Genomic DNA, 43,803 nt, shown 5'->3' with positions numbered 1-43,803 from the left:
GGCTGTGTCGTCAATGGTCCGGGTGAGGCGCGTGAGGCTGATCTCGGGGTGGCGTCCGGCAATGGCAAGGGGCAGATCTTCGTCAAGGGTGAGGTCATCAAGACGGTGCCCGAGTCGAAGATCGTGGAGACGCTGATCGAAGAGGCGATGAAGATCGCGGAGCAGATGGAGAAGGACGGGGTCCCGTCCGGGGAGCCTGAGGTTTCGGTCAGCTGAGGCGGGGCCTGGGCGGCGGGGCCTGGGCTGCGGCGGAGCGCGGGGTTGTCCTCCCGCCCGCCCACCCCTACCTTCCGGGCTTCGCGGGCCCGGCCCCGACGCGGAGGGCTCCCCGCCGCTACCGCGCCGGGCCCTTCTCCCACCCGCCCACCCGTAACGCCCCCGCCTTGCAGGCTGGGCCCCGGCGCTTCGCGCTGCCCGTCGGCGCCACCGCCCCCCGCTACCGCGGCGGGTTTTCTCCCACCCGCCCACCCGTGACGCTCCTGCTTCGCGAGCCCGGCCCCGACGCTTCGCGCTTCCCGTCCGTGTCGGTGTCCACCGCTACCGCGGCGGATTTTCCCACCCACCCGTGGCGCCCCTGCCTTGCTGGCTGGGCCCCGACGCTTCGCGCTTCCCGGCTCCGTGAGCCGGGCCCCCGCACGGCCCGGGCGGGGGCGGGCGGGTGGGCCCTCCCAGAGCGCGGAACGCGCGCCGCCGCTACTCGGCTGTGGGCAGTCGTCCCGCAGGGCGAGTGGGGCATCCCCTGCTCGAGCGGAGCCGAGAGCTTGGGGAAGGGTGGGCACAGCCCCCAGGTGCCGCCCGGCGGTCAAGACAGGGCCCGCCCGGGCCGTACCAGGCCCGGCGCGCAGCGCAGTCCCCGGGCCAAGCCCCACCCCAGTGCGGCCGCAGGTCCAGCACAGCCCCCGGGCCAAGCCGCGCCTGAGCTGGGCCTTCGTGATTGCCTGGGCGCACCGCCTTGACAGCTCCGATGTATCGCAAGACCTTGTTCGGGCGACTCGGCCAGGGAAGTGGCCCCCCATCTCGGTGTCCTCGCGCGTGGCCGGGCCGAACCTCGCCAGGCCCCCGCAGCACCAGCGGTGATTCATCCGATGAGGGGCCCGGGCCACCCCGGGCCGAGGCGTCGCTCGTCAACGGAACCCACGGAACCGAGGTGCACCCATGAGACCCCGTGGCGCCCTGCCCTTATGGGCCGCCGTCCTGTCCCTCGTCGGCGGGCTGCTGCTCGCCGGGACCGGGACGGCGACCGGGAACCCCACCGCCCGCCCGGCCCAGGCCACCGCTCGCCCGGCCCAGGCCGCCGCCGACCCGCCCCGCCAGCAGCCGCTGCGGGACGCCACCGCCGGGCTCTTCCTGCACTGGGGCATGTTCACGAGCCCCCGGCACGACGACTGCGCGGCCTGGGAGAAGGCCGTCACCGACGGCGGCTGGACGCCGGAGTACTGGGTGGACGAGGCCAGGAAGCTGGGGGCGAGCTACCTCGTCCTCGCCACCTTCCACTCCCGCCTCGGCTACGCCCGCCCCTGGCCCTCGAAGATCCCCGGCTCCTGCTCCACGCGGCGCGACTTCCTCGGCGAACTGATCGCGGCGGGCACGGCCAGGGGCGTCCGGACGATCCTCTACATGACCGACGACCCCAAGTGGCACGACGAGCAGGGCGTCGAGACCCTCGACTCGGCCGCGTACTCCGCCCACAAGGGCCGCGACGTCGACCTCACCACGCGCCCCGGCTTCGGCGAGTTCAGCTACGACAACTTCTTCGAGGTCATGGACGGCTACCCGGGTCTTTCGGGCTTCTGGATCGACAACGACAACGAGTACTGGGAACAGCACAAGCTCTACGAGCAGATCCGCGAGCGGCGCCCGGACCTGACCCTGAGCAACAACAACGAGGACACCCCGATCATGGACATGGTGTCCCACGAGCAGAAGACCGGCATGACCCCGCCCTACGACCAGCCGTCGGCGATCTGGACGCCCATGCCGCGCCTGACCGAGTCCTGCTACAAGGTGCCGAGCACCGGCGCCTGGTGGTACGACGGCCAGGACCGCCCCGTCGACACGGGCCTCAACGTCGGCCGGTACGTCGCCAACGCGGGCACCTCCATCAAGTCCCTCATGGACCTCCAGGCGATGGTCGACGGCCGCTTCCCGCCCCAGCAGCGGAAGTTCACCGACTTCATGAAGGACTACCTGCCGCCGATCCGCGCGTCCCTGCACGGCGTCGACGGCGGCGGCTACGCCCACGGCGGCATGCAGCCCGGCGCCTGGAACGACGGCGCGTACGGCTACGTCACGATCAGCCGCGCCCGGCCCACCACGCAGTACGTCCACGTCACCACCCGGCCCACCGGCGCCGACCGGGTCGCGCTCCGCGACAACGGCTACCGCGTCACCGAGGTCACCGACCTGCGCACCGGCGCGCGCCTGCCGTTCGGCCAGCGGGACGGCAGCCTCACCATCCGCTCGATCGACGACTGGGACGCCTACGACACCGTCTTCAAGGTCGAGACGGCCCCGCAGCGCTACGGCGTGTACCCCACCGGCTCCGTCAAGGCGAGCCAACCGCAGCTCACCGACGGCGACTTCACTACGTACACGGACAACGGAGGCGCCCTGCCCGCCTCCTTCACGCTCGACCTCGGCCGCGTCAAGAAGGCCGCGTACCTCGGCGTCAACCAGCGCGAGTGGTCTCCCACCCACAACCGCTCCACCTTCGGCAGGCCCGAGGACTCCGCCCGCATCAAGGACTACACGGTCTCCGCCAGCGACGACGGCGAGCACTGGCGCCGGGTCGCCGCGGGCGAGCTGGAGAGCGCCCGGGGCATCCGCTTCGTCGACCTCGGCGACGGACTGCGGACCCGCTATCTGAAGCTGGACGTGGCCACCACCTGGAGCGCTCCCACCGCCCCGAACTTCTACCGCCGACTCAAGATCGACGAGATCCAGGTCGGCCAAGACCACGTGCGGCGCCGCTGACCGAAGGGCCCCGCCGCCCGGCCGCCCCCGGCGACCGGGCGGCGGCACGGAACCTCGCCAGGTACAGTGCGGAGATCAGCAGACCGTATGGTGAGGCCCCGCCGTGTTGACCCAGACCACCACCAGGGTCCTCGAACCGAGTGACCTGGACGCCGCACTCGCCGTGCTCGACCGCGAGCCGGTCGCCAATGCCTTCGTCGCGGCCCGGGTGCAGGTCGCGGGCCTCGACCCGTGGCGCCTCGGCGGCGAGATGTGGGGCTGGTACGCCGACGGCATGCTGGAGTCCCTCTGCTACGCGGGCGCCAACCTCGTGCCGATCTGCGCCACCCCGCGCGCCGTGCGCGCCTTCGCCGACCGGGCCCGCAGGACCGGCCGCCGCTGCTCCTCCATCGTCGGCCCCGCCGAGCCCACCGCCCGGCTGTGGCGCCTCCTCGAACCCTCCTGGGGGCCCGCCCGCGAGGTCCGCGCCCAGCAACCGCTCATGGTCACCGACCGGCTCCCCGACGACGTCACGCCCGACCCGTACGTCCGTCGCGTCCGCAAGGACGAGATGGAGACGATCATGCCGGCGTGCGTCGCGATGTTCACCGAGGAGGTCGGCGTCTCGCCGCTCGCCGGGGACGGCGGCCTGCTCTACCAGGCCCGGGTCGCCGAACTCGTCGGCTCCGGCCGCTCCTTCGCCCGCATCGACCGGGACGGCCGGGTCGTGTTCAAGGCCGAGATCGGCGCCGCGACGCCCCGGGCCTGCCAGGTGCAGGGCGTGTGGGTGGCCCCCGAGTACCGCGGCCGGGGCCTGGCCGCCCCCGCCATGGCCGCCGTCCTGCGCTACGCCCTCGCGGACGTGGCCCCCGTCGTCAGCCTGTACGTCAACGACTACAACACCCCGGCCCGGGCGACGTACCGCAAGGTCGGCTTCGAGGAAGTCGGCGCGTTCATGAGCGTGCTGTTCTGACCGAGCGCGGCCCCCTGCGGCAGCGAAGTAGGGTTCGCGCATGACTGACGACGTCGTGATCGGCCCCCTCGACCTGGCCACGCGGGTGGACGAGGCACTGCGCGTGCAGGCACTCGCCTTCGGGCTCGGCGACGACGAGGTGGCCGTACGGCGGCAGATCGTGCTCCGGCACCTCACCTACCCGGGTGCCCGGGCCCTCGGCGCCACCACCCGCGACGGGCGGCTCGTCGGCTTCGTCTACGGCATGCCCAACGACCGCGCCCACTGGTGGTCCACCGTCGTCGAGCCCTATCTGCGGGCCCGGCGCACCGACGGCTGGCTCGACCACTCCTTCGTGATCACCGAGCTGCACGTGCGGCCCGGCTACCAGAACCAGGGCATCGGCCGCGCCCTGATCACCGGCATCACGGACACCGCCACCGAGCCCCGCTCGATCCTCTCCGCGATCGACGCCGAGAGCCCCGCCCGGGGCCTGTACCGCTCCCTCGGCTACACGGACCTGGCCCGCCAGGTGCTGTTCCCCAGCGCCCCCAAGCCGTACGCCGTGATGGGCGCCCCGCTGCCGCTCGCGCGCCGACCGGCCCCCTGACCGATTTCCGCCCGCGCCCGTGCCCCGGATAACCTGCGCCCATCATCTTTAGGTAGCAGCCAGGGGGGATTCAGCCCGTCCGGCGCTTGAGGACGAGGCCGAAGGCCGATTCACGGCACGGACGCCCCCGTCAGAGGAACGCAGGAGTTCATCATGGCCCAGGTCCAGCGCATGTCCCGGTTGATGGTCAAGACACTGCGCGACGACCCGGCGGACGCCGAGACGCTCAACCACAAGCTGCTGGTCCGCGCCGGTTACGTACGCCGCACCGCCGCCGGCATCTGGACCTGGCTGCCGCTCGGCAAGAAGGTCTACGAGAACGTCGCCCGGGTCGTCCGCGAGGAGATGGACGCCATCGGCGGCCAGGAGGTCCTCCTGCCCGCCCTGCTGCCCAAGGAGCCCTACGAGGCGAGCGGCCGCTACGAGGAGTACGGCGACCTGCTGTTCCGCCTCAAGGACCGCAAGGGCTCCGAGTACCTGCTCGGCCCCACCCACGAGGAGATCTTCACCCAGGTCGTCAAGGACCAGTGCGCGTCCTACAAGGACCTGCCGGTGATCCTCTACCAGATCCAGACGAAGTACCGCGACGAGGCCCGCCCGCGCGCGGGCGTCCTGCGCGGCCGCGAGTTCCAGATGAAGGACTCGTACTCCTTCGACACCAGCGACGAGGGCCTCGCCGAGGCCTACGCCCTGCACCGCGCCGCCTACCAGCGGATCTTCGAGCGCCTCGGCCTCGACTACCGCATCGTCTCCGCGGTCTCCGGCGCGATGGGCGGCTCGGCGTCGGAGGAGTTCCTGGCCCCCGCTCCCGCCGGTGAGGACACCTTCGTCGACTGCCCGGCGTGCGACTACGCGGCCAACACGGAGGCCGTGACCTTCGCCCTGACGCCGGTCGAGGGCGTCGAGCACCCCGCCGCCGAGGACCTCGACACCCCCGACACGCCGACGATCGAGACCCTCGCCCAGCACCTGGGCGTCCCGGCCTCCGCCACGCTCAAGAACCTGCTCGTCAAGGTCGACGGCGAGATCGTCGCCGTCGGCGTGCCCGGCGACCGCGAGGTCGACCTCGGCAAGCTCGCCGAGCACCTCGCGCCCGCCGAGGTCGAGCTGGTCACCGCCGAGGACTTCGAGGGCCGCGACGACCTCGTCCGCGGCTACATCGGCCCGCAGGGCCTGCAGAAGGTCCGCTACCTCGCCGACCCGCGCGTCGCGCCCGGCACGGCGTGGATCACCGGCGCCAACAAGCCCGACACGCACGCGAAGAACGTGGTCTGTGGCCGCGACTTCGAGGTCGACCAGTACCTGGACGTCGTCGTGGTCCAGGAGGGCGACCCCTGCCCCGCCTGCGGCGCCGGGCTCAAGCTCGACCGGGCCATCGAGATCGGCCACATCTTCCAGCTCGGCCGCAAGTACGCCGACACCTTCCAGCTCGACGTGCTCGGCCAGAACGGCAAGCCCGTGCGCGTGACCATGGGCTCGTACGGCATCGGCGTCTCGCGCGCCGTCGCCGCGCTGGTCGAGCAGACCGCCGACGAGCACGGTCTGTGCTGGTCCAAGGAGATCGCGCCCGCCGACGTCCACGTCGTGGCCGCGGGCAAGGCCGTCCAGACCGAACTCGCGCTCGACGTCGCCGAGCAGCTGAACGCCGCCGGGGTGCGGGTCATCGTGGACGACCGCGCCGGGGTCTCGCCCGGCGTCAAGTTCACCGACGCGGAGCTCATCGGCGTCCCCAAGATCCTCGTCGCGGGCCGCCGCTCCGCCGAGGGCGTCCTGGAACTCAAGGACCGCCGCACCGGCGAGCGCGAGGAGCTCTCCGTCGCCGACGCGATCGCCCGCCTCACGGCGTAGGCCCGCGTGGGACGCCCCTGACCCACCCCTTCCCGATCCTGGGGGCTCCGCCCCCAGACCCCCGCTCCTCAAACGCCGGAGGGGCTGATATCTCTGCCGCAACCGGCGACAGTTTCAGCCCGTCCGGCGTTTGAGGACGAGGCGCGAAGCGCCGAAAAGGCGGGGGCGCGGGGGCGCAGCCCTCAGATCGGGAAGGGGCGGGATTGGGGACTCCGGTAGGGCTACAGCCAGTCCGCGAACTCCAGGAGCAGCTCCGCGTCCTGGGCGCGGCCCACGCGTAGCGCCCGGACGCCCGACTCCACGGCCCGGAACAGCGTCCACCCCCGCAGCCGCTCCTGGTCCACGTCGAGGGACTCGGCGAGCCGCTTGACGCGCCGCCGCGTCACCGCCGCCCCGGACGGCGTCGCGATCAGGTCCTCGACCCGGTCCCGCACCAGCCGCGCCAGGTCGAACGCGCACTCGCCCACCACCGGATCGGGCCCCACGGCCAGCCACGGCACCCGCTCGGCCGCGAGCACCTTGCTCTGCCGGAAGGTGCCGTGCAGCAGCCGCTCCTCCGGCGCGTCCGCGAGCAGCTCCGCGCGCGCCGCGAGGGCCGCGTCCACCAGCGGGGCCACGTCCGGGTCCGGGTGGGCCCGCATCGCGTCGGCCTGCCGCCCCGTCCGCTCGGCGACCGTCTCGAAGCGGTGCCCGGCGGGCGGCTCCACCCACAGCCGCCGCAGCGTCCCCGCGGCCTCCAGCATGGACTTGGCCTCGGGCAGGGAGCGTACGGAGACGTCCCGCTGGAGCCGTTCGAGCAGCAGGACGCCGTCGGCCGCCGCCTCGGCGTCGAGCAGCCGCACCGCCCCGAGCCCGGCCCAGTGGGCGAGCGCGGCCCGCTCGCTGGCGGGCCGCGAGCGCGGCGGCACCAGCTTCAGGACGGCGGGGGTCCCGTCGGCCCGCCGCACGAGCACGACGAGGCTGCTGCGGCCCCCGGGCACCTGCACGCGCTCGACGGTCAGGCCGAGCCCGGCGACGGCCTCAGCGGTGCGCGCGGGGAGGTTCCGCAGCCAGCGGTCGGTGTCCGCGTCGCCCGGCGTCTCGCCGAGCGCGCGGACGAGGCGCGGCGGCGGTTCGAAAGCCATGCGCGAGGTGTTCCTTTCCCAGCCGGGTCCCAGCGGCGCTGGGGTGCGTGTGCGGTGGCGGGATCACGCCCGCGGTGCCGCGGACGGGTCCCCGGACCCGCCGGCCCGCTCGGCGAGCCCAGGGAAGGCTACGCTCCCGCCGCGCCACCGCGCCGCCCGGACCGCCGCCTCCCGCAGCGCCTCGGCCGCGACGGCCCGCGCGTCCCCCTCGGCGGCCCGCACCAGATCGGCGTACACCCCGGCGAGCCGCTCCTCCAGGGCGGCCGCGAGCCGCACGGCGGCGGCCGCGTCCGGCACCGGGAACGGCAGCGCGTACGCGGCCGCCGACGGCTCCGGGTCGCCGTCGAGCCTCCGCACCGCGCGGCGCAGCTCGTCGCGGCGCGCCCGGTGCGCGTCGTAGGCGGTGCGGGCCTCGGCCCGGCGGGCGTCGCCGACGCGGCCGCCGACGACCCCGTAGCCGTACACGGCCGCGTGCTCGGCGCGCAGCGCCGCCTGCACCGCCGCCAACTCGTCCTTGCGCGCGCTCACTTGTCGTCCCCCTCGCCAGTGCCTTCGGCGCCCTTCTCCGTCAGCAGGTACGCGTGCGCCGCGCCCGCCGCGGCGACGGACGCGAGCAGCCGGGCCAGCTCGCCCGGCGCGTCCAGGAGCTGCTTGCCGCGCCGCCGGGCCAGCTCCCGCTCGGCCGTCGCGAGCAGGCGCAGGGCGTCCTTGCGGTCGCCGGGCACGGGCGGCTCCGGGGCCCGGGTGGCGGCCGGGGTGGGTGTCGCCCCGCCGTCCGCGAAGGCCTTCGCGTGCCGGGCCACCTCCTCCCGCAGCGGCCGCAGGCGGGCGGACAGGGGGGCGTGGGCCGCGATCACGGCGTCGTAGCGGCCAAGGAGCGCGGCGCTGTCGCGGGCCGCCCGGGCGCGCAGCCGCTCGGCGTCGGCGGAGCGCTCGTCGCCGTCGCCGGACCCGGCGTCCGAGCAGCCGGTGAGCAGTACGGCGCCGGCGGCCGAAGCGAGCAGACTTCTGCGGCGCGGCCCAGGTCGGGACCGCGAAAGGGTGGGATACGACGGCACGGCGGGCGTCCTCGGGAGGCGGGCCGGGAGGGCGCGGGGCAGGGCGTCCCTCGGACGGCGAACGGTGGCGGCGGCACAGAACGGGCCGAGGCCCGGTGATCACCGTACCTGCGCGCCCTCCTCGCACGCGTGACCGGCTCGGTCTCGTACGCGCGTACGGAGCCGGAGGGGTGGGCACCCGGCCCGGTGGACGGCAACACCCTCCCGGACCGGATACCCTTTGACCAGACACGCGACGATCCCACAACAGCACACGCGGCCGAGGAGTCACCCGGATGAGCACCACCCAGAGCGAGAGGCTGCGGGAACTGCTGGAACCGCTCGTCAGCTCCCAGGACCTGGATCTCGAAGAGATCGAAGTGGCCTCGGTCGGACGCAAGCGGGTGCTGCGAGTCGTCGTCGACTCCGAGGACGGCGTGGATCTGGACCGCATCGCGGATGTGAGCCGTGCGCTCTCCGCGAAGCTCGACGAGACCGACGCGATGGGCGAGGGTGAGTACACCCTGGAGGTCGGTTCCCCGGGCGCCGAGCGCCCGCTCAAGGAGCAGCGCCACTACGAGCGCGCCGTCGGGCGCCTCGCCCGCATCCAGACCGCCGACGGCGCCGAGCTGGTCGCGCGCGTCGTCGGGGTGGACGACGAAGGTGTCGACCTGGAGGTGCCCGGCGTGAAGGGGCGCAAGCCCACCGCCCGCAGGCTGGCCTTCGGCGACATCGTCAAGGCGCGCGTGGAAGTCGAGTTCAACCGCAAGGACGACAAGAACATGAAGGAAGAGGAGGAGGCGTAGCCGTGGACATCGACATGAGTGCCCTGCGGGGCCTGGTGCGGGAGAAGGAGATCTCCTTCGACCTGCTGGTCGAGGCGATCGAGTCGGCCCTCCTCATCGCCTACCACCGCACCGAGGGAAGCCGCCGCCACGCGCGCGTGAAGCTCGACCGGGAGACCGGGCACGTGACGGTCTGGGCGAAGGAGGACCCGGAGGACATCGAGGAGGGCCAGGAGGCCCGCGAGTTCGATGACACCCCGTCCGATTTCGGCCGGATCGCCGCCACCACCGCCAAGCAGGTCATCCTGCAGCGGCTGCGCGACGCCGAGGACGACGCGACGCTCGGCGAGTACGCCGGGCGCGAGGGCGACATCGTCACCGGTGTGGTGCAGCAGGGGCGCGACCCCAAGAACGTCATGGTGGACATCGGCAAGCTGGAAGCCATCCTGCCCGCGCAGGAGCAGGTGCCGGGCGAGGAGTACCCGCACGGCATGCGCCTGCGCAGCTATGTCGTCCGAGTGGCCAAGGGCGTGCGCGGCCCGTCCGTGACGCTCTCGCGCACGCACCCGAACCTGGTCAAGAAGCTGTTCGCGCTCGAGGTCCCCGAGATCGCCGACGGCTCCGTGGAGATCGCCGCCATCGCGCGCGAGGCCGGGCACCGCACCAAGATCGCGGTCCGCTCGACCCGCTCCGGGCTCAACGCCAAGGGCGCCTGCATCGGCCCGATGGGCAGCCGCGTGCGCAATGTGATGGGCGAGCTCAACGGCGAGAAGATCGACATCGTCGACTGGTCGGAGGACCCGGGGGAGATGGTCGCCCACGCGCTGTCCCCGGCCCGGGTCAGCAAGGTCGAGATCGTCGACCTGTCCGGCCGCTCCGCCCGGGTGACGGTCCCGGACTACCAGCTGTCGCTGGCCATCGGCAAGGAGGGCCAGAACGCCCGCCTCGCCGCCCGGCTCACCGGCTGGCGGATCGACATCCGCCCGGACACCGAGCAGCCGGGCCAGGACGGCGGGAACTGACCCTCCCGAAGGGGGAGCGCGCGGGTCCGGAAATCCGGTTGCGCGAGCCCCCCTCGGACTGGTCACGTTACTGATCAAGACAACAGCCGTTCGATTTTTGCCCCAAAGGGGTGAGGTCGGTACGGGGAGGTAGACTTAAGCGTGTCTGGCCGGACGCAAGCCCGCGCATGCCCTGAGCGCACCTGTGTGGGGTGCCGGGAGCGAGCGGCCAAGGACGAGCTGCTGCGGATCGTGGCGATCGAGGGCACCTGTGTCCCCGATCCACGCGGTACGCTGCCCGGCCGGGGTGCGTATGTACACCCCGCCCTGGTCTGTCTCGACCTGGCGGTCCGCCGCCGGGCGTTCCCGCGGGCCTTCCGGCTCCAGGGACCGCTCGACACGGCGAAGCTGCGCGGGAATCTCGAGGCGGCCGAGACCGTTGCCGAGCAGGCAACACCGTAAGACGTGCCGCACGGAGCCCCTGTGCGGTCCTGGTACCTCGCGAGTTGGAAGTAGGTCGAGATTGCGATGAGCACTCGATGAGTACGCGATGAGTACGCCCATGAAGTAGCGACGGTCCGGCGGTAACCCGGACCTAAAAGGAGCGAAGTGGCTAAGGTCCGGGTATACGAACTCGCCAAGGAGTTCGGAGTGGAGAGCAAGGTCGTCATGGCCAAGCTCCAGGAACTCGGTGAATTCGTACGTTCGGCGTCCTCGACGATCGAGGCGCCCGTAGTACGCAAACTGACTGACGCACTGCAGCAGGGCAACGGCTCCGGTAAGCCCGCCCCGCGCAAGTCCGCCGCGAAGCCCGCGGCACCGTCCCCCGCGCAGGCCGCCCGTCCGGGTCCGGCCGCGCCCAAGCCCGCGCCGCGTCCGGCGGCCGCGGAGAGCCCGGCCAAGCCCGCGCCGGCCGCCCCGGCGACCCCGGGTCCGCGCCCGACGCCGGGCCCGAAGCCGCCCGCGCCGAAGCCGGCCCCCGCCGCGCCCGCGGCCCCGGCCGCTCCGGCTCCGGCCGCGCCCGAGTTCACCGCGCCGCCGTCGCCGAGCCCGGCCGCCGCGTCCTCCGGCGCTCCGGCCGCGCCGCGCCCCGGTGGCGCCCGTCCCGGCGCCCCCAAGCCCGGTGGCGCCCGTCCGGCGCCCGGCCAGGGCCAGCGCGGCGGCGACCGTCAGGGTGCTCCGCGCCCCGGCGGCCAGGGTGGCGCCCCGCGTCCCGGCGGTGCCCGTCCCGCGGGCCCGCGTCCGGGCAACAACCCCTTCACGTCCGGCGGCTCCACCGGCATGGCGCGCCCGCAGGCGCCCCGTCCCGGCGGCGCCCCGCGTCCCGGCGGCGGCCAGGGCGGCCCCGGCGGCGCTCCGCGCCCGCAGGGCCAGGGCGGTCCCGGCGGCGCTCCCCGTCCGCAGGGCCAGGGCGGTCCCCGCCCGACCCCGGGCGGCATGCCCCGTCCGCAGGCCCCGCGTCCCGGCGGCGGCCCCGGCGGCAACCGCCCGAACCCGGGCATGATGCCGCAGCGTCCCGCCGCGGGCCCGCGTCCCGGCGGTGGCCCCGGTGGCGGCCGCGGTCCCGGCGGCGGTGGCCGTCCGGGCGGTGGCGGCGGCGGTCGTCCCGGCTTCGCCGGTCGTCCCGGCGGTCCCGGTGGCGGCGGCGGCTTCGCCGGTCGTCCCGGTGGTCCCGGTGGCGGCGGCGGTCGTCCGGGTGGTCCCGGTGGCGGCGGCGGTGGCTTCGGCGGCCGTCCCGGCTTCGGTGGCCGTCCCGGCGGTCCCGGTGGCCGTGGTGGCACGCAGGGCGCCTTCGGCCGTCCCGGCGGCCCCGCGCGTCGCGGTCGCAAGTCGAAGCGGCAGAGGCGCCAGGAGTACGAGGCCATGCAGGCCCCGTCGGTCGGCGGCGTGATGCTGCCTCGCGGCAACGGCGAGACCGTTCGCCTGTCGCGCGGTGCCTCCCTCACCGACTTCGCCGAGAAGATCAACGCCAACCCGGCGTCGCTCGTCGCGGTGATGATGAACCTCGGCGAGATGGTCACGGCCACGCAGTCCGTCTCCGACGAGACGCTGCAGCTCCTCGGCGACGAGATGAACTACACGGTTCAGATCGTCAGCCCCGAGGAGGAGGACCGCGAGCTGCTCGAGTCGTTCTCCATCGAGTTCGGCGAGGACGAGGGCGGCGAAGAGGCGCTCATGTCCCGTCCGCCGGTCGTGACCGTCATGGGTCACGTCGACCACGGTAAGACCCGCCTGCTCGACGCCATCCGCAAGACGAACGTCGTCGCGGGCGAGGCCGGTGGCATCACCCAGCACATCGGTGCCTACCAGGTCGCGACCGAGGTCAACGGCGAAGAGCGCGCGATCACCTTCATCGACACCCCGGGTCACGAGGCGTTCACCGCCATGCGTGCCCGTGGTGCGAAGTCCACCGACATCGCGATCCTCGTGGTCGCGGCCAACGACGGTGTGATGCCCCAGACGATCGAGGCGCTGAACCACGCCAAGGCGGCCGACGTGCCGATCGTGGTCGCGGTCAACAAGATCGACGTCGAGGGCGCCGACCCGACCAAGGTGCGCGGTCAGCTCACCGAGTTCGGTCTGGTGGCCGAGGAGTACGGCGGCGACACGATGTTCGTCGACATCTCCGCCAAGCAGGGTCTGCACATCGACTCCCTGCTCGAGGCCGTGGTCCTGACCGCGGACGCCTCGCTCGACCTGCGGGCCAACCCGGAGCAGGACGCGCAGGGCATCGCGATCGAGGCCCACCTGGACAAGGGCCGCGGCGCCGTCGCGACCGTCCTCGTCCAGCGCGGTACCCTCCGCGTCGGCGACACCATGGTCGCCGGTGACGCCTACGGCCGCGTCCGCGCGATGCTCGACGACAAGGGCGAGAACGTGGAAGAGGCGGGTCCGTCGACCCCGGTCCTCGTCCTCGGTCTCACCAACGTCCCGGGCGCGGGCGACAACTTCCTGGTGGTCGACGAGGACCGTACGGCCCGTCAGATCGCCGAGAAGCGCGCTGCCCGCGAGCGCAACGCCGCGTTCGCCAAGCGCGTCCGCCGCGTCTCGCTCGAGGACCTGGACAAGGTGCTCAAGGCCGGCGAGATCCAGCAGCTCAACCTCATCATCAAGGGTGACGCTTCTGGTTCCGTCGAGGCCCTGGAGTCCTCCCTGCTCCAGCTGGACGTCGGCGAGGAGGTCGACATCCGCGTGCTGCACCGCGGCGTGGGTGCGGTCACCGAGTCGGACATCGACCTGGCCATGGGCTCCGACGCCATCGTCATCGGCTTCAACGTCCGCGCGGCCGGACGTGCCGCGCAGATGGCGGAGCGCGAGGGCGTCGACGTCCGCTACTACTCGGTGATCTACCAGGCCATCGAGGAGATCGAGGCGGCCCTCAAGGGCATGCTCAAGCCGGAGTACGAAGAGGTCGAGCTCGGCACGGCGGAGATCCGCGAGGTCTTCCGCTCGTCCAAGCTGGGCAACATCGCGGGTGTGCTCATCCGCTCCGGCGAGGTCAAGCGGAACACCAAGGCCCGACTCCTGCGCGATGGCAAGGTCATCGCGGAGAACCTCAACATCGAGGGCCTGCGTCGCTTCAAGGACGACGTCACCGAGATCCGCGAAGGGTTCGAGGGCGGTATCAACCTCGGCAACTTCAACGACATCAAGGTCGACGACGTCATCGCGACGTACGAGATGCGCGAGAAGCCGCGGGCTTAGCGTTCGCAGGGGCGGGGGTTGCCCGGGGTTTTCCCCGGGCGGCCCCCGCCCCCTTTTCGGCGCTCCGCGCCTCGTCCTCAAACGCCGGACGGGCTAGAACTGTCGCCGGTCGCGGCAACATCTCAGCCCCTCCGGCGTTTGAGGAGCGGGGGTCTGGGGGCGGAGCCCCCAGGAGACGGGACGGGTAGGGGCGGCGGGGGCGAAATCCCGTCGAGCCGGGCCGCCGTTCGTTGTACGGTTCTGGTGACCCTGCCTACCACGCGCGGGGCGCGATCCCGTACCGGCGGGTTATCCGGGCACACATGTTTGTGGGGACCCTGTCCTTCGACCTGCTCCTCGGCGACGTACATTCGCTGAAGGAGAAACGCTCCCTCGTCCGCCCGATCGTGGCGGAACTCCAGCGGAAGTACGCGGTGAGCGCGGCCGAGGTGGGCCACCAGGAACTGCACCGCAGGAGTGAGATCGGCATCGCGCTGGTCTCCGGGGACGCGGCGCACCTCACCGAGGTACTGGACCGGTGCGAACGGCTCGTCGCCGCCCGGCCCGAAGTGGAGCTGCTGTCGGTACGGCGGCGGTTCCACGGTGACGACGACGAATGACCCCCTGAACGACCAGCGACGAGCACAGCACAGAAGGAGACGGAGCAGTGGCCGACAACGCGCGGGCGAAGAGGCTGGCGGACCTCATCCGAGAGGTGGTGGCCCAGAAGCTGCAGCGCGGGATCAAGGACCCGCGGCTCGGCACGCATGTCACCATCACGGACACCCGGGTCACCGGTGACCTGCGGGAGGCGACCGTCTTCTACACGGTCTACGGCGACGACGAGGAGCGCGCGGCCGCGGCCGCGGGCCTGGAGAGCGCCAAGGGCGTCCTCCGCTCCGAGGTCGGGCGCGCGGCGGGCGTGAAGTTCACGCCGACGCTGACCTTCGTGGCGGACGCGCTGCCCGACAACGCGCGGGCCATCGAGGACCTCCTCGACCGGGCGCGCGCCTCGGACGCGAAGGTCCGCGAGGCCTCCGCGGGCGCCGATTTCGCCGGTGAGGCGGACCCCTACCGCAAGCCCGGCGAGGACGAGGAAACGGACGGCGACGCCGCCTCATGACCAAGCGCACCACCACCACGCCGGACGGACTTGTCATCGTCGACAAGCCGTCCGGCTTCACTTCGCACGACGTGGTCGCCAAGATGCGGGGCATCGCCAAGACCCGCCGCGTCGGCCACGCGGGCACCCTCGACCCGATGGCCACGGGCGTCCTCGTGCTCGGCGTCGAGCGCGCCACCAAGCTCCTCGGCCATCTGGCGCTGACGGAGAAGGAGTACCTGGGCACGATCCGGCTCGGCCAGTCCAGCCTCACGGACGACGCCGAGGGCGAGATCACCTCCTCCACGGACGCCTCCGGCATCGCGCGGGACGCCGTCGACGCGGCCGTCGCCAAGCTCACCGGCGACATCATGCAGGTGCCGTCGAAGGTCAGCGCCATCAAGATCGACGGCAAGCGCTCGTACAAGCGGGCGCGCGAGGGCGAGGACTTCGAGATCCCGGCCCGGCCGGTGACGGTGTCCTCCTTCCAGGTGTACGACGTCCGCGACGCGGTCGCCGAGGACGGCACGCCCGTGCTCGACCTGGTCGTGTCCGTGGTCTGCTCCTCCGGTACGTACATCCGGGCGCTCGCCCGGGACCTCGGCGCGGACCTCGGCGTCGGCGGGCACCTCACGGCGCTGCGCCGCACCCGCGTGGGTCCGTACAAGCTGGACTCGGCGCGGACCCTCGACCAGCTCCAGGAGGAGCTGACGGTGATGCCGGTCGCGGACGCGGCCGGTGCGGCCTTCCCGCGCTGGGACGTGGACGCCAAGCGGGCGCGGCTGCTCGTCAACGGCGTGCGGATCGAGATGCCCGAGGAGTACGCGGGTGCGGGGGCCGTGGCCGTCTTCGATCCCGACGGGCGGTTCGTGGTCCTGGCCGAGGAGTCGCGCGGCAAGGCCAAGAGCCTCGCCGTGTTCGTCTGACGGCTGGCGCGCGGATCCGCCGGGGAGCGGTGCTTTGAGCGCTGCTCAAGTCCGCTGGGCCTGACGGCACTTGGCTTTTCGTGCCGTGGAGCGGCGGACGACTGTCCGCCGCTCCACGATCCCCCCCCAAGGAAGGTCTATCCACGCCCGCCCGGGCTTTCACCCCTATGAGCAGGCGCTCGGAGTGAACCACGGGAGCGGAAGGGGGCGCGTTCGGCTCGCGTTCTGTCCCGCTGATCACCGCCGACCTACGGTCGGAGGAACGGGGGTCGGGAAGCGGTCGGGGAGGTGCGCGCATGGCGGGACGTGGCCCGCGGGCCCGGGGCGGCGGGGCCCGGGGCCGGAGCGGGGCGGCCGCGGAGCCGGTCGACGGGGGCGGCCCCCGGTGGTCCCTGGTGCGGATCTGCGACCTGGCGGGGCGCCCGCGCGGCGCCGGGTTCGCCGCCGACGAGCTCGGCACCGTGATCACCAGCCACGAGGCCGTCGACGGCCTCGCCCGGATCGTGCTGCACGCGGCGGGCGAGCGCACCTGCGTCGTGGCCGCCGACGCCGTGACGGCCCTGCCCGGGGCCGACCTCGCGCTGGTGCGCACCGAGGGCCTCGGCCTCAAGCCGCTGCCCGTCACCGTGCGCGAGGCCGTGCCGGTGGGCGCGTACGTACGGATCGCCGCGGGCGGCTGGCGGCAGGCGCGGGTCCTGGACTCCGCCTCGGTGACCTATGCGGCGACCGACCGCTTCCACGTCCTGGACGCCGCCATGGAGCTCGCCATCGGCACCGACGGCGCCGACGCCCTGCGGCTCGGCGGCGGGGCCGCGGGCGGGCCCGTCGTGGACGCCGCGTCCGGCGCGGTCCTCGCTGTCCTCGCCACCGCCCTGCACGCCCCGCACCGGGCCGCCGGTTTCGCGGTGCCGCTGCGGGAGGCGGCCGCCGCGGACCCGGACGGCCCCCTCGCCGAACTCCTCGCCCGCAACGCGGCCACCGTGCCCGCCTACGGAGGCGATCTGAACCTCGCGGGCGCGCTCCAGCTGACCGCCACGTCCGTGGGCTCCGACGGCCCCGCCGCACCCGGGCCCGAGCCGGTCGAACGGCCCGACACGGCACGGGAGTTCACGGACTTCACTAGAGGCCCCGCGCGCGTCCTCGGGCTCGTCGGCGACCCCGGCACCGGGCGGACCACGGAGCTGGCCGCGCTCGCCGCCCGCCGCGCCCGGGGCGGCGCGCCCGCGCCCACCCTGTGGCTGCGCGGGGCCGACCTGCGCGACGCCGACACCTGTGTGGCCGACGCGGTGGGGCGCGCCCTGGAGCGGGCGGGGCGCATCATCGCCGCCTCGGACGACAACCGCCCGGCGGGCGAAGGGCTCGGGGACATCTCCGCGGGCCGTGTCGCCCGGCTCGTCCGGGACGCCGGACGGCCCCTGCTCCTGCTGCTGGATGGGCCCGAGGAGATGCCGCCCGTCCTCGCCCACCGCCTCGCCGAGTGGAGCGCGGGCACCGCCGGGTGGCTGCGGGACACCGGGGCGCGGCTCGTCGTCGCCTGCCGCGCGGAGTACTGGGAGCGGGCGGGGGAGCACTTCCCCGCCGCCCTGCTGCACACCGGGGCGGAAGGCGCCCCCGGCCGGGGCGCCCCCGGGGCCCTCGGGGACGCGCTGCCCGGCTGCGTCCGGCTCGGCGACCTGCCGGAGCCGCAGGCGCGCCGGGCCCGCGCGCGGTACGGCATCCCGGACGCGGCCCTCGCCGCCGCCGACGCCCGGCACCCCCTGACGCTGCGGCTGCTCTCCGAGGTGCGGGCCGCGCTGCCCGGCGAGCCGCCGGGACGGCCCGGCCGGGAGGAGATCCTGGCCGCCCATCTGGACCTGATGAGCCTGCGCGTCGCCGTCCGCCTCGCCGCGGCGAACGGGCTGCGCGGGACGGCCGTGCGCCGCCTCGCCGCGCGCGTGGCGGGCCAGATCCACGAGGCGGCGCGGCGGTGCCTCGGGCCCGGGCAGGGAGAGCTCGACCGGGCCGCGTTCGAGGAGGTCTTCCCGTGGGGCGCCCTGCCGGGGCCCGACGGCTGCACCGGCTGGGCCTCCGCGGTCCTCGCGGAAGGCCTCATGGTCCCCGCGGGCACCGGGTACCGCTTCGCGCACGAAGAGGTCGCCGACTGGCTCCAGGGCACCCATCTGGACGTGGAGGGCGCCCTGACGTCCCTGGTGTTCCGCCACGCCGAGGGCCCGGCCCCCACCACCCGCTCCCTGCCGGTGCCCCGGCACCGGATCGGCCCCGTGCTCGAAGCGCTGCTGCTCGTCGAGCGGCAGTGGGGCGCGGGAGAACTGGCCGTGTGCCTGGCACGCCTCGCGGCCGCCGTCGAGGCGCTCGGCGCGACGGCGGCCCGCGGCGCCGCGCCGCCGGAGAGCTCCCAGGACGCCGCCTGGTGGGCCAGGCACCTCCTGGGCGAGGTCCTCCTGCGCGTTCCCGACGCCAGCCCCTATCTGGACGTGCTCCGCGAGATCGCCGCGCACCGGCGGTTCCCCCCGGCCTTCTGGATGGCTCTGCCCCTGCCCGACGCCACCCGCTACGACCTCCTGCGGGCCGTCGTGCCCCACGACGGCCCGCCCGGCACGGCGGGCCGCGTCCTCGACGCCGTGGCCGAGCACCTCGCCGCCGACCCCGGCGCCGTCCAGCGCCATCTGACGCGCTGGTTCACCGACGAGAGCCCGCTGCGGGCCACCCCGGACGCCACCGTCGCCTCCGCCGCGCAGGCCCTGCTGCACACCCACCGGCACCGCGCCATCGACGACCTCACCGAAGCCCTGGCCGACTGCGCGCACACCCGCGCCGACGAACTCCTCGGCGCGCTCGCCGAGGACGAGCCCTCGGCGGTGTGCCGCGCCGTCGACCGCTGGGCGCGCGACGACCGGGCGGCGCGCCGCGTGGCCGCCGTGGTCTGGGGCCTGCGCACCGCACGGCACGCCACCGGCGACGCCGACCGCACCCTGCTGCGGTACGCGGCCTACGCGCTGCTCGCCCGCCCGGGGGACGCCTCCCTGCACGGCGCCGCGCTCGCCCTGCTCGTACGGGACCCGCAGACTCGCGCCCGGCATCTGCCCACCGCCCTGAAGGCGTTCGCGGCGGGCGACCCGTGGCTGCCGGGCAGCGCCCTCGCCGCGGCCCTGACCACCGACCCCGACCCGGTGCTCGCGGCCTTCCGCGCCCGCCTCCACGGACCCGGCACGGCGGCCGGAGACCTGCTGCGCGACCTCGCGGGAGTGACCTCGCCCGCCCTGGCGCGCCGCGTCGCCGCCCTGGTCCGCGAGCACGCGGAGCAGTGCCCGGAGTCCGCGGGGGCCGTGGCCGCCTACGTCGACCGGCTCCTCGACCGGGGCCCCGGCGTGCGGGCCGTGCTGTTCCCGACGGTCACCGCGCTGCTGCGCGGCGGCGCCACGGAGGTGCGCCGCGCCCTCGCGCCGGTCCTCGCGGCGCCCGGCGGCCAGGCCTCGCGGCCGCTGCGCGCCGAGCTGCTCGACCTGCTGCTCGCCCAGGAGCGGGACCCGGACGTCGTCGAGGCCGTGCTGCGCGCGGTCGGCGAGCGCGGCGGCGACGCCGAGCGGGACCGGCACCTGGTGCAGCGCGCGGGCCTGCTGCTCGGCCGCACGCCGGAGGGCGCGATCCGCTTCGACCGCGTCCTGGTGGACCTGGCGCGGCGCGCGCCGGGGTTCGCCGGGCGCCTCGCCCGCTGGATGGCGGACGCCCCGCAGGACTGGGCGGCCCTCATCGGCCCGAGCGCCCGCCGCACCGTCGAGGGGGTCGCGGACGCCGTTCCGGCGCCGACGTGAGCTCCCCAAGTCGGCGTGAGCACCACCACCCCGGCCGATGCGAGCGACACCGTGTCGGCATGGCACTCTTAGACCTGCGCAATCGGCAAGGGAACGTACACACGTACGGGACGTAGACGGGTTCGGCGAGGAGCGAAGACAGTGCAGCGCTGGCGTGGCTTGGAGGACATTCCCCAGGACTGGGGGCGCAGCGTCGTCACCATTGGTTCCTACGACGGCGTGCACCGCGGTCACCAGCTCATCATCGGCCGCGCGGTGGCCCGCGCGCGCGAGCTCGGCGTGCCCGCCGTGGTCGTCACCTTCGACCCGCACCCCAGCGAGGTCGTGCGCCCCGGCAGCCACCCGCCGCTGCTGGCCCCCCACCACCGGCGCGCCGAGCTGATGGCCGACCTCGGTGTGGACGCCGTGCTCATCCTGCCGTTCACGACCGAGTTCTCGAAGCTGTCGCCCGCCGACTTCGTGGTGAAGGTCCTCGTCGACAAGCTGCACGCCAAGGCCGTCGTCGAGGGCCCCAACTTCCGCTTCGGACACCGCGCCGCGGGCGACGTGCGGGTCCTCGCTGAGCTCGGCGCGACGTACGACTACGAGGTCGAGGTCGTCGACCTGTACGTGAGCGGCGAGGCGGGCGGCGGCGAGCCGTTCTCGTCGACGCTCACCCGGCGCCTCATCGCCGAGGGCGACCTCGCGGGCGCCCACGAGATCCTCGGCCGCCCGCACCGCGTGGAGGGTGTGGTCGTCCGCGGCGCCCAGCGCGGCCGCGAGCTCGGCTTCCCCACGGCCAACGTGGAGACGCTGCCGCACACCGCGATCCCCGCCGACGGCGTGTACGCGGGCTGGCTGCACGCCCAGGGCGAGGCCATGCCCGCGGCCATCTCGGTCGGCACGAACCCGCAGTTCGACGGCACGGAGCGCACGGTCGAGGCCTACGCCATCGACCGCGTAGGCCTCGATCTGTACGGGCTGCACGTGGCCGTGGATTTCCTGGCCTTCGTGCGCGGCCAGGCCAAGTTCGAGTCCATCGACGCGCTGCTCGTCGCCATCGGTGACGACGTCAAGCAGGCGCGGGCTCTGGTTGAGAGCTATGAGGCCGACCGGGGCTGAGGTTCATCGCCCTTCGGGCTCGTCCTCAATCGCCGGACGGGCTGTCTGGGTTTCGCGCCGCCGTCGCCCAGTGGCAGGCCACTTGGGGCTCGCCCCCGCCTGACAGGACCGGCAGGTCCTTCGTACGGCAGTCCCGGGCCACCCCCGCCCGCTCCGCCTCGCCGCTGGCGAGGATCTGGCAGCGGACGTGGAAGCGGCAGCCCGACGGGACGCGGGACGGGTCCGGGGGCTCGCCGGTGAGCACCACGGGCTCGCCCTCGGCCTCCGGAAGGACCGACAACAGGGCCTTCGTGTACGGGTGCTGAGGTGCCGTCAGGACCTCTTCGACGGCGCCCGTCTCGACGATGCGGCCCAGGTACATCACCGCCACCCGGTCGGCGATGTTCCACGCCAGGCCCAGGTCGTGGGTCACGACGAGCGCGGAGAGGCCGAGCTCGTCCCGCAGCCGGAGCAGCAGGGCGAGGATCTCGCCGCGCACGGACGCGTCGAGGGAGGCCACCGGCTCGTCCGCGACGATGAGTTCGGGCTCCAGGACCAGCGCGCCCGCGATGACGACGCGCTGGCGCTGGCCGCCGGACAGCTCGTGCGGATAGCGCAGGAAGAACCGCTCCGGCGGGCGCAGCCCCGCCCGTGACAGGGCCTCGGCGACGGCCGCCCGCTCGTCCCCCGCGTACCGGTGGATGCGCAGGCCCTCGGCGACCGCCTCGTACACCGTATGGCGCGGGTTGAGCGACCCGCTCGGGTCCTGGAGCACCAGCTGGACGCGCTTGCGGTACGCCTTCAGGGCGCGGGCGCGGTGGCCGAGCGGCTTGCCGCCGAACGTGACCCGGCCCGAGGTGGGCGGCACGAGGCCGAGCAGGGAGCGCGCGAGCGTCGTCTTGCCGCAGCCGGACTCGCCGACGAGCGCGACGATCTCGCCCGGCCGGATGTGGAGGTCCACGCCGTCCACGGCCCGCGCCGGATCCGCGCCGTGCCGCCCGGGGAACGCGATGTGCAGGCCGTCGGCCGCGAGCAGCGGCGCCGCCGACGATGACGGCGCGGGCGGCGTGGCGGGGGAGTGGGTGGTCATGCGCGTCTCCTCGCGGCCGGGGGCCAGGGCAGGCGGATCGGGGTGCGCGGCCCGGTCACGGCGCCCCGTCCACGGCCGCGGGGGCCTGCTGCACGGGGACCTGGGAGCCCACGTGCACACAGGCGGCCCGGTGGGCCGGGCCCGCGGCGCGCAGGGCCTGGTCCTGGTCGGCGCAGGAGTCGAGGGCCACCGGGCAGCGCGGATGGAACGTACAGCCCGGCGGGAGCGCCGAGGGGTCCGGCGGGTCGCCGGGCAGGCCGCGCGGCGCGAACCGCGAGCCGGGGTCGCCGACGCGCGGGAAGGCCGCCGAGAGGGCCTTGCCGTACGGGTGCTGTGCCCGCTCGTACACGTCCCGGGCCGGGCCCTCCTCGACGACGCGGCCCGCGTACATCACCGCGAGCCGGTCGCAGGTGTCGGCGAGCACCGCCAGATCGTGGCTGATCATGATCAGGCCGAGGTCCTGCTCGGCCACGAGCTGTTCGATCAGGCGCAGGATCTGCGCCTGGATCATCACGTCGAGGGCGGTCGTCGGCTCGTCCGCGACGATCAGGCGCGGATCGCAGGCGAGCGCCATCGCGATCATCACGCGCTGGCGCTGGCCCCCGGACAGCTCGTGCGGATAGGCGTCCGCGCGTGCGCCCGGAAGGCCCACGTGTTCGAGCAGCTCACGGGCCTTCTTCTTGGCGCCCGCCGGGGTCGCCTTCTGGTGCAGCAGGATCGGCTCGGCGATCTGGTCGCCGATGCGGTGCACCGCGTTCAGCGAGTGCATGGCGCCCTGGAAGACCACGGAGGCGCCCGCCCAGCGGACCGCGCGCACCCGGCCCCACTTCATGGTGAGCACGTCCTCGCCGTCGAGGAGCACCTGTCCTGTCACCCGCGTCCCCGCGGGAAGCAGGCGCAGCAGGGCCAGGGCGAGCGTGGACTTGCCGCAGCCGGACTCGCCCGCGACGCCCAGCTTCTGCCCGGCGCCCACGGTCAGGTCGACCCCGCGCACGGCGGCGGCCCCGGACGCGTACGTCACTTCGAGGTTCCTGACGTCGAGCAGGGGCTGCCCGGCGTCCTGCCCGGCCGCGGCCGGGGGGTCGGTCGCGGTGTGCGCGGTGGTCACGGATGCCTCTGGTTCGGCGGTCAACGGGACACCCCCAGCCTGGGGTTGAGCACGGACTCCACGGCCCGCCCGCACAGCGTGAACGCGAGCGCGACCACGGCGATCGCGATGCCGGGCGGCGCCAGGTACCACCAGTCGCCCGCGCTGACGGCACCCGCCTCGCGGGCGTCCTGGAGCAGCCCGCCCCAGGAGACCGCGGTCGGATCGCCCAGGCCGAGGAAGGCGAGCGTGGCCTCGGTGAGGATGGCGCCCGAGATGACGAGGGTCGTCTGCGCGAGCACCAGCGGCATCACGTTCGGCAGCACGTGGCGGAGCATGATGTGGGTGTGCCCGCCGCCGAGGGCGCGGGCCCGCTCGATGTAGGGGCGGGACTCGACCGCCAGGGTCTGCGCGCGCACCAGGCGTGCCGTCGTGGGCCAGGTCGTGACGCCGATGGCCAGGATGATCGTGCTCAGGGAGCCGGACATCACGACGGCCAGGGCGATCGCGAGCACCAGCGTGGGCATCACCAGGAACCAGTCGGTGACGCGCATCAGGACCGTTCCGTACCAGCCGCGGTAGTGCCCCGCCGTGATGCCCACGACCGTGCCGATGGCCACGGAGAGGAACGCGGCGAGCAGCCCGATGGTGAGCGAGATCCGCGCCCCGTACACCAGGAGCGCGAGCAGGTCGCGCCCGAACTGGTCGGTGCCGAGCGGGAATTCGCCGCCTGGCGACTCCATGGCGTCGCCCGGCGCCCGGGTCACGCTGTCCGCGTCCGAGCCGACGAGCAGCGGCGCGAAGACCGCGGCGAGCGAGATCAGGACGAGCACGGCGAGACCGAAGAGCCCCGCCCGGTGCGTGCGGTACTCCCGCCAGAAGCGGGCCGCGGAGTGCCGCCTGCGCGCCCAGGCGAGCGCCCGCGGGTGCGGTGCGGTGGCCGTCTCGGTCGTCATCGTCCCACCCTCGGGTCGAGCAGCGGATAGATCACGTCGGCGACCGTGTTCATGAGGATCACCGCGGTGGCGAAGACGAAGAACAGGCCCTGCACCAGGGGCAGGTCGGGCACGCTCAGCGCCTGGTAGAAGAGGCTGCCGAGCCCCGGCCAGGAGAAGACGGTCTCGACGAGGATCGCGCCCGCCACCACCGTGCCCAGGTTCACGAACATCAGCGTGACCGTCGGCAGGAGCGCGTTCGGCACGGCGTGGCGGCGGCGCACCAGGTCGTCCCTGAGCCCCTTGGCGCGGGCGGTCGTCAGATAGTCGCTGCCCATCTCGTCGAGCAGCGAGGAGCGCATGACGAGCAGCGTCTGCGCGTACCCGACGGCGACGAGCGTGAGCACCGGCAGGATCATGTGGTGCGCCACGTCCACCACGTACGCGACGCCGGTCTCGTCGCCGCTCTCCATGCCGCCGGTCGGGAAGAGGCCGGGCAGCGGCCCCGCGCCCACCGAGAAGGTGATGATGAGCAGCAGGCCGAGCCAGAACGACGGCACCGAGTACAGCGTCAGGGCGAGCCCGGTGTGGAACCGGTCCCCGAGGCGGCCGTTGCGCCACGCCGCGCGCGTGCCGAGCCAGATGCCGAGGAGCGTGTAGAGGACGTACGCCGTCCCGGTGAGCCACAGCGTCGGCCCGAGCGCCTCGGTGATCTTGTCGAGGACCGGGGCGTGGAACTGGTACGACGTGCCGAAGTCCCCGGTGAGGACGTTGCCGCAGTAGTCGGTGAACTGCTTCCACACCGGGTCGTCGAGGCCGAACTCGGCGCGCATCGCGGCCAGTTGCTCGCTCGACACGCGGCGTCCGCCGGTCATCTGCTTCACCGGGTCGCCCGGGATGAGCCGGAAGAGGAAGAAGCTCGTGACGAGCACGGCGAACATCGAGACGAGCGCGCCGCCGAGCTTGCCCGCGACGTACGTCAGATAGGCGGTGGTGTCGCGGGCCCGGGGGCCGCGGCCCCGCGGCCGGACCGGTCCGGCCGGTCCGCCGGGCGCCTCGGCCTCTGCCTCGGCGGCGAGGAGCGCCGCCGCGCTGTTGTCCGCCGCGGTCATGCGGTGCTCGCGGTGTGGGTCGCGGGGTTCTTCGTCATCCGTTACTCGCGGTCCTCTGCGGTCTTGCGGCGGCGCAGGGCGATCAGGGCTCCGCCGCCCACGACCACGGCCGCGGCGACGGCGATACCGATGATGACACCGGTGGAGCCGCCCCCATCGGAATTGCCGTCCCCACTCGCCGGGGTCGCCGACCACCAACTCCAATAGCCGTCCTGGCCGTAAATGTTGCCCGCGGCCTCCGGCATGGTGGTGACGGACTTGATCTGGTCGGTGCGGTAGGCCTCGACGGCGTTCGGGTACGCCATCACGTTCATGTAGCCCGAGTCGTACAGCCAGGACTGCATCTGCCGGACGATCGCCGCGCGCTTGGTCGGGTCGTACTCCGCGAGCTGCTTCTCGTACAGGTCGTCGTACTTCTTGTCGCAGATGAAGTTGTCGGTGGCGGCGCTCTCCTTCGCCTTCTCGGGGAGCGCGGCGCAGGTGTGGATGCCGAGGACGAAGTCCGGGTCCGGGTTCACGGACCAGCCGTCGAAGGCGAGGTCGTACTCACCGGCGTACCAGGGAACGGAGACGTCGTCGAGACAGTTCACCTTGAGCCCGATGCCGAGGTCGCCCCACCACTCCTTGAGGTACTTCCCGACGGCCTTGTCGTTGGGGTCGGTGGCGTGGCAGAGGATGCGGAAGTTCAGGGGCCTGCCGTCCTTGCCGACGCGCTTGCCGTCGCCGTTCTTCTTGTACCCGGCCTTGTCGAGGAGGGACGCGGCCCGCTTCGGGTCGTACGCGAGCTTCTGGTCCGGGGACGGCTGCCAGGCGTACTCGGAGAAGCGCGGCGGAATGTATCCGGCGCCCTCGACGGCGTTGCCCTGGAAGACCTTGTCCACGATCGTCTTGCGGTCGACGGACAGGAAGAGCGCCTGCCGCACCCGCTTGTCGAGCAGCGCCGGATGGCCGTCGCCGAACTTCTTCCCGTCCCGGGTCCGCGCCCCCGGATTGGTGGCGATGGCGAAGAAGCGCCGCCCGGGGCCGTTGTTCACCTTGATGTCGGCCTCGCCCTTGAGGCCATTGGCCTGGGCGGGCGTGAGCGCGGGCTGCCCGGCGACGAAGGACACCTCGCCCTTCTTGAGCGCGGCGACGGCCGCGTCCTGGTCCTTGTACGTCTTGAAGACCAGCTCGTCGAATTTCGGCGCCCCGCGCCAGAAGTCCTTGTTGGCCTTCAGCCTCACATACCGGTCGACCTTGAAGTCGGAGAGGACGAAGGGGCCGTTCCCGACGACGGGGAAGTCCTTGTCGTTGTTGAACTTGGAGAGGTCGTCGACCTTCTCCCAGACGTGCTTGGGCACGATGGGGACGTCGAGCGCCGCCATCGTCGACTGCGGCTTCTTCAGCTCGATGACGAGCCGGGTGGGGGAGGGCGCCGTCACCTTCTTGAAGTTGGTGACGAAGTTGGAGTTGGCGGTGGCCGTGCCCTCCTTGGACATGATCTTGTTGAACGTCCAGGCGGCGTCCTCGGCGGTCGCCTTCTTCCCGTCCGACCACTTGGAGTCGGTCCGGATGGTGTACGTCCACGTGAGCTTGTCCGCCGACGGCTTCCACTCGGTGGCGAACCCCGGGACGGTGTGGTTGTCCTTCGGGTCGTAGTTCGTGAGGTACTCGTACGTCAGTCGGTGGATGCTGGTGCTGAGCAGCCGCTGGGCCAGGAACGGGCTGAGCGAGTCCACGCTCTGCGCGACCGCGACGGTGAGCGTCTTCTTGCCGTCGCCCTTGGCGTGGGCCTGCTGCGGAGCCGGGTTGAGCGGCGTCGCGAGCCCGGCCGTGAGGCCGAGGGCGGCGAGGGCGCCGCCCGCGACGAGGAGCCGGGAGCGGCTCGTGCTGGTTCTGCCGTGTTGATCTCGTGTGTCCATGGGTCGGTGACCTCGCGTCATCGCTCGCGCAGGGATGGCTGGTTACGACTGAGTACGACTGGTGCACATGGGGTCGATCAAGGAGGGGCCCGCTGGATGCTGTGTGTCTACCAGCGCCAGTCTGCACGCGTCAACGGCCGGTGAACCCCATGTGGCCTGCGGAAATAACGAGTTGACCGGGATTTCATCCGCATTGGCCAAGACCACTGAAGCCTCCCAGGCCAGGGACTGACGCCCTGGTCAGCCACCCTGCCCTCCCCTGCGGGCAGCTGGTCGGCCCGGAGAGTGGGCGCGCCCGCCCTCCCTGTGGGCAGCTGGTCCGCCCAGAGGGCGGAACGGGTGGGCACAGGGGGTGGGCGCCGCGCCACCGTTCACCTAGGCATGCGCCCAAATGGGGCGGGCCCGCACCGAAGAACGGCACGGGCCCGAAGGGTGGAACGAGAGCTACGGCTGCGGCGGAGCCACCGGCCCAGGCCCCGGCTGGGGCTGCTGGGGGTAACCCCCGGGGGCGCCCCCGTAAGGCTGAGCCCCCGGCACGGGATACCCCTGCTGCCCCGGCAGCCCCTGCTGCCCCGGCAGTGGCGGAGCCACCCGCGGCGGCGGATTCCCATCCGAGGTCCACAACCCCTGTGCCCGCTGCGCCCGAGTGAAGTCCTCACCCACCATCGCGGCCAGCGTGAAGTACGCCTCCCGCACCTTCGGCCGCATCATGTCGAGATCGACCTCGGCCCCCGCCGCGAGGTGCTCGTCGAAGGGCACCACGACCACCCCCCGGCAGCGCGTCTCGAAGTGCGACACGATGTCCTCCACCTTGATCATCTTGCCGGTCTCGCGCACCCCGGAGATGACCGTGATGGACCGCTGCACCAGTTCCGCGTACCCGTGCGCGGAGAGCCAGTCCAGCGTCGTGGAGGCGCTGGACGCCCCGTCCACGGACGGCGTGGAGATGATGATGAGCTGGTCGGCGAGGTCGAGCACCCCGCGCATCGCGCTGTAGAGGAGCCCCGTGCCCGAGTCCGTCAGGATGATCGGGTACTGCTTGCCGAGGACGTCGATGGCGCGCCGGTAGTCCTCGTCGTTGAAGGTCGTGGACACGGCGGGGTCGACGTCGTTGGCGATGATCTCCAGGCCGGACGACGCCTGCGAGGTGAAGCGCCGGATGTCCATGTACGAGTTGAGGTACGGGATGGCCTGGACGAGGTCGCGGATGGTCGCCCCGGTCTCGCGCCGCACGCGCCGCCCGAGCGTACCGGCGTCCGGGTTGGCGTCGATGGCGAGGATCTTGTCCTGCCGCTCGCTGGCGAGGGTGGAGCCGAGCGCGGTCGTCGTGGTCGTCTTGCCGACGCCGCCCTTGAGGCTGATGACGGCGATGCGGTAGCAGGAGAGCACCGGGGTGCGGATCAGCTCCAGCTTCCGCTGCCGCTCGGCCTCCTCCTTCTTGCCGCCGAGCCGGAACCGGGAGCCGCCGACGGGGCGGCTGCTCTTGGTCCGCTGCTTCTTGTTGTTGAGCAGCCGGTCGGAGGACAGCTCCACGGCCGCGGTGTACCCGAGCGGCGCCCCCGGGTTGGTGCGCTCGCGCTGATCGTGCCGCACGGGCTGTGGCCAGGCGGTTCCGGTGCGCGGGTCGACGGGGGCCTGCGGCTGGGGCTGCTGCGCCTGAGCGGCCTGGACGGGAGGCAGGGGCTGCGCGGGCGGGAGCGGCTGCGGGGCCTGCGGCGGCTGGGCCTGCTCGGGCACGGGGGCCGGATGGGCGTAGCCCTGCTGCGGCGCGGCGGGCGCGTTCCAGGCCTGCGGTACGGGCGCGGGGACCTGGGGCTCGACGGGGGGCTGGGCCTGCGGCGGCGCGGCAGGGGGCTGTACCTCGCCACCGGGCGCGACCTGGTGCTGCGCGGGCCACTGCGGCGCGGCCGCCGGTGCGGCGGGCTGGAACGCGGGCGGCAGCGGCGGCAGCCCGCCCTGCGGCGCGGGCGGCGGACTCCACGCGGGCGGCGCGGCGTCGGGCACGGCCTCCGGCGCCGCCGGGGGAGCGACGGCTTCCGCCGGTGCGGCGGGCACGCCCGTGGGAGGCGGAGCGACGATCGGGGCCCCGGTGGGCGGCGGCAGGTCGACGGGCGGGCCGGTGGGCGCCGGGGTGTCGGCGACCGCGCCGAAGGAGGGCGGGGCGTCGACCGGCGGGGCGGAAGGGGACGCGTCCACGGCAGCCGCCGGGGCAGCGCTCTCCCTGCCCTCGGCCTCACCGACAGCCGGAGCCGCACCACTCACGGAGTCATCGGAGGCCGGGCCTTGGGGAGCGGCGTCAGGCGCCGTGTCCTGGGGAGCGGCAGCGTCGGACACCGTGCCAGCGGAAGCCACCTCCTCGGACGCCCCATCGCCGGGGGCCGCCTCCTCTGAGGCCACCTCCCCTGAGGCCGCGTCGCCGGACGGCACCGCACCCTCCGCTGCCGCGTCCTCCGCGACTGCACCCTCTACAGCCGAAGGCTCCCCGACCTCAGCCGCGCCTTCGGCACCGGCATCCGTACCGGTATCGGCGACAGCCCCGCTCGAGTCCGAGGCGCCGCCGGAGACGGGCGGAGCCGCGGGGGGCGGCGGCACGGTCCAGTCCCGCTGGAAACCGCTGCCGACAGGAAGCTTGGGCAGGGCCGTCACGGGAGCGGGAGCAGGGGCAGTAGGAGCAGGGGCGGGCGCACCACCGGAGTCACCAGCACCAGCCCCAGGACCAGTACCAGAAACGGACCCGGCGTCAGCCGGGGGAGAAGGCGTGGACACCGGCGGCGCGGCCGCCGCGTCCTGGCCGCTGTCGGAGGCGTTCTGCGTGTACCAGGCGGGCGGGGCGTAGTCGATGGTGAACTCGCCCGTCGTCTCGGCAGCGGACTCCGCGTCGGACTGATCGTCGACGGGTGTGTCCCAGCCGCCGCGGATCTTGTCCCGATCGCTGTTCACAATGCCTCCTGGTGTGCTCGAGCACGCTCATGCCGTGGTGGGGGGCGACCGTTCCTGTCGTCCGATCCGCCTGGCTCTCCCCGTGGGACGGACGCGTGTGCCCCGCTCGCGGGTTCTGACGTGACGCCCCGTCCCAGCCTAATCACCAACAGCACGAGCACGGCAGGCCAGTCCGCCCCCGGAACGACGTCCTTCACGCCACGTCTCACTCAAGGACGGTCAACGACTCCCCACCATCACGAGCAAACCGGTCGCACACCGCCAAACGCCATGAAAAGCCCCTGTGGACAAGGCGAGAGGGCGGAAGCGGCACTCACCGCTTCCGCCCTCCGCGGGCTCCCGGGCGCACCCGGCCGCTCGGCCGGGCCCGCCTCACTCCGACGGCTCGGCCGCGGGCATGCCACCGTTGTGCGGCGCGGGCTCCAGGTCGAACTCCCCGTCCCGCGCGCCCAGTACGAAGGCGTCCCACTCGGCCTTCGTGTACCGCAGCACGGTCTCGGGCGCGAGGGACGACCGCATCGCCACCGCCCCGTCCGGCAGCTGGGCGATCTCCACCCGCTCCTCGTGCGCCTCGGTGCCGGGGGCGCTCTTCCATTCGACCCCGGAGATGTCGAGAGCGTAGAGCTCGTTCTTCTCGCGCTCCTTGCGTGCCCTGACTTCCTCGTCCTGTGCCTCGGCCATGGCGGAACGGCCCCTTCCCGACGTACGAACGCGCTGTGCGCACACCCTACTTGGCGGCCGACGCCCGCGGAGCCATACGACCGGTCACGCCCGCACGGCCGCCCGCGCGGTCACGACTTCTTGAGCGCCTCCAGGGCGTCCCGGGCGTCGGACTTGATCATCTTCTCGACCTCCTGCTCGGAGGGCGCCTTGGAGCTGCCGCTCGTAGTGCTCCCGTACCAACTCCACTGGAGCTCGAAGGTGAACCAGCCGTCCCGCACGGCCAGCGTCATGCCGCCGAACCCCTTGGGTCCCGTCTTGCTGCCCGTCGAGGATCGCTTCTCCACGACGAGGAAGGCCTCGTCCCCGAAGCCGTCGACGGACTTCGTCTCGTACGCGTACGCCCCTTGCGACCGGTCCTCGAACCCCTTGTAGAGGGAGGCGAACTCCCCCTCCGGCTCGCTCTTCTTGTGCCACTGCGCGGTGCTGTTGACGTAGACGCTGCTGTAGTCGCTCGCGCTCGCGTCCTTGTCCTTGAGGCTCCAGCTGCAGTTGTTGACGTCGAGGCCCCGCTGCCGGGACGCGTAGTGGCTGTTCGGATCGCTGCCGAGCCGCGTCTCGTAGCGCTCCTTGAAGGCGTCGATGGTGACGGCGTCGCAGAGGTTCTTCTGGACGTGGTACCCGGCGAGGTCGGCCTCGTCGTCACCGCCCCCGAGCGTGCCGCCCGCGAACAGCACCCCCGCCCAGACCGCCGACGCGACCACCGCGCCACCGAGGCCCCACACCCAAGGGGCCACGGGTCTCTTGCCCGCGGGTGGCGGCCCCTGGGGCGGGAAGGCGGGCGGCTGTCCCGCCGGGGCCGGGGGCTGCGCGTAGGGGCTCGGGGGCACCGGGCCCGGCGGCTGCTGGAGGTAGGGGTTCTGCTGGTACGGATTCGGCTGCTGCGGGCCGGGCTGCTGCTGCGGCGGTATGGACATGGTGGGCAACGTACCCAACGCCCGTGCTGGAACCCGCCAGTCCGGAGGCATCCGCGGCCCTCGCCCCAGCAGCTGACGGTCGGCAGGAGGACACCGGCGTACGGAGCCGCGCGGCCCTTCCGTACTCTGCCTTCGGCGCTGACCAGTTGACGTGCGGCGCCCCAGTGTCATCCCGCCTCTTGGTCGACCCGGAGAAAGGCGCCCCAGCGTGAGCCAAGGCCCACCCCGTTCCCAGTTCACCCAGTCCGTCCTGGCCGTGGACAACGCGCGCAAACAGCGCCGCACGCGCCTGCTCGCGGGCCTGGCCGGGCTCCTGGCCCTCGTGCTGTGCGCGGGCGGCTGGATGGTCTGGGCCGCGGCCGACGACGGCGAGGCGGGGAACCAGGGCGCGAAGGCCGTCCAGCAGGCGCCGGACGACATCAGGAACACCGTCGAGACGCCCCCGAGCTCCCCCGTGGGTCACCTGGCCGTCGACTACCGGGAGAAGGGGTTCGAGAAGCGGTTCGGCCGGGACGCCACCGTGCGCGCCCCCGGCACCTGGGCGACGGACAAGACCCTCGTACGCGGCGTGGGCGGCACCCTCAAGGGCTTCGAGCTCGGGACGTCCAAGGAGGTGTGGTCGACCGAGCTGGGCGGCCCCGTCTGCGGCACCACCCGGCACGTCACCGCGGACGGCCGCACGGCCGTCCTCTTCCAGGAGCCCCCGAAGCCCGCCGAGGACGACGACAAGAACAAGAAGAAGGACGGCAAGAAGGGGAGCAAGAACAAGAAGAAGGGCGACGACAAGGGGAAGGGCGGCGACAAGAAGAAGGGCAAGGGCAAGAAGAACGGCAAGGGCAAGGGCAAGAAGGACCGTGCCGAGCCCCCCGCCCCGGGGCCTTGCACCCAGCTCGCCCTCGTCGACCTCGACACCGGCAAGAAGCTCTGGCAGATCGCGCTCCCCGACGCCGAGGACGCCTCCCCGACGAGCACGAACGTGACCCTGACCCGCGGGACGGTCACCGTCGCCTGGGGCCGGGGCTCCGTCGCGTACGACATGAAGGCCGGGAAGCCGCTCTGGCGGAACACGCGCCCCTCGGCGTGCGAGAACGCGGGCCTGGCCGGTGGGAACGTCCTGCTCGCCCTGCGCCGGTGCGGCGCCGGTGCCGACGCCGACCGTACGTACCGCGTCCAGCGCCTCGACCCGCGGACGGGCAAGCCGCTGTGGACGTACAACGTCGCCAGCGGCGTGCGGCGCGTGCACCTCGTGTCGTCCGAGCCCGCCGTGGTGGCCGTCGCGGTCAGGGGCTCCGGCGTGGACAAGCTGCTCGCCCTCGACGACCTGGGCGCCTACCGGTCCACGGTCGACATGCCGGAGGGCCGCTACATCGACGACTGCTTCACCGCCCGCTTCGGGACCGTGGAGACCTGCGACGCCATCGTGGCGGAGCGCGACCGCCTGTTCCTCGCGACCAAGCCCAAGGACCCCGAGGTGAACCGGATCGTCTCGTTCGATCTGGCGACGGGCAAGGTCGTCCGCAGGTTCGACTCGCGGGGCCGCGGTGCGATGTACCCGCTGGAGCTCAGCGGCGGCAAGCTCCTCGCCTTCCGGGGGAGCGCCGACGGAGTCGCCCCGGACGCCGTCGTGAGCCTGGACCCGGAATCGGGCAGGGAGACCCCGTTCCTGCTGTTCAGCGTCCCGGAGGCGGCCGGACCCGTGAAGCCGGGGGAGACCGACGTGCTCGTCGAGGGAGGCCGGGTCTTCATCGCCCCCAAGGAGCTGCGCGCCGAGCGGGGCGAGGACGGGCAGGGCGCGGCCTACGGCGCCCTGGGCGTCGAGGGGGCGTGACCGGCGGACACCTGGCGCGCGACCCCCGGCGACGCACCACGGGATCGGCCCCGGACCGCCCCCACTCCGGTGGCGGAGAGCCGACACGCCCAGGCTGGTACGCTGTGTAACGCTCGCTTGTCTGCGCACATCCCCAGGCCCCCGGCCGGTGGACCGCGCGACGCGGCATCCGCCGCAAGGCGGACCCCACCTCTCCCGGGTGGACCCCCTGCCTCCCGAGTACCGGAAGCACCCCTGAGAAGAAGACCAGGGGCGCTCGGAGGCGAACAAGGACATCACAAGGAGTTCGCGTGTCGCTCGACGCCGCCACGAAGAAGCAGATCATGACCGAGTTCGGCCAGAAGGAGGGCGACACCGGCTCCCCCGAGGTCCAGGTCGCGCTGCTCTCCCGCCGCATCTCGGACCTGACCGAGCACCTGAAGACGCACAAGCACGACCACCACTCCCGTCGTGGTCTGCTGATCCTGGTCGGCCAGCGTCGCCGCCTGCTTCAGTACCTGGCCAAGAAGGACATCCAGCGCTTCCGTGCCCTGGTTGACCGCCTGGGCATCCGCCGCGGTGCGGCGGGCGCCAAGTAAGACGCCGTGAAGGGAGCGGTTCCCACTCGAAGCACTCGAAGGGGGCCGCTCCCTTTGCTGTACGTGCGCGGTGTCACCGACGCTTTGTAGTCTGGTGACGTCCGACACAGCCCCGGACGTGCGAGCGGGGCCCGGCGCGCCCGCGCTGGCCCACCGCACGACCACGGGCACAACCACATAAGGAGAGGCGCACCCAGCCGCCGCCGGTCCTCGGTAGTGGTCTCCGGGATACGCGAGTACGAGTCCCCGGGGGCTTCGATCGAAGACCGGCCCGCACCCACGGCGCGCTTCTCCGCACCGCTCCCACGCCACACGGGCAGGGGCGGACCCCGGGCCACACGGGCCCAGGGGTGAAAAGACGCTACGTAACGGAGAAACCGCTAGTGGAGAACGAGACCCACTACGCCGAAGCCGTCATCGACAACGGCACCTTCGGCACCCGCACCATCCGCTTCGAGACGGGCCGCCTGGCCCGTCAGGCCGCCGGCTCCGCCGTCGCCTACCTGGACGACGACACGATGGTCCTCTCGGCCACCACCGCGTCCAAGAAGCCCAAGGACCAGCTCGACTTCTTCCCCCTGACGGTGGACGTCGAGGAGCGGATGTACGCGGCCGGGAAGATCCCCGGTTCCTTCTTCCGCCGTGAGGGCCGTCCCTCCGAGGACGCCATCCTCACCTGCCGCCTCATCGACCGCCCGCTGCGCCCGTCCTTCAAGAAGGGCCTGCGCAACGAGATCCAGGTCGTCGAGACGATCATGGCGCTCAACCCCGACCACCTGTACGACGTGGTCGCGATCAACGCCGCCTCCTGCTCCACGCAGCTCGCCGGACTGCCCTTCTCGGGCCCGATCGGCGGCACGCGCGTGGCCCTCATCAAGGGCCAGTGGGTCGCCTTCCCGACGCACACCGAGCTCGAGGACGCCGTCTTCGACATGGTCGTCGCCGGTCGCGTCCTCGAGGACGGCGACGTCGCGATCATGATGGTCGAGGCCGAGGCCACCGAGAAGACCATCGAGCTCGTCAAGGGCGGCGCCGAGGCGCCGACCGAGGAGGTCGTGGCCGCCGGTCTCGAGGCCGCGAAGCCCTTCATCAAGGTCCTCTGCAAGGCCCAGTCGGACCTCGCCGCCAAGGCCGCCAAGCCCACCGGCGAGTTCCCGATCTTCCTCGACTACGAGGACGACGTGCTCGAGGCCCTCACGGCCGCCGTCAAGCCCGAGCTCGCCCAGGCGCTGACCATCGCGGGCAAGCAGGAGCGCGAGACCGAGCTGGACCGCGTCAAGGCGCTGGCCGGCGAGAAGCTGCTCCCGGAGTTCGAGGGCCGCGAGAAGGAGATCTCCGCCGCGTACCGCTCGCTGACCAAGGCCCTGGTCCGTGAGCGCGTCATCAAGGAGAAGAAGCGCATCGACGGCCGCGGTGTCACCGACATCCGCACCCTGGCCGCCGAGGTCGAGGCCATCCCGCGCGTGCACGGCTCCGCCCTGTTCGAGCGCGGCGAGACCCAGATCCTGGGCGTGACGACGCTGAACATGCTCCGGATGGAGCAGCAGCTCGACACCCTCTCCCCGGTGACGCGCAAGCGCTACATGCACAACTACAACTTCCCGCCGTACTCCACCGGCGAGACCGGCCGCGTCGGCTCCCCCAAGCGCCGCGAGATCGGCCACGGCGCCCTCGCCGAGCGCGCCCTCACGCCGGTGCTCCCGACGCGCGAGGAGTTCCCCTACGCGATCCGTCAGGTCTCCGAGGCCCTCGGGTCCAACGGCTCGACGTCCATGGGCTCCGTCTGCGCCTCCACCATGTCGCTGCTGAACGCCGGTGTGCCCCTGAAGGCCCCCGTCGCCGGCATCGCCATGGGCCTGATCTCCCAGGAGATCGACGGCGAGACGCACTACGTCACCCTCACCGACATCCTCGGTGCGGAGGACGCCTTCGGCGACATGGACTTCAAGGTCGCCGGCACCAAGGAGTTCGTGACCGCCCTCCAGCTCGACACCAAGCTGGACGGCATCCCGGCCTCCGTCCTGGCTGCCGCCCTGAAGCAGGCCCGCGACGCCCGCCTGCACATCCTCGACGTGATGATGGAAGCGATCGACGTTCCGGACGAGATGTCCCCGAACGCGCCGCGGATCATCACCGTCAAGATCCCGGTGGACAAGATCGGTGAGGTCATCGGCCCGAAGGGCAAGATGATCAACCAGATCCAGGAGGACACCGGCGCCGACATCACGATCGAGGACGACGGCACCATCTACATCGGTGCCGCCGACGGCCCGGCCGCCGAGGCCGCCCGCGCCACGATCAACGGCATCGCCAACCCGACCATGCCGGAGGTCGGCGAGCGCTACCTGGGCACCGTCGTGAAGACGACGACCTTCGGCGCGTTCGTGTCGCTGCTCCCGGGCAAGGACGGTCTGCTGCACATCTCGCAGATCCGCAAGCTCGCCGGTGGCAAGCGCGTGGAGAACGTCGAGGACGTCCTCGGCGTGGGCCAGAAGGTCCAGGTCGAGATCGCCGAGATCGACTCCCGCGGCAAGCTCTCCCTGATCCCCGTGATCGAGGGCGAGGACGCCGAGTCCGACAGCGGCTCCGCCGAGGACGCGAAGGACGACGCCGCCAAGTGACGTCCCGTAGCTCCAAGGCGACGGCCCGCACCTCCTCGGAGGCGCGGGCCGTCGCCCGTACCCAAACCTTGATCAAGGGCAGCAACGGCATCGGCACGGTCCGTAAGACCACCCTCCCCGGAGGGCTGCGCGTCGTCACCGAGACCCTGCCGTCGGTCCGCTCCGCCACCTTCGGCATCTGGGCCCACGTGGGCTCCCGCGACGAGACGCCGTCCCTGAACGGCGCGACGCACTACCTGGAGCACCTCCTCTTCAAGGGCACCAGGAAGCGCAGCGCCCTGGACATCTCCTCCGCGATCGACGCCGTCGGCGGCGAGATGAACGCCTTCACGGCCAAGGAGTACACGTGCTACTACGCGCGCGTGCTCGACACCGACCTGCCGCTGGCCATCGACGTGGTCTGCGACATGCTCACCGGCTCGCAGATCCGCCAGGAGGACGTCGACGCCGAGCGCGGCGTCATCCTCGAAGAGATCGCGATGACGGAGGACGACCCGGGCGACTGCGTGCACGACCTGTTCGCGCACACCATGCTCGGTGACACCCCCCTGGGCCGTCCGGTCCTCGGCACGGTCGACACGATCAACGCCCTCACCGCGGACCGCATCCGCCGCTTCTACAAGCGGCACTACGACCCCACCCACCTGGTCGTCGCCGCCGCGGGCAACGTGGACCACCAGAAGGTCGTCCGCCAGGTCCGCGCCGCGTTCGACAAGGCGGGCGCCCTCACGCGCACCGACGCCACGCCCATCGCCCCGCGCGCGGGCGTGCGCCGCGTACGCACCGCGGGCCAGGTCGAGGTCATCGACCGCAAGACCGAGCAGGCCCACGTCATCCTCGGCATGCCGGGCCTGGCCCGCACCGACGAGCGCCGCTGGGCCATGGGCGTGCTGAACACCGCGCTCGGCGGCGGCATGTCCTCGCGCCTGTTCCAGGAGGTCCGCGAGAAGCGGGGCCTGGCCTACAGCGTGTACTCGTACACCTCGGCGTTCGCCGACGCCGGACTGTTCGGCGTGTACGCGGGCTGCCGCCCCAGCCAGGTCCACGACGTCCTCAAGATCTGCCGGGACGAGCTCGACCACGTCGCCGAGCACGGTCTGACGGACGACGAGATCAGGCGCGCGATAGGCCAGCTGGCGGGCTCCACGGTCCTCGGCCTCGAGGACACCGGCGCGATCATGAACCGCATCGGCAAGAGCGAGCTGTGCTGGGGCGAGCAGATGTCGGTCGACGACATGCTGGCCAGGATCGCTGCGGTCACCCCGGACGAGGTGCGCGAGGTGGCCCGCGACATCCTGGGGCAGCGCCCTTCGCTCTCCGCGATAGGCCCGCTGAAGGACAAGCAGGCCGCCCGCCTGCACGAAGCGGTGGCCTAGGCCCGGGACTCCCGGACCCAGGCCCCGTCCGACTCATAACTCGGTTAAGGAAACAGGCAGATGAGCAAGCTGCGCGTGGCGGTCATCGGCGCCAAGGGCCGGATCGGCTCCGAGGCCGTACGAGCCGTCGAGGCGGCCGACGACATGGAACTGGTGGCGGCCCTCGGCCGCGGCGACAAGCTGGAAGCGCTGGTCGAGGCCGGCGCCCAGGTCGCGGTCGAGCTGACCACGCCCGGTTCCGTGATGGGCAACCTCGACTTCTGCGTCCGGCACGGCATCCACGCCGTCGTCGGTACGACGGGCTGGACCGACGAGCGCCTCGCGCAGCTGCGCACCTGGCTGGACGCCGCCCCGGGCACCGGCGTCCTGATCGCGCCGAACTTCTCCATCGGCGCGGTCCTCACCATGAGGTTCGCGCAGCTCGCGGCGGTGTACTTCGACTCCGTCGAGGTCGTCGAGCTGCACCACCCGCACAAGGCCGACGCCCCCAGCGGGACCGCCACGCGCACCGCCCAGCTCATCGCCGAGGCGCGCCGGGCGGCGGGCAGCGCCCCGCAGCCGGACGCCACGGAGACCGCCCTCGAGGGCGCCCGCGGCGCGGACGTCGACGGCGTCCGCGTGCACGCCGTGCGGCTGAACGGCCTCCTCGCCCACCAGGAGGTCCTGCTCGGCGGCGAGGGCGAGACCCTCACGATCCGCCACGACTCGCTGCACCACAGCAGCTTCATGCCGGGCATCCTCCTGGGCGCCCGGCGGGTGGTGGAGACTCCGGGCCTCACCTTCGGCCTGGAACACTTCCTGGACCTGGACTGAGCCGAGCCGAAGCCATGCGCGCAAAGATCACCTACGCCGTCACGGCCGCCGTCCTGGTCGTCTACTTCGTCCTGGTCGGCAGCCGTGGCGTGCTGCTCATCCAGCACGGCACCGTGCTCACCGTGACCTTCGGGGTCGCGGTGCTCGTCCTGCCGGTCATCGGCGTGTGGTTCCTGTGGCAGAACACGCGCTTCGTCCAGCGGGCCAACCGGCTCGCGGCCGAGCTGGAGGCCGAAGGCGGCCTGCCCGTCGACGAGTTGAGGCGCACCCCCAGCGGGCGCATCGACCGCGACTCGGCCGACGAGGTCTTCGCCCGGCGCAAGGCCGAGACGGAGGACACCCCGGACGACTGGCGCTGCTGGTTCCGCCTCGCCATCGCCTACCACGACGCCCGGGACACCCCCCGCGCGCGCAAGGCCATGCAGCGGGCCATCGCCCTGCACGAGGGCAGGCCGCTGAGCGTCTGAGGGCCGCTGAGCGTCTGAGGGCCCGCGCCCGGATGTCGTACGCCTGCGGGCTAGACCGTACGGCCGTATTCGTCCGCCCACACCTCGATGGTGTCGGCGGCCCGGTCGAAGGCGGTGCGGCGCGCGAGGAAGTCCGCCCCGCGGTCGGTGAGCAGCGTCGCCCGCTCGCCAGCGGGCCGGTCGAGGCGCACGAGCGTCAGGGCCTGCCCCTGCACCGTGCGGGGCAGGCCGAGCCACCGCACGGGCTGCTGGATGGTGCGCACGGAGGCGATCCGCGCCCACGGCACGGTCCGGGTGCGGAAGAAGGTCACGTGCCGCAGGCCGTGCGCGCTGACCCAGGTGCCCACGCGCAGCAGCCGGACGGCGGCGCAGATGACGAGGACGGCCACGCCCACGCAGACGCCCGCGCCCGGCAGGGCGCCCGCGAAGGCGATGATCACGGCGGCCACGAGGACGAACGAGGCGAGGAGCAGCAGGACCGCGGCGGCGGCCACGCGCCAGGGACCCGGGCGGTACGGCCGCCGCCAGTGGTCGCGGTCGTCGAACGGGAGCGCGGCGTCCTTGCCCGCGTCGTCGAAGGCGCGGTCCGCGGTCAGGAAAGGCAGGGGCACGGCTGGTCCTCACTCACTCCACGCACGGGTTGTGCCCGGTGAGGCTATCGAGCCGTGTCCCCTGCTACCAGCGTTGGGGGCCCAAGGGGGTACCCGACGGGGCCAAGGGGGTGCCTCGGCGCCCGTCCGTGTCGTACGCGGCCGTCAGCGGCCCTCGGAGGCCTCGGACTGCTGGGTCTTGGCGGGCGACTGGTCGGCGGACATCGCGGGCATGCCGAAGAGCAGGGAGCCCACGAGACCGGCGACCACGGTGAGCCCGATGAGCGTACGGCCCGCGATCTGACCGGCCGTGGCGCGCTCACGGGGTGGGGGAGTGACATTGCTGCGGAACTTGTCGGCTTCGGCGATGAAGGCGAACGGGACGGGCTCTCGCCGACGGAACATGGGGCGCGCTTCTCCTCACGGGTCTCGAACGGAACTCTGTCACCTACACAGACGCTCGAATCGACCAAAAGGTGCCCAGTTTCGGCAAATTCGCCGAAGATTGTCATGAGGGATCACCACAGGGCCGATGGCCGGAACCGCACCCCGGAGCGGCCACCGTCCCGCGACGCACGCCGAGTTCGACGGCCGCGGCCCCGGCCGCCCCGGCCGCCGGGCCGGGGCACATCCGGCCCGGCACGGCACAGATGTGCGGATGAGCCGACGGAAGTGTCCCGATTGCGGCATTTCTGGAAGTTCATCTAGCCTGATCAAACGGACCCGGCACTGCTTGAACCCCCGAGCAGGCAGTGCCGGGCTCCCTGAGTGTCAGACCCAGCACATCCCCCGAGGGGCGACCCCGCGCTGAGCAGCGAGTAGCGTGTTACCCATGGCTCCGACCTCGACTCCGCAGACCCCCTTCGGGCGGGTCCTCACCGCCATGGTCACGCCCTTCAGGGCGGACGGCGCACTCGACCTCGACGGCGCGCAGCAGCTCGCCGCCCACCTGGTGGACGCAGGCAACGACGGCCTGATCGTCAACGGCACCACCGGCGAGTCCCCGACCACCAGCGACGCGGAGAAAAACGAGCTCGTACGGGCCGTCCTCGAAGCGGTCGGCGACCGCGCCCACGTCGTCGCGGGTGTCGGCACCAACGACACCCGCCACAGCATCGAGCTGGCCCGCGCCGCCCAGGCCGTCGGCGCCCACGGCCTGCTCACGGTCACCCCGTACTACAACAAGCCCCCGCAGGAAGGCCTCCACCGGCACTTCACCGCGATCGCCGACGCCACCGACCTGCCGGTGATGCTGTACGACATCCCGGGGCGCAGCGGCGTACCGATCAACACCGAGACGATCGTGCGCCTCGCCGAGCACCCGCGTATCGTCGCCAACAAGGACGCCAAGGGCGACCTCGGCCGAGCCAGCTGGGCGATCGCCCGCTCCGGTCTCGCCTGGTACTCCGGTGACGACATGCTCAACCTGCCGCTCCTGTCGGTCGGCGCGTGCGGCTTCGTCTCCGTGGTCGGCCACGTGGTCACGCCCGAGCTGCGCGCCCTGCTTGAGGCGTACCTCAACGGCGAGGTGCAGAAGGCCACGGAGATCCACCAGAAGCTGCTTCCGGTCTTCACGGGCATGTTCCGTACGCAGGGAGTGATCACCAGCAAGGCGGCGCTCGCCCTGCAGGGACGCCCCGCGGGACCGCTGCGGCTGCCGCTCGTGGAGCTCTCGCCGGAGGAGACGGCCCAGCTCAAGATCGATCTTGCGGCTGGCGGGGTACAGCTCTAAACACAGACTTCACAACTCAATACGCAACACATCGCAGGCCAGGTGCCTGCACCCACAACTGCTACTGCACGAACGTCACGCGCGCCACGTGCCCCGGAGGTACGTGGCGCGCGTGGTGAGGAGAGTCTTTTGAGTCATCCGCATCCTGAACTCGGCGCTCCGCCGAAGCTCCCGAAGGGCGGTCTGCGGGTCACCCCGCTCGGCGGCCTCGGCGAGATCGGCCGGAACATGACGGTCTTCGAGTACGACGGGCGTCTGCTGATCGTCGACTGCGGAGTGCTCTTCCCCGAGGAGGAGCAGCCCGGAATCGACCTGATCCTGCCGGACTTCACGTCCATCCGTGACCGCCTCGACGACATCGAGGGCATCGTCCTCACGCATGGCCACGAGGACCACATCGGCGGTGTCCCCTTCCTCCTGCGCGAGAAGCCGGACATCCCGCTGATCGGCTCCAAGCTGACCCTCGCCCTGATCGAGGCGAAGCTCCAGGAGCACCGCATCCGCCCGTACACGCTCGAGGTCGCCGAGGGCGACCGGGAGCGCCTCGGCCCCTTCGACTGCGAGTTCGTCGCGGTCAACCACTCCATCCCGGACGCCCTCGCGGTCGCGATCCGCACCCCCGCGGGCATGGTCGTGCACACGGGCGACTTCAAGATGGACCAGCTGCCGCTGGACCGGCGTCTGACGGACCTGCACGCGTTCGCGCGGCTGAGCGAGGAGGGCATCGACCTCCTCCTCTCCGACTCGACGAACGCCGAGGTCCCGGGCTTCGTCCCGCCCGAGCGGGAGATCTCGAACGTCCTGCGGCAGGTCTTCGCGGGTGCCCGCAAGCGCATCATCGTGGCGAGCTTCGCCAGCCACGTCCACCGCATCCAGCAGATTCTGGACGCGGCGCACGAGTACGGCCGCCGGGTCGCCTTCGTCGGCCGCTCGATGGTCCGGAACATGGGCATCGCCCGTGACCTCGGCTATCTGCGGGTGCCGCCGGGCCTGGTCGTGGACGTCAAGACGCTCGACGACCTGCCGGACCACGAGGTCGTCCTGGTCTGCACGGGTTCGCAGGGCGAGCCGATGGCGGCCCTGTCCCGCATGGCCAACCGGGACCACCAGATCCGCATCGTCTCGGGCGACACGGTGATCCTGGCGTCGTCGCTCATCCCGGGCAACGAGAACGCGGTCTACCGCGTGATCAACGGCCTCACCCGCTGGGGTGCGAACGTCGTCCACAAGGGCAACGCCAAGGTGCACGTCTCCGGCCACGCGTCGGCGGGCGAGCTCCTGTACTTCTACAACATCTGCAAGCCGAAGAACCTGATGCCGGTCCACGGCGAATGGCGCCACCTGCGCGCCAACGCCGAGCTGGGCGCCCTCACCGGCGTCCCGCACGACCGGATCGTCATCGCCGAGGACGGCGTCGTCGTCGACCTCGTCGAGGGCAAGGCCAAGATCGTCGGCAAGGTCCAGGCGGGCTATGTGTACGTGGACGGCCTCTCGGTCGGCGACGTCACCGAGCCGGCGCTCAAGGACCGCCGGATCCTCGGCGAGGAAGGCATCATCTCGGTCTTCGTCGTCGTCGACTCGACGACCGGCAAGATCACCGGTGGCCCGCACATCCAGGCCCGCGGCTCGGGCATCGAAGACGCGGTCTTCAGCGAGGTCGTCCCGCGGATCCAGGAAGTCCTGGAGAAGTCGGCCCAGGACGGCGTCGTCGAACCGCACCAGCTGCAGCAGCTCATCCGCCGCACGCTGGGCAAGTGGGTGTCGGACAACTACCGCCGCCGCCCGATGATCCTGCCCGTCGTCGTCGAGGTCTGAGCCCCTCGGCCGTCCTGACGACGCGAGCTCCGGAGCGGGGCGCCTCGATTTGCATCGAGGCGCCCCGCTCCCGTATGTTTACGGCTCCGCCAGAGGGGAACCCGCCGCACACGGCAACGTGTCGGGGTCGCCCCGAAGGGAACGGAAATTCCGACTCAGAATCTCTGATAAAGTCGGAACCGCCGAAAAGGGAAACGCGAAAGCGAAAACCTGAAAGGCGCCGATGAAAATCGGAACGGACCGGGAAGCCGGAAAGATCTGATAGAGTCGGAAACGCCGAAAGGCAAAGGCCCTCCAACGGCCACCGGAAATGAAATCCGAACCGGAAACGGAACGGAAAACGGATCTGGTAGGGTTGGAAACACGAA

At 72.6% G+C, this 43,803-nt stretch carries 34 protein-coding genes and 1 pseudogene; 22 read left to right on the top strand and 13 right to left on the bottom strand.

Annotated features, from left to right (window positions below; genetic code table 11):
- The 5 genes from ACIG3E_RS40185 to ACIG3E_RS40165 all read left to right on the top strand — a co-directional run.
- The coding region (locus ACIG3E_RS40185) for a flavodoxin-dependent (E)-4-hydroxy-3-methylbut-2-enyl-diphosphate synthase (protein WP_399626033.1) at window positions 1-216 on the top strand (216 nt) is incomplete at its 5' end.
- A gap of 939 nt (window positions 217-1,155) precedes the next feature.
- Window positions 1,156-2,973 (top strand): alpha-L-fucosidase, encoded by a 1,818-nt coding sequence (locus ACIG3E_RS40180; protein WP_399626032.1) that lies wholly within the window; start codon window positions 1,156-1,158, stop codon window positions 2,971-2,973.
- A gap of 103 nt (window positions 2,974-3,076) precedes the next feature.
- The gene (locus ACIG3E_RS40175; RefSeq protein WP_399626030.1) at window positions 3,077-3,925 is read left to right on the top strand and encodes a GNAT family N-acetyltransferase; all 849 of its coding nucleotides are present in this window, start codon (window positions 3,077-3,079) and stop codon (window positions 3,923-3,925) included.
- Window positions 3,926-3,965: 40 nt separating this feature from the next.
- Window positions 3,966-4,514, top strand: a complete 549-nt coding sequence (locus ACIG3E_RS40170; RefSeq protein ID WP_399626026.1) for a GNAT family N-acetyltransferase — start codon at window positions 3,966-3,968, stop codon at window positions 4,512-4,514.
- A 153-nt stretch (window positions 4,515-4,667) separates the two neighbouring features.
- Entirely contained in the window at window positions 4,668-6,362 is a 1,695-nt protein-coding gene (locus ACIG3E_RS40165) for a proline--tRNA ligase (RefSeq protein ID WP_399626024.1), read from the top strand.
- A gap of 221 nt (window positions 6,363-6,583) precedes the next feature.
- Here the strand turns inward: ACIG3E_RS40165 and ACIG3E_RS40160 are convergent, their stop codons facing one another.
- The 3 genes from ACIG3E_RS40160 to ACIG3E_RS40150 all read right to left on the bottom strand — a co-directional run bounded on the left by ACIG3E_RS40160 (window position 6,584) and on the right by ACIG3E_RS40150 (window position 8,544).
- A complete protein-coding gene (locus ACIG3E_RS40160) occupies window positions 6,584-7,486 on the bottom strand; it encodes an aminoglycoside phosphotransferase family protein (protein ID WP_399626022.1) in 903 nt (300 codons plus the stop codon).
- 63 nt (window positions 7,487-7,549) lie between these two features.
- Window positions 7,550-8,014, bottom strand: coding sequence for a ferritin-like domain-containing protein (locus ACIG3E_RS40155; RefSeq protein WP_138962122.1), 465 nt, complete (start codon window positions 8,012-8,014; stop codon window positions 7,550-7,552).
- Window positions 8,011-8,544: a hypothetical protein gene (locus ACIG3E_RS40150; protein WP_399626019.1), complete on the bottom strand. Its 534-nt coding sequence runs from the start codon at window positions 8,542-8,544 to the stop codon at window positions 8,011-8,013. Before ACIG3E_RS40150 ends, ACIG3E_RS40155 begins: the two co-directional genes overlap by 4 nt.
- Window positions 8,545-8,819: 275 nt before the next feature.
- On the opposite strand from ACIG3E_RS40150, the gene rimP reads away from it, so the two are divergent.
- The 9 genes from rimP to ACIG3E_RS40105 all read left to right on the top strand — a co-directional run bounded on the left by rimP (window position 8,820) and on the right by ACIG3E_RS40105 (window position 20,934).
- Window positions 8,820-9,329: a ribosome maturation factor RimP gene (gene rimP / locus ACIG3E_RS40145; RefSeq protein WP_399626017.1), complete on the top strand. Its 510-nt coding sequence runs from the start codon at window positions 8,820-8,822 to the stop codon at window positions 9,327-9,329.
- 2 nt (window positions 9,330-9,331) lie between these two features.
- Window positions 9,332-10,330 carry a transcription termination factor NusA gene (gene nusA, locus ACIG3E_RS40140; RefSeq protein WP_399626015.1) on the top strand — a complete coding sequence of 333 codons (999 nt, stop codon included), beginning with the start codon at window positions 9,332-9,334 and terminating at the stop codon, window positions 10,328-10,330.
- Window positions 10,331-10,471: 141 nt separating this feature from the next.
- Window positions 10,472-10,771: a YlxR family protein gene (locus ACIG3E_RS40135; RefSeq protein WP_399626013.1), complete on the top strand. Its 300-nt coding sequence runs from the start codon at window positions 10,472-10,474 to the stop codon at window positions 10,769-10,771.
- A gap of 147 nt (window positions 10,772-10,918) precedes the next feature.
- Window positions 10,919-14,014, top strand: a complete 3,096-nt coding sequence (infB, locus tag ACIG3E_RS40130; protein WP_399626011.1) for a translation initiation factor IF-2 — start codon at window positions 10,919-10,921, stop codon at window positions 14,012-14,014.
- Between the two features lie 302 nt (window positions 14,015-14,316).
- Entirely contained in the window at window positions 14,317-14,613 is a 297-nt protein-coding gene (locus tag ACIG3E_RS40125) for a DUF503 domain-containing protein (RefSeq protein WP_138962128.1), read from the top strand.
- A 47-nt stretch (window positions 14,614-14,660) separates the two neighbouring features.
- A complete protein-coding gene (rbfA, locus tag ACIG3E_RS40120; RefSeq protein ID WP_138962129.1) occupies window positions 14,661-15,116 on the top strand; it encodes a 30S ribosome-binding factor RbfA in 456 nt (151 codons plus the stop codon).
- The gene (truB, locus tag ACIG3E_RS40115; protein WP_399626007.1) at window positions 15,113-16,021 is read left to right on the top strand and encodes a tRNA pseudouridine(55) synthase TruB; all 909 of its coding nucleotides are present in this window, start codon (window positions 15,113-15,115) and stop codon (window positions 16,019-16,021) included. The genes rbfA and truB overlap by 4 nt, the downstream gene beginning before the upstream one ends.
- 296 nt (window positions 16,022-16,317) lie before the next feature.
- Window positions 16,318-19,833, top strand: a complete 3,516-nt coding sequence (locus ACIG3E_RS40110; protein WP_399626006.1) for a trypsin-like peptidase domain-containing protein — start codon at window positions 16,318-16,320, stop codon at window positions 19,831-19,833.
- 141 nt (window positions 19,834-19,974) lie between these two features.
- Window positions 19,975-20,934, top strand: coding sequence for a bifunctional riboflavin kinase/FAD synthetase (locus tag ACIG3E_RS40105; RefSeq protein WP_399626004.1), 960 nt, complete (start codon window positions 19,975-19,977; stop codon window positions 20,932-20,934).
- 25 nt (window positions 20,935-20,959) lie between these two features.
- Here ACIG3E_RS40105 and ACIG3E_RS40100 read toward each other — a convergent pair whose 3' ends face one another.
- The 8 genes and pseudogenes from ACIG3E_RS40100 to ACIG3E_RS40065 all read right to left on the bottom strand — a co-directional run bounded on the left by ACIG3E_RS40100 (window position 20,960) and on the right by ACIG3E_RS40065 (window position 31,615).
- On the bottom strand, window positions 20,960-22,003 hold the full coding sequence (locus ACIG3E_RS40100; RefSeq protein ID WP_399626002.1) for an ABC transporter ATP-binding protein: 1,044 nt from the start codon (window positions 22,001-22,003) through the stop codon (window positions 20,960-20,962).
- 55 nt (window positions 22,004-22,058) lie between these two features.
- Window positions 22,059-23,135 (bottom strand): ABC transporter ATP-binding protein, encoded by a 1,077-nt coding sequence (locus tag ACIG3E_RS40095; RefSeq protein ID WP_399625999.1) that lies wholly within the window; start codon window positions 23,133-23,135, stop codon window positions 22,059-22,061.
- Window positions 23,132-24,046: an ABC transporter permease gene (locus ACIG3E_RS40090; RefSeq protein ID WP_399625996.1), complete on the bottom strand. Its 915-nt coding sequence runs from the start codon at window positions 24,044-24,046 to the stop codon at window positions 23,132-23,134. The genes ACIG3E_RS40095 and ACIG3E_RS40090 overlap by 4 nt, the downstream gene beginning before the upstream one ends.
- Window positions 24,043-25,137, bottom strand: a complete 1,095-nt coding sequence (locus ACIG3E_RS40085) for an ABC transporter permease (RefSeq protein WP_399625994.1) — start codon at window positions 25,135-25,137, stop codon at window positions 24,043-24,045. Before ACIG3E_RS40085 ends, ACIG3E_RS40090 begins: the two co-directional genes overlap by 4 nt.
- Window positions 25,138-25,178: 41 nt before the next feature.
- On the bottom strand, window positions 25,179-27,038 hold the full coding sequence (locus ACIG3E_RS40080; protein WP_399625992.1) for an ABC transporter substrate-binding protein: 1,860 nt from the start codon (window positions 27,036-27,038) through the stop codon (window positions 25,179-25,181).
- A gap of 184 nt (window positions 27,039-27,222) precedes the next feature.
- A pseudogene (locus ACIG3E_RS40075) lies at window positions 27,223-29,978 on the bottom strand (SCO5717 family growth-regulating ATPase).
- 372 nt (window positions 29,979-30,350) lie between these two features.
- Window positions 30,351-30,659, bottom strand: a complete 309-nt coding sequence (locus ACIG3E_RS40070; protein WP_399625990.1) for a DUF397 domain-containing protein — start codon at window positions 30,657-30,659, stop codon at window positions 30,351-30,353.
- 110 nt (window positions 30,660-30,769) lie between these two features.
- A complete protein-coding gene (locus ACIG3E_RS40065; RefSeq protein ID WP_399625988.1) occupies window positions 30,770-31,615 on the bottom strand; it encodes a hypothetical protein in 846 nt (281 codons plus the stop codon).
- A 208-nt stretch (window positions 31,616-31,823) separates the two neighbouring features.
- Between ACIG3E_RS40065 and ACIG3E_RS40060 the strand changes: the two genes are divergently transcribed.
- The 6 genes from ACIG3E_RS40060 (at window position 31,824) to ACIG3E_RS40035 (ending at window position 39,298) form a co-directional block, all read left to right on the top strand.
- Window positions 31,824-33,443 (top strand): PQQ-binding-like beta-propeller repeat protein, encoded by a 1,620-nt coding sequence (locus ACIG3E_RS40060; protein ID WP_399625986.1) that lies wholly within the window; start codon window positions 31,824-31,826, stop codon window positions 33,441-33,443.
- Window positions 33,444-33,733: 290 nt separating this feature from the next.
- Window positions 33,734-34,021: a 30S ribosomal protein S15 gene (gene rpsO, locus ACIG3E_RS40055; protein WP_030363216.1), complete on the top strand. Its 288-nt coding sequence runs from the start codon at window positions 33,734-33,736 to the stop codon at window positions 34,019-34,021.
- Window positions 34,022-34,404: 383 nt separating this feature from the next.
- Complete coding sequence (locus ACIG3E_RS40050) at window positions 34,405-36,642, top strand: polyribonucleotide nucleotidyltransferase (RefSeq protein ID WP_399625984.1); 2,238 nt, start codon at window positions 34,405-34,407, stop codon at window positions 36,640-36,642.
- Window positions 36,639-38,018 carry a M16 family metallopeptidase gene (locus ACIG3E_RS40045; protein WP_399625981.1) on the top strand — a complete coding sequence of 460 codons (1,380 nt, stop codon included), beginning with the start codon at window positions 36,639-36,641 and terminating at the stop codon, window positions 38,016-38,018. Before ACIG3E_RS40050 ends, ACIG3E_RS40045 begins: the two co-directional genes overlap by 4 nt.
- 60 nt (window positions 38,019-38,078) lie before the next feature.
- The gene (dapB, locus tag ACIG3E_RS40040; protein WP_399625979.1) at window positions 38,079-38,831 is read left to right on the top strand and encodes a 4-hydroxy-tetrahydrodipicolinate reductase; all 753 of its coding nucleotides are present in this window, start codon (window positions 38,079-38,081) and stop codon (window positions 38,829-38,831) included.
- Window positions 38,832-38,845: 14 nt separating this feature from the next.
- The gene (locus tag ACIG3E_RS40035) at window positions 38,846-39,298 is read left to right on the top strand and encodes a tetratricopeptide repeat protein (protein WP_138962143.1); all 453 of its coding nucleotides are present in this window, start codon (window positions 38,846-38,848) and stop codon (window positions 39,296-39,298) included.
- Between the two features lie 50 nt (window positions 39,299-39,348).
- Here the strand turns inward: ACIG3E_RS40035 and ACIG3E_RS40030 are convergent, their stop codons facing one another.
- Window positions 39,349-39,909, bottom strand: a complete 561-nt coding sequence (locus ACIG3E_RS40030; protein WP_399625976.1) for a PH domain-containing protein — start codon at window positions 39,907-39,909, stop codon at window positions 39,349-39,351.
- A gap of 144 nt (window positions 39,910-40,053) precedes the next feature.
- Window positions 40,054-40,293 (bottom strand): hypothetical protein, encoded by a 240-nt coding sequence (locus ACIG3E_RS40025; protein ID WP_399625974.1) that lies wholly within the window; start codon window positions 40,291-40,293, stop codon window positions 40,054-40,056.
- A 427-nt stretch (window positions 40,294-40,720) separates the two neighbouring features.
- On the opposite strand from ACIG3E_RS40025, the gene dapA reads away from it, so the two are divergent.
- Window positions 40,721-41,620, top strand: a complete 900-nt coding sequence (dapA, locus tag ACIG3E_RS40020; RefSeq protein ID WP_399625971.1) for a 4-hydroxy-tetrahydrodipicolinate synthase — start codon at window positions 40,721-40,723, stop codon at window positions 41,618-41,620.
- A 129-nt stretch (window positions 41,621-41,749) separates the two neighbouring features.
- On the top strand, window positions 41,750-43,435 hold the full coding sequence (locus ACIG3E_RS40015) for a ribonuclease J (RefSeq protein WP_399625969.1): 1,686 nt from the start codon (window positions 41,750-41,752) through the stop codon (window positions 43,433-43,435).
- Window positions 43,436-43,803 lie beyond the last annotated feature (368 nt).

This window comes from Streptomyces sp. NPDC053474, assembly GCF_044544845.1.
GTDB lineage: Bacteria > Actinomycetota > Actinomycetes > Streptomycetales > Streptomycetaceae > Streptomyces.
This window is presented reverse-complemented; position numbering and strand designations above follow the sequence as displayed.

What these genes read in the sequence shown, in the direction of transcription:
- ACIG3E_RS40160 (WP_399626022.1), bottom strand. Translation starts at nt 7,486, where the DNA reads ATGGCTTTCGAACCGCCGCCGCGCCTCGTCCGCGCGCTCGGCGAGACG.
- ACIG3E_RS40065 (WP_399625988.1), bottom strand. Translation starts at nt 31,615, where the DNA reads ATGTCCATACCGCCGCAGCAGCAGCCCGGCCCGCAGCAGCCGAATCCG.
- ACIG3E_RS40110 (WP_399626006.1), top strand. Translation starts at nt 16,318, where the DNA reads ATGGCGGGACGTGGCCCGCGGGCCCGGGGCGGCGGGGCCCGGGGCCGG.
- rimP (WP_399626017.1), top strand. Translation starts at nt 8,820, where the DNA reads ATGAGCACCACCCAGAGCGAGAGGCTGCGGGAACTGCTGGAACCGCTC.
- ACIG3E_RS40070 (WP_399625990.1), bottom strand. Translation starts at nt 30,659, where the DNA reads ATGGCCGAGGCACAGGACGAGGAAGTCAGGGCACGCAAGGAGCGCGAG.
- ACIG3E_RS40180 (WP_399626032.1), top strand. Translation starts at nt 1,156, where the DNA reads ATGAGACCCCGTGGCGCCCTGCCCTTATGGGCCGCCGTCCTGTCCCTC.
- truB (WP_399626007.1), top strand. Translation starts at nt 15,113, where the DNA reads ATGACCAAGCGCACCACCACCACGCCGGACGGACTTGTCATCGTCGAC.
- ACIG3E_RS40090 (WP_399625996.1), bottom strand. Translation starts at nt 24,046, where the DNA reads ATGACGACCGAGACGGCCACCGCACCGCACCCGCGGGCGCTCGCCTGG.
- ACIG3E_RS40165 (WP_399626024.1), top strand. Translation starts at nt 4,668, where the DNA reads ATGGCCCAGGTCCAGCGCATGTCCCGGTTGATGGTCAAGACACTGCGC.
- ACIG3E_RS40100 (WP_399626002.1), bottom strand. Translation starts at nt 22,003, where the DNA reads ATGACCACCCACTCCCCCGCCACGCCGCCCGCGCCGTCATCGTCGGCG.
- dapA (WP_399625971.1), top strand. Translation starts at nt 40,721, where the DNA reads ATGGCTCCGACCTCGACTCCGCAGACCCCCTTCGGGCGGGTCCTCACC.
- ACIG3E_RS40035 (WP_138962143.1), top strand. Translation starts at nt 38,846, where the DNA reads ATGCGCGCAAAGATCACCTACGCCGTCACGGCCGCCGTCCTGGTCGTC.
- ACIG3E_RS40125 (WP_138962128.1), top strand. Translation starts at nt 14,317, where the DNA reads ATGTTTGTGGGGACCCTGTCCTTCGACCTGCTCCTCGGCGACGTACAT.
- ACIG3E_RS40085 (WP_399625994.1), bottom strand. Translation starts at nt 25,137, where the DNA reads ATGACCGCGGCGGACAACAGCGCGGCGGCGCTCCTCGCCGCCGAGGCA.
- ACIG3E_RS40080 (WP_399625992.1), bottom strand. Translation starts at nt 27,038, where the DNA reads ATGGACACACGAGATCAACACGGCAGAACCAGCACGAGCCGCTCCCGG.
- ACIG3E_RS40170 (WP_399626026.1), top strand. Translation starts at nt 3,966, where the DNA reads ATGACTGACGACGTCGTGATCGGCCCCCTCGACCTGGCCACGCGGGTG.
- ACIG3E_RS40025 (WP_399625974.1), bottom strand. Translation starts at nt 40,293, where the DNA reads ATGTTCCGTCGGCGAGAGCCCGTCCCGTTCGCCTTCATCGCCGAAGCC.
- dapB (WP_399625979.1), top strand. Translation starts at nt 38,079, where the DNA reads ATGAGCAAGCTGCGCGTGGCGGTCATCGGCGCCAAGGGCCGGATCGGC.